Source organism: Amorphoplanes digitatis (assembly GCF_014205335.1).
In the GTDB taxonomy this organism is placed as follows: domain Bacteria; phylum Actinomycetota; class Actinomycetes; order Mycobacteriales; family Micromonosporaceae; genus Actinoplanes; species Actinoplanes digitatus.
Genome location: NZ_JACHNH010000001.1, coordinates 3654488 through 3712158, shown reverse-complemented (window position 1 = coordinate 3712158; position 57671 = coordinate 3654488). Strand labels below are relative to the sequence as shown.

Sequence of the window (57671 nt, the reverse complement as noted above, 5' to 3'; positions counted from 1 at the left end):
ATGGCGCCGATGTTCCTCACCCTCGGCGCCTCCGGCGATCCCGGGCAGAGCCCCGAGCAGCCGATCGACGGCTTCTGGATGGGCCTGTCCAAGCGCTCGTTCCAGGTCGCCTGAGCGCGTACCGTCCGGGTGTGAAATCCGGGTCTTTCAGGATTCTCCCAGCGTGAGCAGGGAATCTTGTGAGGTCATCCCGCTGATTCCCGTATCGGACGCCCGGAGGTCCCGCCCATATGCTGGAGGTCACCGCGCTCGGCTGGACGCTGACCATCGCGGTCATCGTCGCCCTGCTCGCCCTCGACCTGACCCTCGGAGTGCTGCGACCGCACACCGTGGGTTTCCGTGAGGCCACCGCCTGGTCGGTCTTCTACATCGGCGTCGCCATCGCGTTCGGCGTCGTGTTCGGCTCCGTCGCGGGCTGGGACTACGGCACCCAGTACTTCGCCGGCTACATCGTCGAGAAGAGCCTGTCGGTCGACAACCTCTTCGTCTTCGTGATCATCATGAGCACGTTCGCCGTGCCGGAGAAGTACCAGCAGGAGGTGCTGACCTTCGGCATCATCATCGCGCTGGTGCTCCGGGTCATCTTCATCGCGCTGGGCGCGACGCTGCTGTCGCTCTTCTCGTTCATGTTCCTGATCTTCGGCCTGATCCTGATCTACACGGCGGTGCAGCTCTTCCGGCACCGCGACGAGGACCCCGATCCCGACAACGCCGTGGTGCGGGCCAGCAAGCGGATCTTCCCGGTCACCGACGACTTCGTCGGCGGCAAGTTCTTCACGAAGATCGACGGCCGGCGCACCGCGACGCCGCTGTTCATCACGCTCATCGCGATCGGCAGCGCCGACCTGCTCTTCGCGCTCGACTCGATCCCCGCGGTGTTCGGCGTGACGGAGGAGGTGTTCATCGTCTTCACCGCGAACGCGTTCGCGCTGCTCGGCCTGCGCGCCCTCTTCTTCCTCGTGAAGGGCCTGCTGGACCGGCTGGTCTACCTCTCGACCGGGCTGTCGATCATCCTGGCGTTCATCGGCGTCAAGCTGGTGCTGCACTGGGCGCACTCCGACATCAGCACCTCGGTTCCGGAGATCAGCACCCCGGTCTCGCTCCTGGTGATCCTGGTGGTGCTCGTCGTCACGACCGTGGCCAGCCTGATCAAGGTACGCCGGGATCCCGACACGATCGCACACGCCGGCGCCCTGCGTGCCCGCGAGGACAGACCGCAACAGCCGGAGCAGTGACATCCGAAACGGCCCCGGCGACGCTGCCGGGGCCGTTTCGAGTTCGTGGGGCCGTCAGCCGCGACGGCTGCCGATGAGGTTGCCCGCGCGCTGCCGCCCGTAGTCCTGCCGGCTGAGGATCTCGCGGATCTCCCGCGTCTCCTCGCGGGTGTGCCGGGCCAGGATGACGTCGAGCTCGGCGCGCTCGGCCGGGGTCTGGAAGGCCGCGAGCTCGGCGCTGAGCCGGCGCCGGGCGACCCGCTCGGTGCGACGGTCCGCCAGGTTCACGCGAATCCCGCGCAGCTTGGTCCTGAACTTCATGATCGTGTGCGGCGGCCGTGTCTCCGGACACAGCTCAGGCCCGCGGCGTTTCGCCTCGGGCCTGAGCCGTGCTGTCAGGGCGTCAGAGGGTCAATGTCCAGGTGTTGATGTAGCCGGTGTCGACGCTGTAGACGTCGCGGACCTGGAGCTTCCAGGCGCCGTCGCCGGCCTCGGACGACAGGTTCGTCGTGTAGGTCGTGTTGACGTTGTCGGCGCTGTCCGAGCTGCTGCTGTTCTTCAGCCGGTACGCGGTGCCGTCCGGGGCGACCAGGTCGACGACCAGGTCACCGCGGTAGGTGTGCACGATGTTCACCGCGACCGTCGACGTCGAGGACGCGTTGCGCCCGCAGCCGCTGATCGTGATCGTGCTCGTGACGGCGGCGCCCGCGTCCGGGATGGACACGTCCGTGCCGTTGGTGCCGGCGCAGCTACCGCTGGGGCCGCCGGTGACGGTCAGCGAGTAGGTGGCCGTGTGCGTCGCCGAGCCGGTGCCGGTGACGGTGATCGAGTAGGTGCCCGACGGGGTCGACGTCGTGGTGGCGATCGTCAGGGTCGACGACGAGCCGGAGGTCACCGAGGCCGGGCTGAACGAGGCGGTGGCCCCGGTCGGCAGGCCGGAGGCGCTCAGCGCGACGGTCTGCGCCGAGCCGCTGGTGGTGGCGGTGCCGACGGTCGCGGTGACCGACGAGCCGGCGGCGACGCTGCCCGACGTCGGCGACACCGAGACGGAGAAGTCGTTGCCCGGGGTGCCGGTGCAGGTGGCCTCGCCGGTCTGCGCCGGGACGCTGATCGCGGCCCAGGCCGCCTTGACCGCGTTGAACTCGGTGCAGCTCGGCGCGTACAGGTTCTTCGCCGACGCCAGGGTCGCGGTGCGGATGTTGGCGTACTTCCAGGTCGAGGTCTTGGACTGCATGGCGTTGTAGTAGATCTCGCCGGCCTTGCGGATGCCGACACCGGTGACCGTTGTCGAGTTGCACGTCGGCGACGCGGGGCCGCCGGACGGCGCCGAGCCCTCGGCGGTCAGGTAGAACCAGTGGTTCAGCGGACCGGCCGCGGCGTGGACCTCGGTCGACGGGATCGACGTCGACCAGCAGTTCGGGTCCCCGGCCAGGGACGGGTTGTACATGTAGCGGATCGGGCCGTCGCCGACCAGGTCGACCTCCTCGCCGACCTGGTAGTCCGGCGGGTCGAGCGGGCTGTTGGCGTACGCCTCGGTCAGCGCGCCGAAGATGTCACCGGTCGACTCGTTGATGCCGCCGTTCTCGTTACCACTGCCGGCACCACCGGGCGTGGTCTGGAACACCGCGTGGCCCATCTCGTGGCCGACCACGTCGATCGGGGTCGCCTGACGGGTGTTCGCCTGGTTGTGCCCGAAGTTGACGTACGAGCCGTTCCAGTACGCGTTCACGTCGGCCAGCCCGACCCGGATCGGCGGGTTGCTACCCGAGCCCAGGATGCCGTTGCGGTTGAACCACGCCGAGAACATGTCGACCTCGCGCTGGGCGCCCCAGAGGGCGTCGACGCAGGCGGTCTCCAGGTTGGTGCCGGAGCCGGTGCCCCAGGCGTCGTCCGTGCCGGTGTAGGCGGAGCCGTTCTGACCACCGCACTTGAGGCCCGGCCGGGTCGTGTCGGTCATGGAGTACGAGGTGCCGGAGCCCGACGTGTTGATGGTGACGTTGCCGTAGTAGTAGCCGTTGCCGGTGCCCTCGCGCACGTAGTCGACCTGGTCGAGCACGGCGCCGGTGGAGGCGTCGACGAAGATGTGCAGGTTGCTCGGCTTGTTCTGCGCCGTGCGGCCCTCGACGGCCACCTCGTAGGCGAGCTTGGGCGTGCCCCAGGCGAAGACCTTGAGGACCGGCGCCGACGTGCTGTCCACCTTGGCCAGCCGCGCCGTTGCCGTCGCCGCCGCCTGCGCCGCCGAGATCTTCGCCTCGGTGCCCACGGCGATCTCCGCGGTCTGCGCGACCGCGGTGCCCTTGACGGCGCCGGCGGCGTCCGTCGTGACCACCACGTCGCCGCCGACGACCGGCAGGCCCTCGAAGAACCGCGCGTAGGTCACGTATTGCAGGCCACGGGTGCCCTGCACGACGCCGGTGCGCTTGAGGGCGTCGCCGTCGGAGCGGTGCAGCACGCCCTCGGCGGCGGCGCTGTCGACGAGCTGGTCGGCGGAGGAGGCGGCCAGGGCCGCGGGGGCGGGTGCGGGGCTCGGGGCCTGCCGCGGGCCGGCCGTGGCGGGCGGTGCCGCGAACGCCAGGGCCGCTCCGGTGGCCAGGGCCACCGAGGCTGTGATGAGCTTCTTACGTCCCACGCTAGTACTCCTTTTCTCGACCCGGTCAGGGCGAGACCTGGGCTCGGTGTCCCGGGGTCGGGAGGCACCAGGCTGACTTTGCTGTGACGCTATGCATCGATGACCGTCACCGAATCAGGGAAAACCCTTGTCGCTGCGGGGTCCGGCGCCGGCAGGCGGGAGGAGAGCTGGGTGCGCGAGCGTACGCCGAGCTTGCGGTAGACCCGGGTGAGCGTCGCCTCGACCGTCTTGACGCTCAGGTACAGCCGGCCGGCGATCTCCCGGTTGCTGGCGCCGTCGCGGACCAGCCCGGCGATCCGCGCCTCGGTCGAGGTGAGCCCGAAGTCGGCCGGCTGCGCCGTGGTGCCCTCCGTGCGGGCCAGCGCCCGCTCGGTCTGCTCGGTCCACGGCTTGGCACCGGCGGCCGTGAAGATCGCCAGCGCGTCGCCGATGGCCGCCCGGGCGGCCGCGTACCGGCGCCGGCGCCGCTCGGCACCGCCCTGCACGAGCAGCGCGTGCGCCTGCTCGATGGGCTGGTGCAGCTCGGCGAAGTAGCGCGCCGCCGCGGCCGACAGCGGCACCGCCGAGTCGGCGTGCCCGCTCTCCGACAGCACCACGGCCGTCGCCCGGTCCAGGTAGCCGTTGACGCCCTGCGCCACGCCGAGGCGCTGGGCGGCAGCGCGGGCCTCGGCCAGGGTCTCGGCGGCCTCCGCGTGCTCGCCGAGGGCGGCCAGCCCGCCGGCGAGGTCGCCGTGCCAGCGCACGATCATCGGATCGTTGGTGCCGCCCTGTAGGTCGCGCAGCCGGCGCAGGGCGGCCACCCCGGCGCGGGTCTCGCCGGACCGCAGCTCGGCCTGGCCCAGGGCGTGCAGGTTGCGCCGCAGGTAGAGGCTGTCGCCCTCCTGCTCGGAGGCGCGCACCCCGCGCCGGGCGTACCCCGCCGCGGTGTCGAGGCTGCCGCCGGTCAGCTCGGCGACCGCGGCCGTGTACCAGGTCGGCCCGGGGCTCAGCCCGGCCTGCTGCGCCGCGGCGACGGCGCGGTGGGCGTACCGGAGGGCGTCCGGGCAGCGGCCCGCCCGGTTGGCCACCTCGGAGAGGCTGCGCAGCACCTCGACCAGGGCCTCGCCGGCCCGGTCGTGCTCGGCGACGGCGAGCAGCGTGAGCAGCTCGGCCCGCGCCTCGTCGAGCCGGTCGTCCATCATGGCGAACCGCGCCGCGAGATAGCGCGGGCCCATGTGCAGCCAGCCGGGCGCCTGCGGCGCGGGCAGCTCGAGGGCCCGGGCGAGGGTCCGCGTCCACCGCGACTCGCCGCGGATCCGCTGCACCTGGGCGAGCGCGCTCAGCGCCATCGCCGCGGTGCCCGGGTCCCGGGCGCGCAGCGCGGCCGCGGCGGACTCGGCCGCGCAGGTCGCGGCGGTGCCCGGATCGCCGGTGAGCATCGCGGCCCAGGTCTGCCGCAGCCGCACGGGCGCGACGAGCGCGTCGTCGTCGCCGGCCTCGTTGAGCGCGGCGGCGAACATCTCGCCCATGTCGGCGAGCGCCTGTCCGGCCAGGTCGATCAGGACCAGCCGGGCGGTGACCCGGTGCCGGGGCGGCGCGTCGGTGGTGGCGAGCACCGCCTCGGCGGCCCGGCCGGCCAGCGCGGGCGCGCCGGCGGTCGCGGCGGTGCCGGCGGCGGTGACGAGCCAGTCGGTGCGTTCGGCGGCCAGGCTCCGCGGGCACCGGTCGGCGGCGAGCAGGTAGAGCTCGGCGGCCGTGCGGCCGTCGCCGCGGCCCAGCGCGCGCTCGGCGGCGGCGACCAGGTCCCGGGCCACGTCGGCGTCGGGCCGGCCGCTGCGCAGCGCCCGGTGCCGCACGCCGTCGGTCTCGTCGAGCGCCGCGTTGGCCAGCGCGTCGTGCACCCCGGCGCGGCGGGCGGCACCGGCGTCCTCGGCGAGCACGTCGGCCAGGGCCGGCGGCGTGAACCGCACGGCCTCGCCGTCGACCTCGACCAGCCCGGCCGCGGCGGCGGCCCGCAGGTCGCGGTCGGCGTCCTCGTGCCCGGCACGGACCAGAACGGTCCGGGTCGGCTCCGTGGCGAGCGCGGCGACCAGCAGCGTCCCGGCCACCGCGGACGGCAGGGCGTCGATCCGCCGCCGGAGCAGGGCGCGGGCCGCCTCGGGCAGCGCCGCGGGGCGCCAGGCCGGACCCGGCGCGACCGCGGCGCCCAGCTCCAGCGCGAGGAACGGGTTGCCGCCGCTGGCGCCGTGCAGCCGCGACGCGGTGCGGCATGGCAGCCCGCGCGCCTCGAGCAGGGCGGTCAGGGCGTCGGCGTCCAGGGGCGGCACCGGCAGGTCCGCGACGGGCGCGGGGCAGAGCCGGGCGGCCCGGTAGCGCCGCTGTTCGTCGGGGAAGCGCTGCGCGGCGACGACACGCACCCGGGGGCCCGGCCGGCGCCGCATGGCGAAGCCGATCAGCTCGGCGGACTCGGCGTCGAGCCACTGCACGTCGTCGACGACAAGCAGCACGCAGCGGCCGCGGGCGCAGTGCGCGAGCAGGCCCGGCAGGACCAGCCTGCGGGCCAGGGCGGGCGCACCGGCGCGCGGTGCGGTGCCGTGCCGCAGCACGGCGAGGGCGGCGCGGTGCGCGGGCGGCAGGGCGGCGACGGCGTCCGGCGGCAGCTGCGCGACGAGATCGGCGACGCCGGCGTACGGCAGGCGGCGCTCGGCCGCGGCGGGCCGCAGCCGCACGACCAGGTCCCCCCGCGCGGCGGCGGTGGCGGCGACGGCGTCCAGCAGCGCGGTCTTGCCGATGCCCTCGGGGCCGCGCAGGGCGACCCCGCCACCGGCGGCCAGCCGGGCCTCGACGGCCGCGAGGAGTGACGCCCTGCCGAACAGGGCGGTCGCGCCGGACTGCACGCGGGTATCCAGGGCCGTCTCCCCAGGTAGGCCGTAACGAGCGACCTCAGCCTAGGAAGCGCGGCACCCACCCATCAATGCCTGCGCATGTGTCAATTCTTGCTCTTCGTCACATCCATTGCGGTCAGCCGGCGTTTTTGGTGACCGCGGTGGCCGTGACGGTGCCGTCCGCGGCGGTCGCGCCCTGGACGCTTACCGTGTCGCCCGCCTTCACATCCTTGATCTTGCCGGGCTTCGCGGTCCGCACCGCGGTGTCGCCGCCGGTCCGGACCGTCACCACCGTGCCGTCGGCGGTCTCCACATAGATCGTGGTGCCGTCGACGAGCTTCACCTTGCCGGTGGTCGGGCCCGCGGCCGCGGCGGCGGTCGGCGCGGCACCGCCCGGCAGGCCCCCGGTGCCACCGGGGAAGCCGTAGCCGCCGGCCCGCGCACCGCCCGTGCCGGTCCCGCCGTTCGGGCGGCCGGTCGCCGCCGTGGCGCTGGTGCCGTAATGGCGCTGCACCTGTAGGCCGCCGAGGAAGCCGGCGAGCAGCAGGGCGGTCGCGCCGAGCACCAGGGTGCCGCGGTTCCACCAGCGGCGCGGCGCGGCCCGGGCCAGCTCGGCGGCCAGGTCGTCGTCGCGGTCCACTGCGGACGGCTCGGCGCCGACCGGCGCCAGCACCGCGGTGTCGTCCATATGTGTCATCGAAGTCCTCACTCGTAGCGCAGCGCGTCGATGGGTCGCAGCCGGGCCGCCCGGCCGGCGGGCAGGCCGCCGAAGAACAGTCCGATCGCGATGGACACGCCCAGGGCGAGCCCGATGGAGCTGGGCACGATCACCGGTCGCACCCCGACGATCTCGAAGCTGCTGCCGATCAGCGCCGCCGCGACGCCCAGGGCGCCGCCGAGCACGCTCAGCACCGTCGCCTCGATCAGGAACTGGGTCAGGATCACCCGGCGGGGCGCGCCAAGCGCCTTCCGGATGCCGATCTCGCGGGTCCGCTCGGTGACCGTGACCAGCATGATGTTGGTGATGCCGATCCCGCCGACGAGCAGGCTGATCGCGGCGACCGCGCCGAGCAGCGTGGTGAACGTGTCCGCCGTCTCGGTCTGCGTCGCGAGCAGCTGCGACGCGTTCTGGATCCGGTACGGCGTGCTCGACGCGCCCGCCTGCACGTCCAGCCGCTGGTTGAGGATGGTCGCCACCTGCGACTGGACCGCGTCGACCCGGTCCGGGCTCTTCGCCTCGACCAGGATCGAGGTCAGCGCGCCGTACCCGGTGAGCACCTGGCGCACCGCGGAGAGCGGGGCGACCGCGGTGTCGTTGCCGTCCTGGAACCCGGTGGAGCTCTTCGGCGCCAGCACCCCGACGACCGTGAACAGCGCGCCGCCGACGGTGACCTGCTGGTCGATCGGGTCGACGCCGGGGAACAGCTCCTCGGCGACGGTCCGTCCGATCACCACCACCCGCCGGCCCTGCGCCTGGTCGTCGGCGGTGAAGCCGGCGCCGGTGCCGACCGGCGTGTTCGAGGCGGCGAACCAGCCCGGCGTCGTGCCCACGAACTGACCGACCTCGTGATCGGTGCCCTCGTAGGTCACCGTCGCCGAGGCGCTGACCACCGGCGAGACCGAGGCGACGTCGGGCGCGAGCTCCGGATCCGCCAGCGCGTCCGCGATGCCGGGTGTCAGCGCGGTGCTGCTCGATCCGCCGCGGCTGGTGCTCATCACGGTGATCGTGTTGGTGCCCAGCGCCTGGATCCGCTCGCTGATCGCCTGCGCCGAGCCGTTGCCGACCGCGACCAGCAGGATCACCGCCGCGACGCCGATCAGGATGCCCAGCATGGTCAGCGCGGACCGCAGCTTGTTGGCCGACAGCCCGCGCAGCGCGAACCGGACAACCTCGAAGAGACTCATGTGGTGCTGTACCTCCCGGAACGCGCGCCGACCGGGACGCGATCGAGCGGTGACTGGCGTACGTCGGTGACGATCCGGCCGTCGACCAGCCGGACCAGCCGCTTGGTGCGGTCGCCGACCTCGGGCTCGTGGGTGATCAGCACGATCGTGCGGCCGGCGGCGCTGAGCTGGTCGAAGACCTCCAGCACGTCGGCGGTCGAGCGGGTGTCCAGGTTGCCGGTCGGCTCGTCGGCGAGCACCAGCGCCGGGTCGGTGACCAGCGCCCGGGCCACGGCGACGCGCTGCTGCTGGCCGCCGGAGAGCTGGTTGGGCTCGTGCCGGGCCCGGTCGGCCAGCCCGACGATCTCCAGCGCGGCCATCGCCCGCTCCCGGCGCTGCCGCGGCTTGACACCGGCGTACGCGAGCGGCAGCTCGACGTTGGCCAGCGCGCTGGTACGCGGGATGAGGTTGAACGCCTGGAAGATGAAGCCGATGAGGCGGTTGCGGGCCAGCGCGAGCTGCCGGTCCGCCAGCCGGCTCACGTCGACGCCGTCCAGCAGGTACGTCCCCGCGCTGGGCGCGTCGAGCGCGCCCAGGATGTTCATCAGCGTCGACTTGCCGGAGCCCGAGGAGCCCATGATCGCCACATAGTCGCCGCGGGCAACGGTCAGCGAGACGCCGCGCAGCGCGTGCACCGTCGCCTCGCCCGTGCCGTATACCTTGGTGAGGTCGCGGACGTCCAGGACCGGCCGGCTCACCGCGTGCCCCGGCCCGTGCCACCGCTGCCGTTGAAGCCGCCGCCGGGCGGGCCGCCACCGGTCAGGCCGCCGCCCGGCAGGCCGCCGCCGGGGAAGCCGCCGGTGCCGCTGCCGCTGGTGCTGCTCGCCGTGGTGACCACCACCTGCTCCCCGGCGGTCAGCCCGGAGGTGATCTGGGTGGCCTGGTCGCCCTCCAGCCCGATCTCGACGGCGCGTACCTCCTGGACGCCGCCGGCCAGCACGGTGACGGTGTGCCGGTTGCCGACGGTGGTCACCGCGGCCGCGTTGACGTAGACGGCGTCGGCGACCTCGCCGGTGACGACGGCGACCGAGACCGTCTGGCCCGGCTTGGCGCCGGTGGGCACCTTGTCCAGGCTCAGCGTCACGCCGTAGGTCACCACGTTGTTCGCGGTGGTGGCCTGCGGGTCGACGGCGACGACCTTGCCGGTCTGTGCGGTGCCGCTGAGCGCGTTCCAGGTGACGGTGGCGGCCTGGCCCTCCTTGAGCCGGGTCGCGTCGGCCTCGGCGAACGCGGCGGTGACCTGGAGCCGGCTCAGGTCGGCGAGGTCGACGAAGCCGCCGGACGCGGAGGACGACGAGGACGACGCGTCTCCCGTGGACGGCCCGGAGCCGGACGAGGAGCCGGACGAGGAGCTGCCGGACGAGGAGCTGCCGAGGGTGCCGTTGACGGCCACGACCGTTCCGGCCATCGGCGCCTTGAGGACAGTGCCGGCGACCGCAGCCTCCGCCTCGTCGACGGCGAGCCCGGCCTGGGTGACCTCGTTCTCGGCGGACGAGGTGTCGGTGCCGGCGTCCTCGGCGCGGGTGACCGCGTCCCGGGCCGCGTCCAGGTCGGCCTCGGCGGCCGCGAGCGTCCGCTTCGCGTCCGCCGGGTCGACCTTGGCCAGCACCTGGCCCTTCTTGACCTTGTCGCCGACCCGGACCGGGATCGAGGTGACGGTCCCGCCGGTGACGAAGCTCGCGGCGGCCGTCGCGGCGCTGGCCACCGAGCCGTCGGCGGTGACCGACGCGGTGACGGTGCCCTGCCGGGCCTCGACCGTGCGCGTCGCGGCCGAGGCCGCGGCGCCGGCGTCCGGACCGGACACGATCTCGTACGCCCAGTAGGCGCCGGCGACGAGCAGCAGTCCGAGCGCGGCGTTGACCGCCGCCGACGGGCGGCGCAGGGAACCCAGGTGGGGCACAGGCATGACCGACACTGTGGCGACATCCCCTCGGAGAACCTTCGGGTCTTGCTGGGAGCCACCTCGGAACCTCAGCGGGCGTCGTCGCAGGCGTCGGGCAGCAGCACCCGGAAGGTGGCGCCGCGGCCGTCGCAGGGGTCCAGCTCGACCCAGCCGCCGTGGCCGTGCACGATCGCCGCGACGATGGACAGCCCGAGGCCGGAGCCGCCGCCGCGCCCGCGGGTCCGGCTGGAGTCGGCCCGGTACAGCCGTTCGAAGACCCGTGGCGCGTGCACCGCGGGCACGCCCGGTCCGTCGTCGCTGACCTCGAGGACGGCCAGCGGCACCCCCGTGGTCACCGTCCCGGAGCGCACCGCGCCGGCCCGCGGCAGGTGCCCGGCCACCCGGCCCACCCGTACGGTGACCCGGGCGCCGCCGGTGGTGTGCTGGAGCGCGTTCGAGACCAGGTTGGTGGCGACCTGGCGCAGCCCGTGCTCGTCGCCGAGCACGGTCGGCGGCACGAAGGTGTCGGTGTGGTCGTCGAGCGCGGCCAGGCGTACGGGCCGGTCCGGCACCCGGGCGTGCGCGTCCCGGATGGTGTCGGCGGCTATCTCGAGCAGGTCGACGGGCCGCAGCGCGGGCGGCCGTTTCAGGTCGAGCCGGGCGAGCAGCAGCAGGTCCTCGACGAGCACGCCCATCCGGCCGGCCTCGCCCTCGATCCGGCTCATCGTCTCGTCGAGCTGCGGCCCGGGCGGTGCGCCGCCGCGGCGGTACAGCTCGGCGAAGCCGCGGATGGAGGTGAGCGGGGTGCGCAGCTCGTGCGAGGCGTCCGCGACGAACTGCCGCAGCCGCCGCTCGGAGGCGGTCCGGGCGGAGACCTCGGCCTCGATCCGGTCCAGCATCAGGTTGAGCGCGCCGCCGAGGCGGCCGGGCTCGGTGTGCGGGTCGGTGTCGGCGACCCGGCCGGAGAGGCTGCCCGCCGAGATCGCCGCGGCGAGCCGCTCCATCTCGGTCAGCGGGCGCAGACCCAGCCGCACCACGAACGCCGAGCCGGCGCCGAGCAGCGCGAGCATCAGCACGGTCACGCCGACGTCGATGAGCAGCAGCCGGTCGCCGGTCTTGTCCACCTCGTCGAGCGAGGTGCCGATGACCACCGCCCCGCCGGTGCCGGTGCCGGTGTCCGGCACGGCCACCGCGAGCAGCCGCCAGTCGGCGCTGCCGTCGGCCGCCGCGACCGTGTACGGGCGCCCCCGCTCGGCGTGCTTCAGCACCTCGGCCAGCGGCGCCACCGGGGGCCGGGTCGCGTCGGCCGCCGAGCTGCGGGTCGGTTCCAGCGTGCCGTCCGCGGTGTACACGTAGGCGACCTGGTCGGCGCCGACCCGGAACTGCCGGTTCCGGGGCGGGAAGCCGCCGGGCGGCGCCTGCTCGGTGCGCTGCGCGGCGTTGGCGAACGGGCGCGACATGGCCGTGAGCTGCTCGTCGATGCGGTCACCCAGGTAGCTGCGGATCAGCAGCAGGCCCGCGACGTTCGCGGCGATCAGCGCGATCGCGGCGAGCGCACCGACGACGAGGACCAGCCGCGAGCGCAGCGTCCAGTGGCCCCACCGCCGCGGACGCCAGCGGAGCCGCGATCTCACTCCTCGCCGCCGCGCGGCAGGCGCAGGGCGTAGCCGACGCCGCGCACGGTGTGTATCAGCGGCGGATCCGTCTTGTCGATCTTGCGGCGCAGGTAGTAGACGTACGACTCGACGATGCGGCCGTCGCCGCCGAAGTCGTACTTCCACACCCGGTCCAGGATCTGCGCCTTGCTGACCACCCGGCCCGCGTTGATCATCAGGTACTTGAGCAGGTTGAACTCGGTCGGCGAGAGGTCGATCAGGCGGCCGGCGCGGCGCACCTCGTGCGCGTCCTCGTCGAGCTCCAGGTCCGCGTAGCGCAGCACCCCGGCGGCGCCCGGCAGGTCCAGCTCCGGCTGGCTGCGCCGCAGGATCGCCCGGATCCGCAGCACCACCTCCTCGAGGCTGAACGGCTTCGCGACGTAGTCGTCGGCGCCGGCGGTGAGCCCGGCGACCCGGTCCTCGACGGCGTCCCGCGCGGTCAGGAACAGCACGGGTGTGCCCCGCCCCGAGGCGCGCAGCCGCCGGGCGACATCGAAGCCGTCCAGGTCGGGCAGCATCACGTCGAGGACGACCAGGTCGGGCTCGAAGTCCTCGACCGCGATCAGCGCGCCGTGCCCGGACTCGGCGACCCGGACGTCGAACGCGACGAGTCGCAGCGTCGCGGAGAGCAGCGCGGAGATGTTCGGCTCGTCGTCGACCACCAGGACCCGGGTCGGGCGGGCCGGCGAGGGCGGATCGGACAGGGCGACGGAGCCACGCGTATCGGAATGCACCCGGAAGAAATATCAGCGCTTCCTATGAATTTCGTTTGAATACCGTTGGAGCGGGCTGAGCCGGTCACCACGACCGGGCCACGGCCTCGCCCTCGGTCAGTCCGGAAGTGATCTCCGTGTACTGGTCGCCGCGCAGCCCGACGCCGACGGTCACCGGCGCGCCGCCGCGCAGCACGGTCCCGGTGTCGCCCGCCACGTCGTGCACCGCCGTGCTGGGCACCCGCAGCACGTCGGTGGCCGAGCCGGTGGTCACCCGGACCGCCGCGCTCTGCCCGACCAGCAGTTCCCGCGGCGCGTCGTCGAACGACAGCAGCGCGCCGAAGCGGACCATGGTGCCGTCGTCGGTGCCGACCGGGTCGACCTGCACGACGGTGGCGCCGAAGGTCTCACCGGCCCGGTCGGCCAGCGTGACGACGGCCTGCTGCCGCACGGCGAGCCGGTCCGCGTCGGCCTCCGGGAAGTCGGCGCTGATCTGCATGTCGAAGACGTCGGCCAGGGTGACCACGGTGCTGCCGGCGCCCACCTGGCTGCCGACCTTGGCGGCGACCGACAGGATCCGGCCCGCGATCGGCGCGGTGATGGTGGCGCCCTCGAGCTGCTCCTCGGCCTTCTGCACGGCCACCTCGGCCTGGTTGACCCGCTGCCGGGCGTTGAGCACCGCGTCGCCGGAGCCCTGCCCGCCGCCGCCCGGTCCGGCGCCACCGCCGTCGCCGCAGGTCGCGGCGGGGGTGCCGCCCCGGGTGGGCGAGGTCGTCGGCGCGCCGCCGCGGGCGGGCGCCGTCGTCCGGGTGGGCGCGGCGGTCGCGGTCGGCGCCGGGCTGCTGGGGCTCGCCGAGGGGGACGCGGAGGCGGAGGGCGGCGTGGCGTACGCGGCGGCCGCCACACCGCAGTCGGCGGACGAGGCCGGGGACGCGTCGGCGTCCTCCGCCTTCGCGAGCGCGTCCTGCGCCTCGTCGAGGGCGTCGCGGGCGGAGTCGACGGTCTTGGCGGCGTCGGTGTCGTCGATGCCCGCGAGCACCTGGCCGGGGGTCACCATCGTGCCCGCGCGGACCTTGACGCTCTCCACGGTGCCCGCCACCGCGAACGAGAGGCCGCGCGTCTGCGCCGGCTCCACCGTGCCGGTGGTCGCCACCTCGGTGGTCACCGCGCCGCGGTCCACCGCGACGGTGGCGGCCGCGGCCGGCTCGTCGGCGGCGCCGGCGGTCAGCGCGCGCACGGTGCCCGCGGCGAGCAGCAGGACCGCGACGACCGCGGCCGCAAGCCATGCCCACCGCCGGTGTCTCCCGCGCCAGGCGGTCAGGCCGTTACCCATGGTCGGGAAGTGTTGCCGTGCGTCCTCGCCGCCGGCTCGGTCCCACCTCGGAGTTGCCTCGGAGCCGGTCCGGGCGGCGGTTCATAGCGGATTCCGAGCGGCGTCCGACGTTGCGGCGAGGTGGGAGGGCTTGCGTGGTCGGTCGTATCCGCGTCAGACAGGAGAGACCGTGCCGAAACTCAGAAACACGTCACCCCGCCGGATCGCGGGGCTGGGTCTGGTGTCCGTGGCGCTGCTGTTCGCCGCGACCGCCTGTGGCGGTTCGGACGACGCCGGCACCGGCGACGGCGGAGGCGGGAACACCGCGTTCGCCGCGTACACGGACTGCCTGAAGGAGAACGGGGTCACGATCACCATGCCGTCGGGCGGGCCCCGGACCCGGCCGTCGGGCGCGCCCGGCGGCTTCCCGTCGGGTATGCCTCGGCCCTCGGGCAGCGCCGGGCCGGGCGGTGCCGGGTTCCCCGGCGGCGGCGGGTTCGGCCGGCCCTCGGGCGTCGACGACGCGACCTGGGAGAAGGCGCAGTCCGCGTGCGCCTCGCTGCGGCCGAGCGGCGGGCCGGGCAACCGGCCGGGCGGCGGCAACCGCGGCGGGATGAGCGCGGCCTACCGCACCTGCCTCAGTGATCACGGCGTGACCCTGGACCGCAGCGCGCCGGCCACGAGCGATCCGGCGGTGGCCAAGGCCGTCGAGGCCTGCCGCGCGCTCGCGCCCAGCGCGCCGCCGGCCGGCTGACCCCCTGCGCCCCGGCTCCTCGACTAGGGCCGGGGCGGCAGGTCCTGCACGTCGTGCCAGCGGTCGGCCGCCGGATCGTCGCGGCGCTCGGCCTGCTGCTGCCGGCGGCGGCAGGCGACCAGGTGGCTGGCGAGGATCGCCGGCGGTCCGCCCCGGACGCAGAGGTCCGCGCCCGCGGTCAGCACCCCGGCGACCAGCGCGCCGGCGGCGGCGTCGTCGACGAGCGCGACGATCCGGGTAGTGGCGGGCAGCGCGGCCCGCGCGGCGCCGACGTCCTTGACGGTGGCGCCGCTGACGACCACGATCTCGGCGTCGAGCGCCCCGCCCAGGTCGCCGGGGTGGCGCAGCGACCAGCCGAGCGGCAGATGCTGGGCGAGCCCGGCGACGCGGCCCTCGTACCCGAGCACGGCGACCACCGGCCGGCCGGGTCGCGGGTTCAGGTTCGGCAGCGGCACGGACGTGGAGTTCGGCATGAGCATTCGATTCGTCTCGTTGAGGTTCAGCTGCAGCAACATGTCCGCTTCCCCCGGTTCCGGTCGGTTACCTCACCACCCTTCGCCGCCAGGCTGGGGCCACCATGGGCGCCAGCTGTGTGTCTGTTGGCAGTCTGCGGCGGGCGCTCCTAGGGCGCGATGCCGTGCCGCAAACGTTTTCATCCGCGTCCGGAAACGTCACAAGCATTCGACCGTCATCTATTGACAACCGTCCGCAATGGATTTCACACTCTCCGCAGCACGCCGACTCCCTTCCCGGACGTCGCGGAGGCATCGATGGCGGTAACGATCAAGGACGTGGCCCGGGTGGCCGGGGTGTCGCCGTCCACGGTCTGCCGCGCGCTCTCGACGCCGAACCTGGTCCGCGACGAGACGTGCGACCGGGTCCGGCGCGCGGCGGCCGACCTCGGCTACTCCCCCAACCGGGCGGCCCGCGGGCTGATCACCGGGCGCACCGCCAACATCGGGCTCATCGTGCCCGACCTCGGCAATCCGTTCTTCCCCGGCGTCGTCAAGGGCATCCAGGCGCGGGCCCGCGAGGCCGACTACGCCGTGTTCCTCGCCGACACCGACGAGGACCCGGCCGCCGAGACCCAGCTGGTCCGCACGCTCGCCAAGCAGGTCGACGGCCTCGTGCTGTGCTCGCCGCGGATGAGCGAGCAGGAGCTGCGCGGCTTCGCGGCGGAGACGCCGCTGGTGATGCTCAACCGCCGGGTCGGCCGGCTGCCGGCGATCACCTTCGCCAACGTGGACGGCATGCGGCAGGCCGTCACCCACCTCACCGCGCTGGGCCACCGGCGGATCGCGTACGTCGCCGGGCCGCGTACCTCGTGGTCCAACCGCGAACGCGCGCGCGGCCTGCGGGCCGCCGCCGCGTCGGCCGGCGCCGCCCTCGTCGAGGTCGGCCCGGTCCTGCCGCAGTTCGACGGCGGGGTGGCCGCCGCCGACCCGGTGCTCGCCGCCGGCGTCACCGCCGTCATCGCCTACAACGACGTCATCGCGCTGGGCCTGCTCAGCCGCCTGCACGCGCGCGGGATCGCCGTGCCCGCCGAGATCAGCGTGATCGGCTTCGACGACATACCCATGGCGGCGATGGTGCACCCGTCGCTCACCACCGTCGGACTGCCCATGGAGAGCTGCGGGCGGGCCGGCGTCGACCTGCTGCTCGGCCTGCTCCAGGACCCGGCCCGGTACGGCACCACCCGCCGCGAGCTGGGCACGCACCTGATGGTCCGCGGCTCGACCGGAGCGCCGCCGAACGCCTGAACTCATCTCCTCGAGAAAGGCCTCCCCCATGCCGACACCCGCCCGCCGCCGCGTCACCGCCGTCGCGACCGCCGCCCTGCTGCTGCTCGCCGCGTGCAGCGCACCCGACTCGGGCGGATCCGCCCTGGACACCGACGGCGAGGTTCCCGCCAAGCCCGGCAAGGCGGTGACCCTGAACATCCTCGACGTCGCCGGCAACCTCCAGCTCACCCAGCCCATGATCGACGACTTCGTGAGCAAGAACTCCGGCGTGATCAGCAAGGTCACGTACTCGAAGTCGCCGGCGCCGGAGCTGGTCGGCAAGGTCAAGGCGCAGCAGAACGCCGGCCGGGTCGACATCGACCTCGTGCTGACCGGCGTCGACGGGCTCTCCGCCGGCATCGAACAGGGCCTGTGGAACCCGCTGCTGACCAAATACGGCGACCGGCTGCCCGGCGTACGGGATTATCTGCCCGGGGCCGCGGCCATGCAGCGGCTGGCCGGGGACTCCGGGGTGACCGTCACCTACTATCCGTCCGGCCCGCTCATCGAGTTCCTGCCGGCCAAGGTGCCGAACCCGCCGCGGAGCGCGGCCGAGCTGCTCGCCTACGCCAAGGCCAACCCCGGCGCCGTGCAGTACGCGCGGCCGTCGAACTCCGGGCCGGGCCGCACGTTCCTGATGGGCCTGCCCTACCTGCTCGGCGACTCCGACCCCAAGGACCCGGTCAACGGCTGGGCCAAGACCTGGGCCTACCTGGCCGAGCTGAACAAGTACGTCACGCTCTACCCGTCCAGCACCGGCGAGACGATGAAGAACCTGGCCAACGGCTCGGCGAAGATCATCGCCTCGACGACCGGCTGGGACATCAACCCGCGGGTGCTCGGCACCGTGCCGAAGGAGGCGGCGATCGGCACCCTGGAGGGCTTCCACTGGGTGACCGACGCGCACTACGCCGTCGTGCCCAAGGGTGTCTCGACCGACAAGCAGGCGGCGGTCCTGCTGCTGCTCGCGCACATGCTCACCAAGGAGCAGCAGGCCAAGGCGTACGACAAGGGCTACTTCTACCCGGGCCCGGCGATCAAGGACGTCGACCTGTCGATGGCGCCGGCGGAGAGCCAGGCGGCCATCAACGAGTTCGGCCGGCCCGAGTACACCGCGCTGATCGCCGGTAATCCGCTCGAGGTGCCGCTCGGCTCGAAGGACCTCGTCGCCGCGTTCGACAGGTGGGACCGCGAGATCGGCGGCGCGAAGGTGTCCAAGTGATCGGACAGTTCAACACCCTGCGGCTGGACGGGGTCAGCCGCAGCTTCGGCGGCCACGAGGCGCTCGCCGGGCTGGACCTGACGATCAAGCGGGGCGAGTTCATCGCCCTGCTCGGCCCGTCCGGCTGCGGCAAGTCGACGGCGTTGAACTGCCTGGCCGGGCTGCTGCCGCTGACCCGCGGCAGCATCTGGCAGGACGAGGCGCGGCTCGACGTGCTGCCGCCGGAGCGGCGCGGCTTCGGCATGGTGTTCCAGAACTACGCGCTCTTCCCGCACCTGCCGGTCCGCCGCAACGTCGCGTTCGGCCTCCAGATGCGCCGGGTACCCCGCGCGGAGATCCGCCGCCGGGTCGACGAGGCGCTGCGCCTGGTGCACCTGGAGGACCAGGCCGGCAAGCTGCCCGGCCAGCTCTCCGGCGGGCAGCAGCAGCGGGTGGCCATCGCCCGGGCGGTGGTGCTCGAGCCGTCGCTGGTGCTCATGGACGAGCCGCTGTCCAACCTCGACGCGAAGCTGCGGCTGGAGATGCGCACCGAGATCCGCCGCCTGCACCAGTCGCTCGGGCTGACCACCGTCTACGTCACGCACGACCAGGAGGAGGCGCTGTCGCTCGCCGACCGCCTGGTGGTGCTGCGCGCGGGGCGCGTGCAGCAGATCGGCACCCCCGAGCAGCTGCACACCGAGCCGGCCAACTGGCACGTCGCCGACTTCATGGGCTACCGCAACCTGCTGCCGCTGCGCGCCGGGCCGCGCCGCGGCGCCGGCATCGTCGTGGAGCTCGAGGGCCGCGAACTCGTCGGCACCCCGGTGGACGATCCCGCGCCGGGCAGCGAGGTGATGGCCGGGATCCGCCCGGAGGACCTGCGGATCGGCCCGGCCGACGGCGCGGGGGTGCCGGCCGTGGTCGAGGTGGTCGAGTATCAGGGCCGCGAGGTTGCCGTCGAGGCGCGCACCGAGGGCGGCGTCCCGCTCAACCTGCGCGCGGCCGACCGGCCGGCGGTCGGCGACCGGATCACCGTCACCGTCGAACCGGCGCGGCTGCTGGTGTTCCCCGCCGGCGGTGGGCGATGACGGCCGTCGTCGACACGGCCCGGCCAGCGCTGCGGCACCGCCTGGCCGAGCGCGGCGTCGACCGGCAGCTGCTCCTGCTGATCCCGGCGGCGCTGTTCGTGGTCACCCTCTTCATCTACCCCTTCCTGTACGGCCTCGGCCTGTCGTTCCAGCCGGTGAAGGGCGGGCCGCTCGGCGCGTACCGGGAGTTCTTCACCGACGCGTACCTTCGGGACACCATCGCCACGACGCTGGGGCTGGCGTTGCCGGCGGCGCTGCTCAACGTGCTCGCGTCGGTGCCGATCGCGTACCGGATGCGGGGCCGGTTCCGGGGCCGGCGGCTGCTGACCACCGTGCTGGTCGTGCCGATCACCCTCGGCACCGTGCTGACCGCGCAGGGCCTGCTGAACTTCCTCGGCCCGACCGGCTGGTTCAACCGGACCCTGCTCAGCGCCGGCCTCGTCGACGCGCCGGTGCGCCTGACCAACAACTACTGGGGCGTCTTCTTCTCGCTGATCATCACCGGCTTCCCGTTCGCGTTCCTGCTGGTGCTGTCGTACCTGTCGGGCATCGACCCCAGCCTGGAGCGTGCCGCGGCGACCCTCGGCGCCGGGCCGTGGCAGCGCTTCCGGCGGATCACGCTGCCGCTGCTGGCGCCCGGCCTGGCCACCACGTTCTGCCTGACGTTCGTGCTGGCGTTCAGCGTGTTCCCGTCGGCGGTGCTGGTCGGCGACCCGTCCGGCACCACCCGGGTGATGTCGATCGCCGCGTACGACGCCGCGTACGTCCGCTACGACTACCCCCTCGCCTCCGCGGTCGCGGTGCTCATGGGACTGGTGGAGCTGCTGGTCATCGCGGCGGTGCTCGGGTGGCGCGCGCTGCTCTACACCGGGTCGACGGCGGGAGGCAAGGGCTGATGGCCGCACGGCGCAGGATCGTGGCCACCCCGGCGGCCTGGCTGGTCTGGGGCGCGGTGATCGCGTTCTTCATCGTGCTGGCCGGGGTGATCAGCTCGGTGGTGGTGAGCTCGTTCGGCACCCGGTGGTTCGACACCTGGCTGCCGGCCGGCTGGACCACCCGGTGGTACGGCCAGTCCTGGGAGGAGTTCACCCTGCTGCCGGTGCTGATCGTGACGCTCGAGGTGTCGGCGCTGGTGGTCGGCCTCTCCCTGCTGATCGGCGTGCCGGCCGCGTACGTGCTGGCCCGGCGGGCTTTCCCCGGCCGCCAGCTGCTCTACCTGCTGTTCCTGCTGCCCATCCTGATGCCGCCGATCACCTACGGCATCCCGCTGGCCACGGTGCTCTACAAGTACGGCTTCGCCGGCAACCTCTCCGGGGTGGTGCTGGCGAACCTGGTGCCGTCGGTGCCGTTCGTGATCCTGACCATGACGCCGTTCATCGAGCAGATCGACCCGGCGGTCGAGCGGGCGGCGCGGATGTGCGGCGCGAGCACCCGGCAGGTGTTCGTCCGGATCCTGGCGCCGCTGCTGGTGCCCGGCATCCTGGCCGCCTCGATCCTGGTGCTGGTCCGCACCGTCGGCATGTTCGAGCTGACCTTCCTCACCGCGGGCCCGGACTCGCAGACGCTCGTCGTCGCCCTCTACTACTCGATGTCCGCCGCCGGCATCCGCGCCCAGCAGTCCATCGACGCGATGGCCGTGATCTACACCTCGATGATGCTGATCCTGCTCGTGCTGGCGCTGCGCTTCGTCAACCCGACCCAGCTCGTCGCCCGGGTACGCGAGGACGGGGACTGAGGTGCGGATCGCCGCCGCGCGGGTGATCGTGACGTGCCCGGGCCGCAACTTCGTGACGCTGAAGATCGTCACCGACGAGGGCGTGACCGGGGTCGGCGACGCCACCCTGAACGGCCGGGAGCAGGCGGTCGCCGCGTACCTCGCCGAGCACGTGGTGCCCGTGCTGCTCGGCCGGGATCCCGCCCGGATCGAGGACACCTGGCAGGCGCTCTACAAGGGCGCGTACTGGCGGCGCGGGCCGGTGACGATGAGCGCGATCGCGGCCGTGGACACCGCGCTCTGGGACATCAAGGGCAAGGTAGCCGGGCTGCCGGTGTATCAGTTGCTCGGCGGGCGCTGCCGCGAGGGCGTGACGGTGTACGGCCACGCCGCCGCCGAGACCCTCGACGACCTGCTTACCGACGTGGCCCGCCTGACCGACGCGGGCTACCGGGCCGTGCGCGTGCAGACCGCCGTGCCCGGCCTGCGCGGCACGTACGGGGTGAGCGCCGACCCGCGCACCTACGAGCCAGCCGGATCGGCGCTGCCCGCCGAGGCGGTGTGGTCGACGCCGCGCTACCTGGCGCACGTGCCGGGCGTCCTCGCCCGGGTCCGCGCCGAGTTCGGCCCCGAGCTGCGCCTGCTGCACGACGCGCACCACCGGCTGACCCCGATCGAGGCCGCCGCGCTCGGCCGCGACCTCGAGCCGTACCGGCTGACCTGGCTGGAGGATCCGGTGCCGGCGGAGCTACAGGAGGGCTACCGGCTGATCCGCGGGCACACCACCACGCCGCTGGCCGTCGGGGAGGTCTTCAACAGCATCTGGGACTGCCGGCGGCTGATCACCGAGCAGCTGATCGACTACATCCGGACCAGCGTCGTGCACGCCGGCGGGATCAGCCACCTGCGCCGCATCTTCGACCTGGCGAGCCTCTACCACGTACGCAGCGGCTCGCACGGCGCGACCGACCTGTCGCCGGTGTGCCTGGCCGCGGCGCTGCACGTCGACCTGAGCATCCCGAACTTCGGACTGCAGGAGTACATGCCGCACACCGCCGAGACCGACGCGGTGTTCCCGCACGGTTACCGCTTCGCCGACGGCTACCTGCACCCCTCGGAGGAGCCGGGCCTGGGCGTGGACATCGACGAGGAGCTGGCCGCGCGGTACCCGTACCGGCCGGCGTCGCTGCCGCTGAACCGCCTCGAGGACGGCACGCTGCACAGCTGGTGAGGCGGACTGTGTCCTGCGACAACCTGTCTCAACCCGCCGGACACGGAGCCGAAGAAGGGGGTTCCGAGCAGCGTAGTTGGGGGCAGGGCATGTTGGGTCGTCTTCGGGTAGGAGCACGCCTCGCCGTGTCGTTCAGCCTGCTCATCGCGCTGCTGGCGGTCACCGCCGGCGCCGGCTGGTGGGGCATGCACACCCAGGACCAGGTGGAGCGCGAGATCGCCGGGCTGACCGTGACCCGCGAGGCGGTGCTGCGGTTCATGTACAACGTCGGCGAGATCACCGGCTGGCAGGGCCTGGTGGTGGCCGACGCCGGCGTGATCGGCGGCGCGGCCGCGACCGCGCCGGACTCCTACAACCGGGCCGGCGTGCTGAGCACCAAGACGACCATCTACAAGGCGCTGGACGCGCTCGACGCGGCGCCGATGCCGGCCGACGAGCGCGCCGCCGCGGCGCCGCTGCGGGAGATCTGGGACGGCTTCTTCCGCACCGACGACGAGATCGTGGCGCTGCTGCGCCAGGAGACCGCGCCGGCGCGGGCCGCCGCGCTGAAGTCGATAAACGAGGGCGCCTCCAGCGACGCCTACACGGACACGATCGAGATCACCGACCGGCTCCAGGCGGCCAGCGCGGCGCGGGGCCTGGCCCTGCGCGCCGACATGGAGGACGCCCGGCGCGCGGGCAACCTCGCCCTGGCCGGCACGCTGGCCGCGGCGGTGCTGCTGGCGCTGGTCGCCGGCATGGCCGTCAGCCGCTCCATCGTCCGCCCGCTGCGCGCGGTGATGGACACCCTCGCCCGGCTCGCGGACGGCGACCTGCGGGCCCGGGTCGGCCTGCGCCGCCGCGACGAGCTGGGCGAGCTCGCGGCCGCCGTCGACCGCAGCACCTCGGCGCTCCAGACGGCGATGCGCCAGGTGCAGTCCGGCGCCGGCGCCGTCGGCGACGTCTCCGGGCAGCTGTCCAGCGTCGCGGGCCGCATGGCGACCTCGGCCGAGCGGGCGCGCCTGCGCGCCACGGAGGTGTCGGCGGAGGCCGACAACGTGCTGGGCAACCTGCGCACCGTCGTCGCGGGCAGCGGCGAGGTCCGCAGCGCGATCGCGCGGATGGCCACGAGCGCCGACGCGGCGGCCCAGGTCGCCGGCGAGGCGGTCACCGCCGCCGTGGACACCGGCCACACGATCGGCCGGCTCGGCACCTCGTCCACCGAGATCACCAACATCGTGCAAATGATCAACGGCATCGCCGGCCAGACCAACCTGCTGGCGCTCAACGCCACCATCGAGGCGGCCCGCGCCGGCGAGCAGGGCAAGGGCTTCGCGGTCGTCGCCGGCGAGGTGAAGGACCTCGCGCAGGAGACCGCGCGGGCCACCGGCGACATCACCGAGAAGGTCCGGGCCATCCAGGCCGACACCGGCTCGGCCGTCGAGGCGATCAACACGATCAGCGACGTCATCCGCCGCATCGACGGCTTCCAGGAGACCGTCAGCGCGGCCATCGACGAGCAGTCCGTCGCCTCGGCGAACATCAACGCCAGCCTCGACGAGGCGGCCGGCAGCGGCGAGCGGATCGCCGACGCCATGACCCACCTCGCGACCACCACCGAGGAGACCGCCCGGGACGTGGAGTCGGCCGGCACCGCCGCCACCGAGCTCGCGCAGGCCAGCCGCGCCCTGCACACCGCGATCGCCGAGTTCACAATCTAGGCGGCCGATCACCGAGCAGGTCGTGGCTGCCGGCCGCTGCGACGGGCAAACGTCGACGGCACGCTGCGCACCTGGTGACGGCTGTCCCATCGATCGGAGTGCCGGCCGGTTCGGCTGGGGCCGTCTGCGATCATCGGTCCGGCTCATTGGCACCTGGGGAGGTCGCATGCCGGACGACGAAGGTGGCCACTCCGGGCCGGAGACGCGGTCCACGGCGGCCGGCACGCTCGTGACGATCGGAGCGCTGCTGCTGCTGGTCGGCTGGTTCCGCGACGAGGGCGTGGGGGACCACGGGCTGTCTCCGGTCGCCGGCCGGTGGCTGGGAGTGCTCGTGGTGCTGCTGTGCGTCCTGGTCGCGTGGGCACGGCACCAGGAGTCACCCGGAACGACGACCCGCCGCCGCTGGGTGATCACCGCGCTCGCCGTGTCGGCGGCGCTGGCGGCCACCGCGTTCCATGTCGTCGACGGGCTGCGCCGCTACGGCGACGGCTACCCGGGCGTGGTGGCACCGCTCGGCGTGGCCGGCGGAGTCGCGGTCATCGCCGGACTGCTGCTCGGCGCCGTCCGGCCGGCCGAGGGGCGCTGGCGCCGGTGGAACGCCCTGCGGCTCGCCGCGGTCGCCTCCGTGTCGGCGCTGCTCGTGGCCGCGTGCGTGCCGGTGGCGCTCACCTCCGGCGGCTGGGCGGTCAGGTCGGCCACCGCGAGCGCGGTCGCCGTGCCGCCCGTGCCCGCGACGGTGTCCAGGGTCGGCTGGACCACCCCGATGCCGGGACCGGTGCGCGACGTACGCCCGGCCGGGGCGGGCGCGGTCGTGCTGCTCTCGGACGGCGTTCTCGGCGTCGACGGGTCCAGCGGCGCGATCCGCTGGTCCTACCGGCGGCTCGGCGCGCGGGCGGCCTGGATGGTGGCCAGCCCCGACGGCGGGTCGGTGGTGCTGGGAATGCTGCCGCAGCAGGATGGCGGCGCCGACACCATGCTGATCCTGGACGCCATGACCGGTGCCGTCCGGTCCACCGGCGGCTACTCCGCCGACCTGGCGAACCCCCACCAGGAAATGATCACCGACGACGTCCTGGTGGGCCAGGGGCTGTGGGACGACGACCGCGACTACCCGGCGTTCTCGCTGCGTGACGGCGGCACGGCGTGGACCTGGCGCAGGCCGGAAGGCTGTCGCGGCGAGGGGTTCCGCGCGGTGGGCGCGCTGCACCACCGGATCGTCATCTCCGCGAAGTGCGGCGCCGAGTCGAAGTTCTTCGTGCTCGACAGCGCCACCGGTCGCCAGGTCGCGGAGCACGTCGTCGCGATCACCCCGCAGGGAAGCCTGCCGCCGGAGGTGGTCATCGCGCCGGACCGGTCACTGGCGCTGCTGAAGGCCTACGAACCGGTGCGACCGGAACAGGCCGTTCAGCTGCTCGACGCCGGGAGTGACCGGATCCTGCCGATGCCGGTTCCGCTTTACCGGCTCATCGGGTACGGCCTGGCGACGGACGGCAAGATCTCGAAGCCGCCCCTGCTGCGCGATGCCCGGACCGGCGAGGTGCGCTACCAGCAGGAGATCAGCAGTTGTGCGTTCTCCGGCGTCCTGCTGGAGAGCATGGTGCTGTGCGTGCGGCGTGGCGACTACAGCTGGGTCAAGACCTTCCTCGATACCGGTAAGGCCGCCTTGACGCTCACCCCGCTCGGGACGCAACAGCCCGCCGACCTGCCGGTGGAGCTCGGGCCCCGCAATGAGCACGACACCGACCGCCCGCTGGAGCTGGTCGCGGCGAACGGTGCGGTGATCGTGTACTCCGGCATCGACGGGCGGGACGGCTCCCACGACACGCTGGTCGGGCTCCGGTAACCGGTCAGGCGTTCCAGGCGTCGATGACCCGGTTGCCGTGCTCGAAGCCGAGCGTGGACAGCGTCGCGGTGCCGAGCTTGAGCAGGCCGCCGCCGCTGGGCGGAAGGCCGATCCAGCGGGCGCCGGTCACCCGCAGCGAGTGGCCGTGCGCGATCAGGGCGACGTCGCCGCCGTCCAGGAAGGCCCGGGCCCGGTCGAGCGCCCGGTCGACGCGGGCGGCGACGTCCTGCGGCGACTCGCCGCCGGGTGCCCCGTCGGTCCACAGGGACCAGCCCGGGCGGGTCTCGTGGATGACGGCGGTGGTGATGCCCTCGTACTCGCCGTAGTTCCACTCGGCGAGGTCCTCGGTCGTCTCGGTGACGGTGAGCCCGGCCAGCTCGGCGGTGTGCAGCGCCCGGCGGCGCGGGCTGGAGATCACGGCCGCGAAGGACCGGCCCGCGAGCCGCTCGCCCGCGGCCCGCGCCTGGCGCTCGCCGTCTCCGGTCAGATCGAGATCCGTGTACGAGGTGTGCCGTCCCGCCGCGCTCCACTCGGTCTGCCCGTGCCGGATGAGCACGATCTCCCCCATGACGGTCCCCTCTCGCCTCCCGTGTAGTTCTACCGTGTCAGCCCGCCAACAGGTCCTCGAACGGCGTGGTCAGCGCGAAGGGATCCGCGACCGTGGCCGCCTGTCGGCGGTCGATCTCACGGGCGAGCTCGCCGGCCGCGCGGTCGATCCGGCCGCGCAGCTGGCCCTCGGAGCCGTCGCCGCCCCAGTCCTGGGTGGCCGCGAAGACCGAGGTCGGCACGGTGACCGCCCGCAGGTACGCGAACATCGGCCGCATGGCGTGCTCCAGCGCGAGCGAGTGCCGCTCGGTGCCGCCGGTCGCCGCGATCAGCACCGGCTTGTCGACCAGGGCGTCGCCGTCCAGCACGTCGAAGAACGACTTGAACAGCCCGCTGTAGGAGGCGTTGAAGACGGGTGTCACCGCGATCAGCGCGTCGGCGGACCGGACGGCGTCGAGCGCCTCCTCGAGCGCGGCCGGCGGGAAGCCGGTCAGCATGTGGTTCATCAGCTCGTGCGCGACGTCGCGCAGCTCGACCACGCGGACGGTCAGCCGCACGCCGAGACCGGCGGCCGCGCCCACCGCCGCCGCGGACAACCGGTCCGCGAGCAGCCGGGTGGACGACGGCCGGCCCAGGCCCGCCGAGACGACGACCAGATTGCGCTCCCTCATGCCTTCTCACCCTCCTGCTGTTCCGAACGCTGTTCCTCGCGCCGGGCCGCGGCGAGCAGCGACGCGTGGGTCGGCGCCTCGGGCACGTGCGCGGGCCGCAGCGCCGCGAACTCCTTGCGCAGCACCGGCACGACCTCCTCGCCGAGCAGGTCGAGCTGCTCCAGCACCGTCTTGAGCGGCAGGCCGGCGTGGTCCAGCAGGAAGAGCTGGCGCTGGTAGTCGCCGACGTAGTCGCGGAAGCCGAGGGTGCGGTCGATGACCTGCTGCGGGCTGCCGACCGTCAGCGGGGTCTCGCGGCTGAAGTCCTCCAGCGAGGGGCCGTGCCCGTACACGGGCGCGTTGTCGAAGTACGGGCGGAACTCCTTGACCGCGTCCTGGGAGTTGCGGCGCATGAAGACCTGCCCGCCGAGGCCGACGATCGCCTGGTCCGCGCCGCCGTGGCCGTAGTGCGCGTAGCGCTCGCGGTACAGCTCGACCATCCGCTGGGTGTGCGAGGCCGGCCAGAAGATGTGGTTGGCGAAGAAGCCGTCGCCGTAGAAGGCGGCCTGCTCGGCGATCTCGGGGCTGCGGATCGAGCCGTGCCAGACGAACGGCGGGATGCCGTCGAGCGGGCGCGGCGTCGAGGTGAACGACTGCAGCGGCGTGCGGTACTTGCCCGTCCAGTCGACGGTGTGCTCGCGCCACAGGCGGTGCAGCAGCGCGTAGTTCTCGATCGCCAGGGGTATCCCGGCGCGGATGTCCTTGCCGAACCACGGATAGACCGGGCCGGTGTTGCCCCGGCCCATCATCAGGTCGACGCGGCCGTCGGCGAGATGCTGGAGCATCGCGTAGTCCTCGGCGATCTTGACCGGGTCGTTGGTCGTGATCAGCGTCGTGGACGTCGAGAGCAGCAACCGCTCGGTCTGCCCGGCGATGTAGCCCAGCATCGTGGTGGGCGAGGACGGCACGAAGGGCTCGTTGTGGTGCTCGCCCATCGCGAAGACGTCGAGGCCGACCTCCTCCGCCTTCCTGGCGATCGCCACCATCGACTTGATCCGCGCCTGCTCGGTCGGCGCCCGCCCGTTCGTGGGGTCGGGCGTGACGTCGCCGACGGTGAAGATCCCGAATTGCATGACCGCTCCTGAGCTCCGGCCGGGCTCGATCGCCCGGACTGACCCGCACAACGTCTTTGACTCGTCAACTATTTCATAGTCAGAGAGTTGCCGGGAAGCGAGGTCCGGATCACAGCGCGGCGATCAGCGCGCCCAGGGCCGAGGCCTGGGTGCGCCAGTCCCGGGCGTTCGGGTACCCGGCGGGCGACTGGCCGTTCCAGCGCTGCCCGAGCCGGTTGAGCGGGTCCCGGTCGGCGGCCCAGATGCTGTCCGCCTGGGTACGCGCGTAGGCGCGGTAGCCCGCCACGCCCGTCGCGTCGGCCAGATCGCCCAGGTAGCGCATGAAGATGCCCTTGAACTGCTTGCCGTTGTCGTCGCAGGTGGTCGTCGGCGAGTCGCAGGACTCGGTGAGGATGCCGTTCCTGGTGAGCACCGGACTCGCCATGGCGGCGTCCGCCAGCCGCCGGGACGCGGCGAGCACGGCCGCGTCGCCGGTGGCGCGCCACACCTCGAGCGAGGCGCCGATCGCCAGCCCCTGGTTGTAGGTGTGCACTGTCTGCCCATTGTTCGCGCAGTTGCCGTTGAGGCCGTCGTTCACCAGCCCGGACGAGTTGATCATGCCGCTGGCCGCGAACCAGTTCCAGCCGGTCCGCGCCCGGTTGAGCCAGGCGGTGTCGCCGGGCAGCCGGTTGTGCAGCGCCGCGGCGAGGCGGACGTACAGGCCGGCGGTCACCGCGTTCTTGTACGTGCGCTCGCGGTCCCACCACACTCCCCCGCCGCAGGTGGAGGTGTCCCAGAAGCCGTGCACGTAGTTCGCGATCGTCACCGCCTCGTCGCGGTACTTCGCCTCGCCCGTCAGGTCGTACGCCCGCACCCAGGCCAGGCCCCACCAGGCGGCGTCGTCGATCGCCCGGCTGATGAAGTGGCCCTCGATCGGGTCGCCGCTCTTCACCCCGGCCGGAAACGCCACCCTGTTGACCTCGAAGGTGCGGTCCACGATCCACCGGTAGTCGGTGCGCCCGGTGCGCTTCATCCAGTCCATCAGCGTCGTGACGGCCACCGCCGAGTTCCACCAGCTCGACGGCCACCACGCCGTGTCCGGCCGGTACGCCCACATCAGCGCGTCGGCCGCCGCGGCCGCCCGGTCGTTCGCGGGCCGGGCCCAGGCCGTGCAGGCGCCGTTGGCACCCGTGACCGCCCGGCCGCAGGCGCGCAGCGCGCCGCCGTACAGCAGGGATCCGGGTTCGCGGGCCGCGAAGAGCGCGGTGCGCGCGGAGCTCGCGCCCGCCGGGGTCGCCGTGCGGCCGAGCGAGGATCCGCCGGGCCAGCTCGCGCCCTCGTTCCACGACCGGTCGAGCCAGATCTCGTCGCCGGCGGCGCCGTTGCCGATGGTCGCCCAGGCCATGCCGCGGCCGTCGATGTGCAGGGCTATCGTGCGCCCGCCGAGGGTCGCCGGGCCGACGGGCTGGGTGTCGCCGGAGTTGCCGGCGTCGCCGTCGCAGGCGACGTCGCAGGCGCGCGGGCGCACCCAGTCGGTGCACTGGATTCCGGCCGCGTCGCCGCAGGCCCGGATCATCCCGCGGCGGTGGCCCGCCGGGTCGGAGAGGTTGTACATCAGCGTGCGGGTGCCGGTCCAGGTGCCGGGGACGGCGGCCTTGCCGAGCAGGCCGTCCCAGGTGGCGCCGCCGTCCCAGGTCCGGTCCAGCCAGACGGCGTCGCCGGCGGCGCCGAGGTCGATGCTGCCCCAGGCCATCGCGTCGGCGGCGGAGAGGTGCAGCGAGATGCGGCGCCCGTTCTGGGTCCGGTCCGGCACGGGGAAGGTGTCCTGCCGGGCCGTCGACGGGTCCCGGGTGTCACAGGAGACCGAGCAGACGACCGGTGCCGCCGCGACGGCGGGCGCCGGCGCGGACAGCCAGGTGAGCGCGAGGGTGAGGACGAGGACGGCTCGCATCATGCTTCATATATTGATGGCCGTCGACATAATTGTGCAAGGGTTGTTAACAGATCGACGGCGCCTACCGCCCGGCCTTGCGCCGCGCGCGCAGGTAGGACAGGTGGATGAGCGACTCCGGCCAGAGGTACGCGGCGCCCGCCCAGACGTGGCCCACCACCCGGTCGCCGGCCGCGGCGAAGTGCGGCGCGGCCTCGGACCGCAGCCCCGCGTCGGTGAAGGCGCGTGCGAACAGGTTGTGCACCACCGCGTCGCCGGGGAACGGCCGGTAGGCGGGGCTGCCCGGCCCCCACGCGGCGGCCCTGCGGATCTCCTCGATCACCTCGGGCCGGCGGATGTGCCGCTGACCCGCGCCGCCCGCCCAGATCTCGAGGTGCGCCTCCGGGACCAGGCAGGCCACCGGGCTGCCCTCGGGCGCGCCGGACGCGGACTCGACCGCGAACCTCAGCATCTCCCGGTCGTCGCCGCCCCACTTGCCGCAGAGCTGCTGGAGCATGCTCGCGTGCGCGCCCAGGTGCGCCGGGCTCGCCGCGCGGGCCCGGCCGAACCGGTGCCACGCCACGTCGAGGCCGCGCCCCAGGCCCCGGTTGCAGGTGAGCAGGCCGGCCCAGGCGTCCGCGTCGCCCGGGTTCCGGTCGACCACCTCGCCGAGGCACGCCTCGGCCCGCAGCAGCCGCTCGCCGAAGGTTCGTGCCTGCCCGCCGGACACCGACGACGACCCGCCGGTGCCGCGCGCCTCCCAGGCCCAGGCGATCAGCCGGTAGCCGTACGCCAGCAGGGCCAGGGTGTCCCGGTCGGCCTGGGCGGCCCGTTCGAGCCAGATCTCGGCGCTCGGCACCCGGGCGACGACCCGGAGGTAGAAGTAGCGGGAATCGGGATCGGTCACGCCGGCCAGGAACGCCCGCACGGCCGGCCAGTCGGCGCGGCGGGCGGCCTCGCGCAGCGCGAGCGCGCCCGGGTCGCCCTCGCAGGGATCGGTGGAGACGCTCAGGTAGCGGTTGGCGAGGGCGCGGGCGCCGTCGCCGGCGATCCGGGCGACTGCACGGTCGAGCACAGAGGTTCTCACGGCGATCCACTTCAAGGCGGAGACAAGAAAACGCGGCGGACCGTACCCCCTTGATCATTTGCCCACAAGATCAACAGCGAACGACACCGCGCCTGGATCGACAGGGTCGCCGAATGCCCGACACCACCGCGACCTGGCGCACCGTCGAGGACGATGTCGTACGGGGGCGGCAACGCCTGATCTTCGTTCGCGACCGGGACCACTACGTTCTGACCACGCTCAGCGTCTACGCCGACGGCGTCGTCGACTGGCATTGGAGGTCGACCGACTTCGACGGCCTCCGTGCCGCGTTCGACGACGGCACGCCGACCCTGGCGCCGCCCGATGGCGCGAAGATCGTCGTCACCGGCGCCGCCTCCGGCCCGGCGCGGCTGGAGTCCCGGCTGACACCCGAGCTGGTGCTCGGCGACCTGGCCGACGAGCTGGACCGGCTCAACGACCGGCCGGACTCCTCCGGGCGCTGCCGGGACGCGCTGACCGCGTACGCCGCCGAGCCGAGCCGAACTTCCGCAGCAGCGGGCGCGGCGTCGCCGAGGCGCGGGAGCGCAGGGCGGCGGACGGGCCGGAGACGGCGAACGCGGTTCCGCTGTGGGTGGGCGGCACCGTCTACCCGGCCGGGTGGCCGGAGCCGCCGGGTATCGATGTGTTGCAGATCGACTATCCGGCGCCGGTCGTGCACGGCGCTCGGGAGTACCCCACCGTCATGCACGCCTACTGGGCGCTGTCCACCGGCGACCCTGCCTGGCACGACCGGATCGCCGCCGCCGAGCGCGGGATCGACGCCCCGGCCCTGGCCGAGCGGGCACCCCGGCGCGGCGACTGGCCCGCGGTCCGGCTCGGCGTGATGGCCGCGCTCCTGCGGGACAAGTTCGACCTGCATCCGGCGATGGCGCGGCGGCTGCGGGAGACCGGCGACGCCCGGCTGCTCTACCGCGACCACGGATCGCGGTACTGGAGCTCGGACGGCGCCAACTGGCTCGGGCGGCTGCTGGAGCTGGTGCGTTCGGAGCTCGCGGTGCGGTGAAACGCGAACCGCCGGCCCGGATCGGTCCGGGCCGGCGGTTCTTCGCCGTGAGGGTCAGCGACCCTGAAGGGCCTTCACGTTGTCACCGAACGTCCACGACCGGGAGCCGTCCCAGTTGATCGACCAGGTCATCAGGCCCTTGATGCCGGGGACGCTGTTGTACGCCTGGCTGACCAGTGCCGGCGTCATGTAGCCGCCGCCGGCGCCGGACTGGGCGGGAAGGCCCGGCACCTGCTTGTCGTACGGGACCCGGATGGTGGTGCCCTGGATGGTGAGTCCGTTGTTCAGGCACTGGGTCTGCACGGTGAAGCCCTGCACCGTCCCGGCCGAGTACGAGTCGCCGGAGCAGCCGTACATCGAGCCGTTGTAGTACTGCATGTTGAGCCACCAGAGGCGGCCGTTGTCCGCGTACTTCTTGATGATCGGCAGGTAGGAGCCCCAGATCGAGCCGTAGGTGACGCTGCCGCCGGTGACGTACGCGGTCTCCGGCGCCATCGTCAGGCCGAAGTTCGACGGCATCTGTGCGAGCACGCCGTCGATGATCCGGATCAGGTTGGACTGCGACGCCGACAGGGTGTTGATGTTGCCGCTGCCGGTCAGGCCGGTCTCGATGTCGATGTCGATGCCGTCGAAGTTGTACCGCTTGAGGATCGGCACGATCGTCGCCACGAACCGGTCGGCGACCGTGCTGGAGCTCAGGTCGATGCCGGCCGCCGCGCCGCCGATGGACATCAGCAGCGTCGCGCCCGCCGCCTTCGCCGAGCACATCTCGGCCGGGGTGGACACCTTCACGGTGGCATCCATGCCGTTCTCCCACAGCACCGTGCCGTCCGAGCGGATCACCGGGAACGCCGCGTTGACGACGTTGTAGCCGTGCTGCTTCAGCCGGCTGTCGTTGATCGGCACCCAGCCGAAGCCCGGGTGCACGCCGTTGCTCGAGCCGTCCCAGTTCTCCCAGTATCCGACGAGGACCTTGCCGGCCGGCCGCGACTTGACCGCGCAGGTCTCACCGCCGGGCGGGGTGGTCGGCGGCGTCGTGGGCGGGGTGGTCGGCGGCGTGGTCGGCGGTGTCGTGGGTGGAGTGGTCGGCGGGGTGGTGGGCGGCGTGGTCGGCGGGGTGGTGCCGCCCGTGCAAGCGCCGAGGTCGCGCCAGAGCGACGGGGTCGCCGCCGGGTTCCAGCCGGCGCCCGCGTACGCCGTATGAGTGACCAGCGCGGAGTAGAGCCGGCCGGCGTAGGTCACCTGGGTGCCGACGGTGTAGGTGTTGCCCTCCGCCCAGCCCGGCGCCGAGCAGACGACGGCGGCCGAGAGCGGCGCGCCGGACACCGCGGCCAGGCCGTCCGGTGCGGCGGCCACGGCGGTCGCCAGGGTCATCGCGGCGCCGGCTACCAGCGCGAATACGGTACGTCGTCTTCTCATGGCCACTCCCTGACGCATCGATGACCGCCTCGGTCCCCCACATCTTCACGTTCGTGAACTTAAATATCAAGGGTTGTTAACAGATCGACGCCGGCCGCGCGCTCATTGACGTCCGTGCGGTCGATGTGGTCCCCTCTTTCCCTTCCGTGCCAACGGAGTTACCTCATACGGGGGACGAGGTTGGCAGGCTGAGCGACAATGCAGGGAGAATGCCTGGCGGCGCGGCGCCACGAGCGGCGCCGAGGATGTCGTAAGTTGCAGGCCAGCAACATGGGCTGAACCAAGCCCCTAAACTGGAGGAAGTGGCCGTTTCGGACGCCTCCTACGACCGCGACAGCTACCACCGCCGGAGGAAATCCGTGACCCGACCCGACCCGCGTCTCGACTCCGCGATGGACATCGCGCGGCGGGTGGGCAACGCCGACTTCGACTGGGACGCCTTCGACTCGGCGGCCTACTTCGAACACAACTACGGCACCCTGCGCGGTGACGACGAGCGGATCATCGAGATCGTCGCCGACTTCTTCCACTCCGACCGGCGCACCTGGGGCGCGCGCGCCATCGACGTCGGCGCCGGCGCCAACCTCTATCCGGCGCTCACCATGCTGCCGTTCGCCGGCGAGGTGATCCTCTTCGAGCGCGCGTTCACCAACCGCGAATGGTTGCAGGACCAGATAAAGAAGCCCTGCCCGTCGTGGTGGCAGTTCTGGTCGCACATGAACGCGGGGCGCTCGGCGTACAAGCCGATCAAGGATCCGTTCGATCTGCTCAGCCGGCGGGCCAAGGTGGAGAAGGGCAACATCTTCAGCCTCAAGCCCGGCCAGTACGACATGGGCACCATGTTCTTCGTCGCGGAGTCCATCACCACCCGCAACGACGAGTTCGTCCGGGCCACACAGTCCTTCGTGAACTCGCTGGTGCCGCGGGGCTCCTTCGCGGCGGCCTTCATGCGCGACTCCTCCGGCTACCGGGTCGGCGGCCGCAGCTTCCCGGCCTGCTCGGTGGACGAGCGCGACGTCCGGCAGGCGCTCGACCCGGTGGCCACGGATGTCAGAATTCAGACAGTGGAGAGCAAGGACCTCCGCGACGGCTACTGCGGGATGATAGTGGCCACCGGCCACAAGAGGACGTAACAGACCCACGGACGGGTAGGTGACGGCGCACCGATGCAGATCCAGCCACGTCAACAACTCCTCGATATCTGGCGGACCACCGCGCGTCTCTCCTACGTCGACGGATCGTGGCAGTTCGGCGGCCGCGACGGCGCCAACTCCATCAGCGACGCCGAACAGCTGCTCGTCCTGATGGCGCCGGCGACGGAGCTACCGATCTTCCGGCTGGACAACCCCGACGCCGCCAACCGGGACGTGCTCGACGCGCTCGGCGTGCTCGGCGACGACATCCAGGTGCCGCAGCGGCTGCTCGAGGCGCTCACCGGCTACATCAAGCGCTACACGGCGCCGGACGGCACGCCGAGCTTCGCCGGCGGCACCTACTTCAGCCCCGAGGACGAGGGCGAGGAGGTCAAGACCGCGCAGCAGGAGCTGGACGTGGTCGACTCCTTCTCCATCTCCGTCACGCTGATGCTCGCCGTCGTCGGTTTCACCAAGATCTTCCGGCAGGTGGTCACCCGTCCGCGGCTGCTCGATCAGGTGAACGAGCTCGAGGAGCGGGCCAGCCAGCGGCTCACCGCCGCGATGGTCGGCCTCCTGCGCAGCTTCTCCGTCAACGTCTTCTCCGCCGACGAGCCCTACGGCCGGGAGCTGGTCCGGACCGTCAACCAGGAGCGCCGCCCGTCCCGGCAGGTCGTCGACGAGCTCCGCGAGGCGCTGCGCGAGATCAACGCCCGGCTCCGCGACGACGTCACCATCGGCTCGGGTGCCGCCGAGGGCAGCGAGCTCGACCTGCCCAACCGGCTCTTCGAGTGCGGCTGGAGCTGGGGCCTGGTCACCGACGCGCCCGAGATCGAGACGACGGCCGACGTGGGCCTGCAACGCAGCGGCATGGCACAGAACGCGCCCTATCTCTACTTCACCACCGTGGCGCTCGAGGCCATCCAGGCGCTGTCGTCCGAGCGCACCCGGCTGCTCGGCCTGCTCGACGAGGCTCAGCTCAAGCTCGCGTCCGCGCTACAGCTGCGCTTCGAGCTGACCCGGTCCTACTGGGCGACCATCGCCACCTTCGGCTCCGGCCGGTGGCCGCTGGAGGACCTGCCCTGGCGCACCACCGACGGCATCGAGTTCGACTACTTCAGCCTGCTGGTCAGCGGCATGGTCGTGCAGAACATGGTGGCCGTGCGGGCGACGAACGCGGACCTCACCCGGGTGGCCGGCGTGCTGGACGAGCTGGCGAACCGCAGCCGCATCACCCGGCGCTCGACCGCGCTGGAGACGGCGCACAACGTGCACCATCCCGGCCTGCGCTTCCCGCTGGAGGGCAGCGAGAACGTGGGCGGCCCGCAGCTGTCCTGGACGGTCGCGGACATCTCGCCGCTGCTGCTCAAGCGCACGCTCAACCTGGCGAGCCTGCTCTCCGACGGCACCTCCCGCAGCCGGCTGCTCGACCTCTCCGACGACCTGTGGAAGCACCTTCAGCAGCGGCTGATCTCCGACGGCATCCCGAACGGCATCTGGGACCAGCCGGCGGGCGCCTTCCCCCAGGTGGAGGTGAAGTACAGCGAGCCCTCCTGGTATTACACCAAGCGGGTCGTCGACTGCCTCGTCACCGCCGCCCGGGTCATCAACGAGCCCCCGCTGCGCAGCGAGCTGCTGGCAAACGTCGCCGCGGAGCTGCTGAACGAGGCCGCGCACCTCTACGACCGGGAGCGCCTCAACGGCTCCACCTACAGTGGTCAGACGCTGCGCGAGGAGCTCAAACAGATCGGCGTCGAGCTGGAGCGGGCCAGGACGGTGCGCCGCGAGCGTCCCGGCGTCGCGGTCGCCGTGACCGAGGACGTGCTGCGCCGGCTCGACCGCCTGTCGGCGGCCCGGCGCGCCGACAGCGGGCTCAGTTAGCCATGATCGTCTTTGCGACCTCCGACAAAGGTGGCACGGGACGCTCCGTCACCAGCAGCAACGTGGCATACCGCCACGCGCTCCAGGGCGGCGACTGCTGCTACCTGGACTTCGACTTCGGCTCGCCCACCTCCGGCGCGATCTTCGACCTGCCGGACGCCTTCGCCGGCGTGCCGGAGGGCGGCCTGCACAGTCACCTGACCGACGGCGCGGCCGACCCCCGCCGCATAGACGTCTGGGCCGAGTCGGAGCGCGACGTGCTGCGCGGCCGCCCGGCCGGCGCCGGGCGGCTGACGCTGCTGCCCGGCGACCGGGGCGGCGGCGAGTTCCGCTCCTCGCCCGAGATCGTCGGGCGCTGCGTCGACCTGCTGCTGCGCGCCGACGAGGAGTTCGACCTCGTCATCGTCGACCTCAGCGCCGGCCGCTCGTACGCCACCGAGATCGTGCTCGCCGCCACCGCCACCACCGCGCTGCACGGCGTGGTGGCGCGCTGGCTGGTGTTCCACCGCTGGACCCGGCAGCACATCGTCGCGGCCAGCGGCCTGGTCTACGGCAAGCACGGCATCCTGGAGACCGCGGCCGACCTGGGCCATGATCCGGTGACGGTCCGGGACACCATCCGCTTCGTGCGCACCGCCGTGCTGGACCCGGCCTCCCCCGGCCAGGCCGGCCTGCGCCCGGAGCAGCTCGCCTGGCTCGACGTCTGCAACAAGCGGCTACAGGAGCTGGCGAGCCGGCGACGGGTCGGGCGCACCACCGTGCTGGCCGAGATCCCCCTCGACCCGGTGCTCCAGTGGCAGGAGCAGCTGCTGTCCAACGACGACGTGTGGCTGCACCGCACGGCGAACCAGCGCACGGTCGACGCGTTCGACGATCTCGCCAAGAAGATCGTGGACGACTCCGCCTGGATCGGACTGTGAACGCCTACCCCGGCGTGTTCACGGAGGAGAGCGCCACGCCGGTGGTGCGGCGGGTGGCCCTGTCCCATCTCTCGATCGAACTCGGCCACCTCTACATGGACGACTTCCGCGCCGGCGAGCAGCGGCTGCGCGAACACTTCCGGCGGGTGCTGCCCTGGGTGCGTACCGCGGAGCAGGCGTGTGCCGACGAGGTGAGCGGCGGCCGGCCGCGGGTGAGCACCTGCTTCCTGGTCGACGACTACTTCACCCGGTTCGGCACCCCGGCCGAGGTCGTGCGCGCGCTGGTCGACGCCGCGCAGGACACCGGCCTCACGATCGACTACGTGGCCCGGGAGTCGGGCTGCGCGACGGCCGACGGCGTCGACCTGGCGACCCTGGTGCGCCAGCACCTGGTGGCCGAGCCGCCCGAGGGTGACAACGGCGGCCGGCCCGCGACGGCGGTCAGCGGCTGGCTGAGCAACGGCGAACGCGCCGGCACCGGCGCCGCGGCCGCCATGGCGGCGCCGCGCCCCTGGCAGCCGCCGCGGCAGAGCGCCGTGCAGAACCACTCGATCTTCGTGGACATCGAGCTGTGGAACGGCCCCGCCGGCAAGGTGCTCTGGTCGTGCCCGTTCCTCGCCGCCGTCTGGCAGTTGCAGCGGCTCGGCCTGATCCGGCATCTCGGCGAGCCGGTGGCCGAGCCGCGGCCGGGCACCGCGGACGACGTGGCCGACGACTGGGACCGGATGCCCGCGGTGGTGCAGCTCAATCCCCGGGCCGCGCCGTTCCGCGCGTACCGGACCTTCTCCGCGCTCGACGCGCGGTTCCTGCCGATCGAGCTGGCCGTGCGCACCATCCTGGGTCAGGTGGCGGTCGACGCCGCAGTCTCGGCGCAGGTGCGCGGGCGTGCCGAGGGCGAGGGGCTCACCCTGCCGGCCGAGGTGGTCGACCGGATCCGCTACGCGTTCCTGTAGTGCAGCGGCGGCTCGTGCGTGCCGTCGATGGCGCGGGAGACCTCCCACAGCTCCCGGAAGAGCCGCGCGCACTCCTTGACCCGCGAGTCGGTCAGCACCAGGCGGGTCTCGGCGATCTGGGCGTGCTGCGGGTCGGCGGTGGTCGGGTTCGTCTCGTACGCCAGGGTGTCGTCGAAGACGATCATGTCGCGCACCTGTACCTGTAGCGGCGGCGGCACGGCGCCGCGGTCGAGCAGCCGCACGTCGATGCTCATCCGGCGCTGCTCCTCGCAGGCCTGCCGCACCGCCGGGTCGTCGGCCATCTCGGGCGAGTCGAGCACGAAGATCCGCCGGACCCGCTTGCCGTTGCCGGCGGCCCGGCGCTGCGCGTCGAGGTAGCGCTGGCCGATCTCGCTGTGCCACAGGCCGTGGTCGACCGCCGAGAGGCTGATCGCGTCGATGCTGCTCGTGGCGTTGCGGGTCAGGCCGAGCAGCCAGTCGCGGTCCTCGCCGTAGTAGGTGACCGTGCCGCCCTCGGAGAGCTGCTTGAGGAACTCCGACGTCTCTTTGATCTTGGCCTGGACGAAGTGGTAGACGATCGGCGGCGACGTCGGCGAGATCTGGGTCGAGTTGCGCACCAGCTGGGTGACCAGGTCGGTCTGTAGCGCGGACGCCTCGATCAGCCCGAACAGCTCGGTGGCCTCGCTGATCTCGGAGAAGACGTCGCCGACCATCGTCTTCATCTCGGCCATGCCGTCCTTCTCGAGCTTCTCCACCGCCGCGAGCCGCTTCTCGAAGTCGATCAGGAAGCGCACGATCAGCGCGATGCCACCGATCAGGATGGACAGCGTGATCTGCACGGACTGCGGCTGGTCGAGGGCGTTGGTGATCAGGAAGGTGAGCCCGCCGGTGACGACCGCGAGCAGCGCCTTACGGGTGACGCTCGTCTGGTCGGACGCGCTCGCGCCGAGGGACATCATCGGTTGCCCGCCGCTGCCAGCGCCGCCACCGCGCCGACCGAGAGCTGGTCCCGGATCCGGTGCACGAGGGTGTCCCACTGCCGGCTGAAGCCGGGGCGCCGTTCGAGCACCTCCCACACGTCCGCGGTCAGCTCGTCGCCGCGCGCGCCGGGCATCCAGAGGTGCAGGAGGTAGTCGATGGCGGGCAGCAACCGCTCCAGGGCCTGCTGGCGGGGGATGGTGCCGATGGCGCTCTTGCCGATGATCTCCAGCAGCGCACTCAGGAGCCAGTCGTGCATCGCGACGTCCTCGCAGACGGCGGCGAGTTCGGCCGCCGCGACACCCGGGACGGTCAGCCGCAGCACCCGCAGGTCGCCGCCGCCGACGGAGAAACCGACCCGGGTCGCGCCCGGCTCCGCCTCCTCCTCCACCCGGGCCACCCAGCGCAGCCGCGTCCGCGGCGATCTGAGCCGCACCGCGCCCCGGGCGGCGACCGCCCGCTGCACCCGGTCCGCCGCCCGGCCGGCCATCGCGCCGAGGTCCAGCGCGGCGCCGGGCCGCTCCGGCGCCGCCAGCGCGGCCGCCGTCTCGTCCCAGCGGGTCCGGCCGAGCGTCTCGATGACGCCCGGGCGGGTCAGGTAGTGCGACCACGGCTGCCGGGCCCCGCCGGCGCCGCGGACGATGGACGCGTACGCGGAACCCTGCACGACGTGCCCGCCGGTGATCGCGGCCCGTTGCAGCGCCGTGCCGACGCCCCGCACCTGGCGGGCGGGGCCGGCCGCGCCCAGCCCGCAGTCCACCCCGACGGGTATCTCGGGCGAGCGTACGTAGGCGATCGGCCGCTCCGAGACCAGCACAGGCTCGCCGACCACCAGGTCGACGAGGTGCCGGGCCTGGTCGGACGTCACCGGATCCGGTCCACGCAGGAGTCCGGTGTGCACCTCACCGGCGATCAGCATCGGCCCCCCATGCTCGGCGGTGCGATCCGGGGAGACGCGCACGCGCAAGGGTCAGCGGTGACCGATGACTCCCCAGCGGCGCGGCCCCGTGCCGCGCGTGTCGCCAGCCAGTCGATTGCACCGCATTCGATCGCGGAATGCAACACGCTCAGTATTTGGAGCCGAACGCACCGTTGCTAGCATTCCCTCGGGGCTCCGACAACCCGCGGGCGCCAAAGTCCGCAGCCGTCGTATATTTATGTCCTTCGACGTGATTACGGCGAACGCACGGTTAGCGTCGGACGATGACCTCTGCCCGACCCGATGTCGTAGTCATCGGCGCCGGCGTATCAGGCCTGACCACGGCCGTCCGGCTCGCCGAGGAGGGATTGCGCGTCCTGATCCGGGCGCGCGGCAGACCCGAGCGGACCACCTCGGCGGCCGCCGGCGCGATCTGGGACCCCATCTACGCCAACCATCCGCTGGTGCCACAGTGGAGCGCCCGCGCCTACGACGTGTTCCGCGACCTGGCGGAGGCGGGGCTCCCGCACGTGCGGCTGGTGGACGGCGTCGAGGCCTCCCGGACGCCGATCCCGTCGCCGGACTGGGCGCACCACCTGCCCGGCTACCGCGAGTGCGACCCCGGCGAGCTGCCGAGCGGGTTCGTCAGCGGCTGGCACTACATCGCGCCGATCATCGACATGCCGCCCTACCTGAGCTACCTGGAGCGGCGCCTGAAGGCGGCCGGCGGGCGGCTGACGATCGCCGAGGTGCGCAGCCTGAGCGAGACGCCGGGGCCCGTCGTGGTCAACTGCACCGGCATCGGTGCCCGGCAGCTGGTGCCGGATCCCGAGGTGGAACCCATCCGCGGGCAGCTGGTGGCCGTCCGCAATCCCGGGGTCACCGAGTTCTTCGCCGAGCACACCGCACAGCTCGACGAGATGACCTACCTGCTGCCGCAGGGCGAGATCCTGCTGCTCGGCGGCAGCGCCGAGAAGGGCCAGTTCGATCCGGAGCCCGACCTCGCCGTGGCCAAGGGGATCATCGAACGCTGCGCCGGCATCGTGCCGGCGATCGCCACCGCGCGGGTGCTCGGGCACCGCACCGGGATCCGCCCCGACCGCCCCCAGATCCGGCTGGAGCACGAGAACCTGGGCGGCCGGCACCTGGTGCACAACTACGGGCACAGCGGCGCGGGGGTCAGCCTCTCCTGGGGCTGCGCCGACAGCGTGCTGGAACTCGTCCGCGCCCTGATCTAGCTCTGCGGCCAGCGGATCCGCGGGGGCAGCCCGACGAACGCCGAATACGGCAGCAGCGCCGCCTCCGCCTGCTCGCGCTCGGCGGCTCCGAGCGGCACCAGCGGGAACACGTCGATGGTGACCGCCTTCGCGCCGAGGGTGCGCTTCCAGGTGCCGACCACCCGCCCGTCGCGCACGATCGTGGACTGGAACACCCCGTTGCCGCCCGGCACGACCGCCTGCAGGTGCGCGTCGTCCATCATCAGGCCGCGGTCCTTGTAGCCCAGCATGTATTCGTCGAAGCCCGGCAGCGCCGTCCACCCCCCGGCCGGCGGCGCCGCGGGGGCGTCCAGCAGCTCCGGCGCGACGAGCATCTCGGTGCCGTCGACCCGGACCGTCGTCAGGGCATCACCCGCCGCGGCGACGCCGGCCTTCACGTCCGTCATCGTCAGGCCGGTCCAGCGCGCCAGGTCCGCCCGGGTGGCCGGGCCGTGGCCGCGGAAGAAGCGGAGCGCGATGATGCCCAGCGCCTCCTCGCGCGAGGGCCTGTTGGGCTCGGGGACCCACTCGTCCAGCAGCACGAACGTCTGCTCCTTGCCGACGTGCGGCGCGATGCAGGTGACGCCCTTCTGGCTCGCGTACCACATGAGGTGGTAGCCCTTCTGGCCGGCGAGCTCGATGCCCGCGTCGGCCAGGGCGGTAAGGCACTCGGCGCGGGTGAGCCGGCGGCCCTTGAGGACGGTCGCGAGGACCTCGACGCCGCGGTCGGCGTCCCGCTCCTCCAGGCCGATGACCGCGCGGCGTTTCGCCGCGCCGGCCAGCATGCGCACGCCGGTCAGCTCGAGCATCCAGTGCGCGTCGGCCGGCGGGACCAGGTGGACGGTGCCGCGCATCGGCCAGGTGCGGATCGCCTCGCGGCGCTCCAGCGCCGCGTTCACGTCGTCGAGGGTGAACGCGGGCAGCCGCACGCCCAGCGACCACAGGCCGCTCGCCATGTCCTGCGCCTGCATCGCGCCGAACCACTCCACGACGCCGGCCACGGAGTCCGGGCCGGCGCCGGGCCCCAGCAGCAGGCTGCGCATCCGCAGGGCCAGCGCCTGCGCGTCGGTCAGTTCCACCTCGGCAGCCTATGCCGGGGCACCGACAAGTTTGGGGTGGCCCGGGTGGGCCACCCCATCGGATCCGAGGATCAGCGGCCCCGCTGCGCGCGGTACCGGGCGATCAGGGCGTCCGTCGACGAGTCGCCCGACGCCGCCGGAGCCTCGGCGGCGGTGAGCAGCGGCGCGAGCTGGTTGGCCATGACCTTGCCCAGCTCGACGCCCCACTGGTCGAACGGGTTGATCTCCCAGATCACGCCCTGGGTGAACGTGATGTGCTCGTACAGGGCGATGAGCTGGCCCAGCACGCCCGGGGTGAGCTTCTCGGCCAGGATCGTGGTGGTCGGGTGGTTGCCCGGCATCACCTTGTGCGCCACGATCGCCGCCGCGACGCCCTCGGCCTCGATCTGCTCGGCGGTGCGGCCGAAGGCCAGCGCGCCGGTCTGGGCGAAGAAGTTCGACATGAACAGGTCGTGCATCTCGCCGGTGTCGTGGTTGGGCACGCTGAAGCCGATGAAGTCCGCCGGGATCAGCTTCGTGCCCTGGTGGATCAGCTGGTAGAAGGCGTGCTGGCCGTTGGTGCCCGGCTCGCCCCAGAAGACCTCGCCGGTCTGGTAGTCCACGGCCGCGCCGTCCAGGCGCACCCGCTTGCCGTTGCTCTCCATGGTGAGCTGCTGGAGGTAGGCGGCGAAGCGGTGCAGGTACTGCGAGTACGGCAGCACCGCGTGCGACTGCGCGCCGAGGAACGTGTCGTACCAGACGTTCAGCAGGCCCATCAGCACCGGCACGTTCTGCTCCAGCGGCGCGGTGCGGTAGTGCTCGTCGACGGCGTGGTAGCCCGCCAGCAGCTCGCCGAACCGCTGCCGGCCGATCGCGAGCATCACCGAGAGGCCGACCGCGGACGGCAGCGAGTAGCGGCCGCCGACCCAGTCCCAGAAGCCGAACATGTTCTCGGTGTCGATGCCGAAGTCGGCCACCCGCTGCGCGTTCGTGCTGACCGCGACGAAGTGCCGGGCCACCGCGGAGGCGTCGCCGCCCAGGCCGGCCAGCAGCCAGTTGCGCGCCTCGGTGGCGTTGGTCAGCGTCTCCTGGGTGCCGAACGTCTTCGAGACGACCACGAACAGCGTCGACGCCGGGTCGAGGTCGTGCGTCTTCTCGTACAGGTCCGTCGGGTCGATGTTGGAGATGAAGCGGCAGGTCAGACCCGGATCCGCGTACGCCTTGAGCGCCTCGTACGCCATCACCGGCCCGAGGTCGGACCCGCCGATGCCGATGTTGACGATCGTCCTGATGCGCTCGCCGGTGGCGCCGCGCCACTCGCCGGAGCGGACCCGGTCGGTGAATTCACCCATCCGGTCGAGGACCTCGTGCACGTCGTGGACGATGTCCTGCCCGTCGACCACGAGGGCGGCGTCGCGCGGCAGCCGCAGCGCCGTGTGCAGCACCGCCCGGTCCTCGGTGACGTTGATGTGCTCGCCCGAGAACATCGCCTCGATGCGCTCACGCAGCCGGGCCCGCTCCGCGAGGGCGAACAGGGCGGCGAGCACCTCGTCGGTGACCAGGTTCTTGCTGTAGTCCACGTGGAGGTCCGCCACCGATGCGGTGAGCCGCTCGCCGCGCCGCGGATCGCTGTCGAACAGCTCGCGCAGGTGCACGCCGGAGAACTTCTCGGCGTGCCCCTGCACTGCCTGCCATTCGGCGCTGTCGGAAACGTGTTCGCTCATTGCCTTGACTCCCGCCTGGACCTGAGATTCCGCGTTCATCGTGGCACGGATCGAATTCGCCCGCCGCCGGGACACCTCAGGCGGTGGCCGCCGCGGCGCTGCGGCCGGCGACACGGCCGGAGAAGAGGCAGCCGCCCAGGAAGGTGCCCTCCAGCGCGTTGTAGCCGTGCATGCCGCCGCCGCCGAACCCGGCGACCTCGCCGGCGGCGTAGAGGCCGGGCAGCGGCTCGCCCGCGTCGGTGAGCACGCGGGCGGAGAGGTCGGTGTGCAGGCCGCCGAGGGTCTTGCGGGTGAGGATGTTCAGGCGGACGGCGATCAGCGGGCCCGCGGCGGGGTCGAGCAGGCGGTGCGGCGTGGCGACCCGGATCAGCTTGTCGCCCCGGTACCGGCGCGCCCCGTGTATGGCCGTGACCTGGGCGTCCTTGCTGAACGGGTTGGCCATCTCGCGGTCGCGGGACTCGACCGTCCGGCGTACCGAATCGAGGTCGAGCTGCGGGCCGCCCTCCTGCGCGGCCAGCTTGTTCATGCCGGCCACCAGCTCGGGCAGGTTTGGCGCGACGACGAAGTCCGCGCCGTTGCGCTTGAAGGCCTCCACCGGCGGCGTGGCCCCCGGCCGGACCCGGCCCAGCACCTGGCGGATGCTCTTGTTCGTCAGGTCCGGGTTCTGCTCGGAGCCCGACAGGGCGAACTCCTTCTCGATGATCTTCTGGGTGAGCACGAACCAGCTGTAGTCGTAGCCGGTCGACATCAGGTGCTTGAGCGTCCCGAGCGTGTCGAAGCCGGGGAAGAGCGGCGCCGGCAGCCGCCGGCCGGTGGCGTCCAGCCACAGCGACGACGGGCCGGGCAGGATCCGGATGCCGTGGCCGGGCCAGATCGGGTCCCAGTTGCGCAGGCCCTCGGTGTAGTGCCACATCCGGTCCGGGTTGATGATCTGGCCACCGGCGGCCTCGGTGATGCCGAGCATCCGGCCGTCGACGTGTGCGGGCACGCCGGAGACCATCCGCTTCGGCGGCGTGCCCAGGCGCTCCGGCCAGGCCGCCCGGACCAGGTCGTGGTCGCCGCCGATGCCGCCCGAGGTGACGATCACCGCCTGCGCCGCGTACTCGAAGTCGCCGGTCTCCTCCCGCGAGCTGGACTCGCCGCGGCGGATGTCGCTGGCCACCAGGGTGCGCCCCCGCACCCCGGTGACCACGCCGCCGGTCTTGACCAGGCCGTCGACGCGGTGCCGGAAACCGAACGTCACCAGACCCTTCTCGGCGGCGGCCCGGACCCGGCGCTCGAACGGCTCGACCAGGCCGGGGCCGGTGCCCCAGGTCAGGTGGAAGCGCGGCACGGAGTTGCCGTGGCCGTCCGCGGCGCCCCCGCCGCGCTCGGCCCAGCCCACCACCGGGAACAGCCGGTGGCCCATGGCGTGCAGCCAGGACCGCTTCTCGCCGGCCGCGAACTGCACGTAGGCCTCGGCCCACTTGCGCGGCCAGTGGTCCTCGTCGCGGTCGAAGGCGGCGCTGCCGAGCCAGTCCTGCCAGGCCAGGTCGGCGCTGTCGCGCACGCCCATCCGGCGCTGCTCGGGCGTGTCGACCAGGAAGAGCCCGCCGAACGACCAGAACGCCTGCCCGCCGAGGCTCTGCTCGGGCTCCTGGTCGAGCAGGAGCACCTTTCGTCCGGCGTCGGCCAGTTCGGCTGTCGCGGCCAGGCCGGCAAGGCCCGCGCCCACGACGATCACATCTGCGTCCATGCCCCTACGCTAGGCATGATCATGCCAACATGGTGGTCCTTGGGCGCTGACTTTCTCCGCTGATTTATCACCGAGGTGACAAAGCTTGCTCTTCTCCGTGCTGGAGCCCCGCCTCGCCGCCCTTCCTGCCGACGTCGGCGAGCAGGTCCGGGCCGTCCGGGGCGAGCTCCTCGACCGGGTGCTGGCGACCATCCAGGCGGCCATGGGCGCGCAGGGCCGGCCGCTGGGCGGCGTACAGGGCCGGGGGCTCGCCCTCGGGGTGCGTACCGCCGTCGACGCGTTCGCGGACGCGGTGGCCGTGCCTGGCGCCGACCTGGCGCCGACCCGGGAGGTGTTCGTCCGGCTCGGCCGCACCGAGTACCGCGAGGGGCACACCGTCGACGCGCTGCGCTCGATCCTCATGCTCGGCGGCCGCGACATCTGGGCGTACCTGGTCGACCGGGACCTGCCGCCGGACGTGCTCTACGTGCTCGCGTCGGCGCTGTTCGGCTTCACCGACATGCTGGCCGGTGCCGCGGCCGAGGGTTACCTGGACGAGCAGCGCCGCAACGCCCGGGACTGGGACACCACCCGGCGCCGGCTGATCACCCTGCTGGTGCAGCCCGGGCCGGATGCCGCCGCGATCCGGGCGGCCGCGGTCGCCGCCCGCTGGACGCTGCCGGAGACCGTCGCGGTGGTCAGCGTCGAGGGCACCGACGGCGAGCACGTGGCCCAGCTCGCCGGCGGCGGCACCATCGCCACGGTCATCGACGACGCCACCCGGCTGGTCGTGCCGGAGCCGGGCACCCCGGGACGGCTCGCGCACCTGACCGCGGTGCTGTCGGGACGGCGCGCGGCGATCGGGCCGTCGGTGGAGCTGGCCGCGGCCCGGCTGTCGTTCCGGCTGTCGCGGCGCGCGCTGCTGCTGCAACAGGACGGCGCGCTGCCGGCGGATGCGCCGCTGCGCTGCGACGAGCACCTGGTCACGCTGATCACCGCCTGGGAGCCGGGGCTCGGCGACCGGCTCGCGGCCCGTCACCTCGCGCCGCTGGGCGCGGCGGAGGGTGACGTGCTCGGCCCGACGCTGCTGGCGTGGCTGCGGGCGCAGGGCCAGGTCATCCCGGCCGCCGCGGCCCTGCACGCGCACCCGCAGACCGTGCGGTACCGCATGCGCAAGATCCGGCGCCTGTTCGGCGCCGCCCTCGACGACCCGGACGCGCGGCTGGCGCTGGAACTGGCCCTGCGGCACCGGCTGGGCTAACGCCGGGAGTTGCGGTGGAAATACCTCCACCCGAAGGCGACGCCGCCGACGAGGACGACGGCGAAGACGGCCCACATCCACCACATCCACACCGGGTTCGGGCCGTCGGCGCTCTCGGTCGGCACCGGCCCGACGTCCTGCGGCGTCGGCGCGTCGGAGATCTCCGGCGGGGACGACTCGGTGGCCGGTGCCGAGGCGACCGGCGGGCCGGGCTGGAGGACGAGCAGCGGCGCCGGGTTGGCCGGCTCCGCGGCGCCCTCCTCCTGGATCTCGATCCAGCGGGAGACCTCGCCGTCCGCGTAGGTCTCCAGGGTCTTGAACGACAGCCGGGTCTGGTCGGCGGGCAGCAGCGCGACCTTGACGCTCCACTCGGCGTCCTGGTTCGCGGGGAGCGCCTTGCCGCCGACCGTGAAGCCGTCGGAGGTCGTCGCGAACTCCCAGCCCGCGGGCGTCTTCACCGGGGTCACGTCGGCCGGCGCGATGCCCGCGGGCAGCACCACCCGCTCGCTGACGATGCCGGACGGGTTCTCGGCCTCGCCCTGGAAGCTGAGCGTCACGTCGGTCGCGCCGGCGTGTGCCTTGTCCGCGCTGACCTCGACGTGGGCGGCCGCGGGTGCGGCGAGCGCGAGGACCGCCAGCGCGGCGAGGGCGCTGATCGTCGTCAACCGGGACCTGTAACGCACGCCGGGTACCACCTTTACCGCAGAGGAGACATCACCCCCACAATCGCCCACCGCGCCAGGAATTTCCGCGACATACCGGAATCCTCACCGGTAGACGCGAAGATCCGCGATGCTCCACCAGCTCCCGCTGCCGCCGGTCGACGTGACCCGCAGGAAGCGGGCGCGGGTGGGCGGCAGGTCGACGTTGGTCAGCTGGCCGGCGCCCTCGCCCCGGGCCAGGGTGTGCCAGCCGGCGCCGTCGGTGCTTGCCGACAGCGTCCAGCCGCGGGCGTAGTCCCCGGTGTGTCCGCCGCTGTCGATCGCCACCCGGCGCAGCCGGTGGACGGCGCCGAGGTCCACCTGGAGGTACTGACCCGGCTCCTGCGGCGCGCCGCTGGACCAGCGGGTCGAGCCGTCGCCGTCGACCGCGGCCGCCGGGTCCCCGCCCGCCGGCGAGGCGGTGGCCGTCGCGCCGTCGAGGTCGACGAGGTCAAGGCCGGTATCGAGGCCGCGGGGCCAGGTGAACGTGGCAAGGGCGCCGCCGGGCAGCGTGTACTCGAACGAGTGGTCGCCGACGGCCACCGCGAAGGTGCGCGGGTCGTCGTTCTCGTTGTGCACGACCAGGGCGGTGGAGCCGTCCGGGTTGCGGAACGCCACGTCCATGATCTGGCCGTTCCAGCTGGTGGTGCCGAACGAGGTGCTGGCGACGCGGTACGCGCCCGGCCTCACGAACTTCGCCAGGTGCCCGATCGTGAAGTACTCGGCGTCGCGGGTGACCGCGCCGTCCGGGTGCAGGGTCAGCAGGCCGGTGCAGGTGCCGCAGCCGCCCAGGTGCGGCCCGCCGGTGCTGTCCAGGGCGATGTTCCAGTTCACCACGGACTTCGCCCAGTTGCGGGTGGTGCCGATGGCCAGGGTCCGTGCGTGCCAGGTGAGCGTGCCCCGGAAGATCTGCTCGGGGGTGTCCTGCGCGCCGTGCGAGCCGGAGCACTCGGTGAACCAGATGCCCTTGCCGGGGTACGCCTCGTGCAGCGCGGTCTGCGCGCTCGGTTCGCCCGAGTAGCAGTGGTACGCGGTGCCGGCGAGCCACCGGCCGGCCGGCGAGTCCAGCAGCCGGTACGGGTAGTCGGTCTCCGGATCCTCGCCCGGCGGGGTGGTGCCGACGTCGCCCGGGTGCGTGGCCCAGTTGTGGTCGTAGCCGAGGATCCGGGTGCGCGGGCTGTACCGGCGCAGCAGCGGGCCGAGCGCCTCGATGACCTTGGCGGCCTGCCCGACGGGCACCGCGGCGCCCGGGTAGCCGCCGTCGTGCCGGTTCTGCGGCTCGTTCTGGACGGTCAGGTAGTCGATCGGCACGCCCGCCCGCGCGTACTCGCGCACGTACCGGACCAGGTAGCGGGCGTAGGCGTCGTAGATCCGCGGCTCGTCCTTCAGATGGCCGCCGATCAGCGAGTCGCTGGTCTTCATCCACGCCGGCGCGCTCCACGGCGTACCCATGATCTTCAGTTGCGGGTTGAGCTGCCGCGCCCGGCGCAGCAGCGGCAGGATCTGTGCCCGGTCGTGCGCGATGCTGAAGTGCCGCAGCGCGAAGTCGGTCTCGCCGGCCGGCACGTCGTCGTAGCTGTAGTGCGCGGGCGCCGCGGTGAAGTCGGAGGAGCCGACCGGCTGGCGCAGGAAGCCGACGCCGATGCCCTCGCGCGGGTCGAACAGCGACCGCATCGCCCGGTCGCGCGCGGCCGGGTCGAGCCGGTAGAGCACGCTGGCGGCCGAGTCGGTCAGGGACGCGCCGAAGCCGTCCATGCTCTGGTAACGGGTGCCGGGATCGATCGTGATGGTGGTCTCGGCGCTGCCGCCGCGCGTGAACGTCACGGGTGCGCGCTCGTGCAGCTGCTCGGCCCGGTCCGGGGTGGTGACCCAGACCCGGGCCTGCGGCGCGCCGCCGCCGTGCGCCTGCGCGGGCGCCGTCGTCAGGATCAGCAGGGCGGCACCAACCGCCGCACCGAGTGTTCGCATGATCCACTCCCTTGAAACAAATGAAACAAATTGCTCCATCTACATCGACAGGAAACAATCTCGAATCGGCCCTGTCAAGATGTTCTGCACGCCAGTAAGCTGCACTTTTGTGAAACAAGGCGATGTAACAAATTCCGGGCGCAACACCGTCCGGGACGTCGCCGCCGCGGCCGGCGTGTCGATCGCCACCGTCTCGCGCGTCCTCAACGGCCGCGGCAACGTCGCACCCGAGACCCGCGAGCTGGTGGAGAGCACCGTGGCCCGGCTGCGCGGCCCCGGGCCGAGACCCCGCGGCCCGGCCCGGCCGATCGCGGGCTCGATCTTCGTGCGCTGCCCGTACGTGCTGACGGACTACTTCGGCGTGATCGTCTCCTCGATCGCCGACACCCTGCTGCTGTACGGGCGCCAGCTCGTGCTCGACGCCGGCGAGTCCGCCCAGCGCTCCCCCGCGCTGGCGAAGCTGCCCGGCCGCTCGGGCCTGGCCGGCGCGGTGCTGATCCTGCCGCCGGAGTCGGCGGCGGACATCGAGGCGCTGCGCGCGCACCGCTTCCCGTTCGTCGTGGTCGACCCCCGGCTGCCGCCGCCGCGCGACGTCGCCGCCGTGTCCGCCGCGCACGCCGCCGGGGCGCGCAGCCTCACCGCGCACCTCACCTGGCTCGGCCATCGGCGCATCGGGGTGGTGGCGGGCCCGCGCGAGTGGCTGGCCAGCGACGCCCGGCTGGCCGGGCACAGCGCCGCGCTGGCCGACGCCGGCGTCCTGAGCGCGCCCGGCCTGATCCGGCACGTCGAGCCGACCGTCGAGTGGGGCCGGCGTGCCGCCGGCGAGCTGCTCGACCTGCCCGAACGCCCCACCGCGCTGGTCGGCTTCAACGACAAGGCCGCCGTCGGCGCGCTACAGGCGGCCGCCGCCCGGGGGCTGCGGGTGCCGCACGACGTCTCGGTCGCGGGCTTCGACGACATCGACCTGAGCCGGGCAACCAGCCCGACGCTCACCACCGTGCGCCAGCCCCTCGCGGAGCTCGGCCGGATGGCGGTGTCCCTGCTGGCCCGCCTGCTCGAACGGCACGAGCTGGAGGCGCTGCACGTCGAGCTCGCCACCGAACTCGTGGTGCGGGACTCCACCGATAGGGTGCCCCGGTGACCTCGTTCGCGGTGGTGGGCGCCGGATGGCGCGCCGAGATGTTCTGGCGGATCGCGGCCGGCATGCCCGGCCTGGAGTGTGTCGGCGCGGTGGTCCGCAGCCCGCGCGACCTGCCCGTGCCGACGTATCGCTCGCTGGCCGAGTGCGTGGCCGGCGCCGCGCCGGACTTCGTGGTGACCGCCGTGTCCTGGCAGGCCGGCCCCGGGCTGATCGTCGAGGCGGTCGAGCGCGGCCTGCCCGTGCTGGCCGAGACTCCCCCGGCGCCGGACGTCGCCGGGCTGCGGGAGCTGTGGGCCGCCGTCGGCGCGTCCGGGCTGGTGCAGGTGGCCGAGCAGTACCTGCTGATGCCCGCGCACGCCGCCCGGCAAGCGGCCGTGCGCGGCGGCCTCATCGGCACGCCCACCCAGGTGCAGGTCTCCTCGACACACCAGTACCACGCGGTCTCGCTGATCCGCGGCATCCTCGGTGCCGGTCGCGGAGCGGTGAGCGTGCGCGCGAGCCGCACCACCGCGCCGCTGCTCGACCTGCTGACCCGCGACGGCTGGACCGACGACACCGACCCGAAACCCGCGACCACGACCATCGCCACCCTCGACTTCGGCGACGGGCGCTCCGGGCTCTACGACTTCACCACCAACCAGTGGCACAACCAGCTGCGCTTCCGCCGCCTGCTGGTCCGCGGCAGCCACGGCGAGCTCCGCGACGACGAGGTGGTCCGGCTGCCCGCGCCGCGCACGGTCGTGCGCACGCCTCTGGTACGCCGGCAGACCGGCTACGACCTGGACCTGGACGGCTTCGACACCGACACGATCACGTACGGCGGGGAGGTGCTCTACCGCAACCCGTACCCCGGGCGGCGCTGGAGCGACGAGGAGATCGCCATCGCGACGCTGCTCGACGCCACCGCCGCGTGGGTCCGCGGCGAGGCCGAGGCGCCGTACCCGCTGGCCGACGGCGCGCAGGACCACCTGATCGCGCTCGCCGTCGAGGAGGCCGCCGACACCGACCGCACCGTCACCACCGGCACCGAGCCCTGGGCGTAATCCGGTTGCGAAGGATCCTTCGCGTTCAGCCGGGGTGATCACACACCGAACGGAAAGCTGTCAGGCCGCCTTCCGATCGGAGCCCGAATGACCACGCGACCCGCTCGCGCGTGCTTCACCGTATGGATGGCCGTGCTGACCGCCGCCAACTACGCCTGGCCGGCGGGGCACCCCTTCACGTGGGGGCTGATCGGGCTCTCCGGCGCCGCGGCGATCGTCGTGGGTGTCCGGGCGAACCGGCCCGCGCGCCGCCTGCCGTGGTATCTGCTCGCCGTCGCCCTGGTCTGCTACGTCTTCGGCGACACGCTCACCTACATCCAGGACGCGATGGGTCTGGTCACCCCGTTCCCCGGTCCGTCCGACGTTTTCTACCTGCTTGTCTACCCGCCGCTCGCGGCCGCGCTGACAATCTTCATCCGGAGCCGCTCGGGCAACGCGAACCGGGCCGCGCTGCTCGATGCGCTCCTGCCGACGGTCAGCCTCGGGCTGCTCGCCTGGATCTACCTGATCGTGCCCTACGTCAAGGTCGCCGACCTGACACTCCAGGAGAAGGCGATCGCCATCGGGTACCCGCTCGGCGACGTGCTGGCCCTCGCCCTGATGTTGCGCCTGCTCACCGCCCCGGGCCGCAAGCCGCTCGCGGTACGCCTGTTGTCCGTGAGCATCGTCGGCGCGCTGATCTCCGACGTCGTCTACGGCATGGCCCGCCTCGACGGCGACTGGGCCATCGGTGGCCCCGTCTACCTCGGCTGGGTCGCCTTCTACTTCGCCGCCGGATACGCCGCGCTGCACCCGTCGATGACCCGGCTCACCGAGCACACCGCCCCCAGCACGGACAACGTCGAGACCGGCGGACGCCGCCTGGTACTGCTGGCCGCCGCCGCGCTGATCGCCCCGGCCGTCCTGCTCGCACAGCACTTCGACGGCGGCGTCACCAACGCGCCCGTCATCGCGGCCGTCTCGGCGCTGATCTTCCTGCTGGTGATGGGCCGGGTCTACGGGCTGCTCGCCGACCAGCGCCAGACCAACCTGCGCGAGAGCGCCCTGCGCCGCGCCAACGCCGCGCTCTCGGCCGCGACGACCGAGGACGAAATCAGGGCGGCGATAGGGACCGCGATCGGCGAGCTCATGCCGGCCGGACGACACTACCGCCTGACCGCCGAAGAGTCGGTGCCGCTCGACCCGGCCGCGGCGGCCGAGGCGGGCATCAGCCTGGTGCCCGCGCCCGGTGACGGCTCCGGCCTCGCCCTGCGTGCCGGGGTGATCCGGCCGGGCAGCCCGCCGCGGCTGGCCACGATGCACCTGTCGGCGCCGGACTCGGTCCTGCACGCCGTGATGCCCGCGGTACGGGCCCTGTTCGACCAGGTCACCCTGGTGGTCGAGCGGATCGGCCTGGCCGGCGAGATCAGCCGGCGCGACGGCGAGGCCTACTTCCGGACCCTGATCCAGAGCGCGTCCGACGTCATCCTGATCGTCGGCGACGACGACCGGATCCGGTACGCGAGCCCGTCCGCGACCACCGTCCTCGGCTGGACCGAGCTGCCCGGCCAACCGCTGTCCGGCCTGATCGCCGACACCCACCGCGCCGCCCTGGCCCGCACCCTGGACCTGGCCCGCTCGGGCGACGGCGGGCCGGAGGCCGCCGACCTCACCGTGGTCTGCGCCGACCGGCGGCTGCGCCAGGTCGAGTGCGCCGCCCGCGACCTGCGGGACGACCCGACCGTCGCCGGCCTCGTCCTGACCATCCGGGACGTCACCGAACGCCGGCGCCTGGAGAACGACCTGGCACACCAGGCCTTCCACGACGGGCTCACCGGGCTCGCCAACCGGATGCTGTTCCGCGACCGCCTGGAGCAGTCGTTCGTGCGGTCCGAACAGGACGCGGCCAAGATCGGCGTCCTCTTCATCGACCTCGACGACTTCAAGGGTGTCAACGACACCCTCGGGCACGCGGTCGGCGACCAGTTGCTGATCGCCATCGGCGAGCGGATCACGAACGCCATCGGAGCGTCGAACATGGCGGCCCGGATGGGCGGCGACGAGTTCGCCATCCTCATCGAGGACGCCACCGACCCGGCCGCGGCCGAGGAGGTCGCCGAGCGCATCGTCCTGGCGCTCTCCGAGCCGGTCGAGGTCAGCGACGGCCTCGGCGGCACGCACCTGCTCGGCGGCGCGGGCAGCGTCGGCGTCGCCACCAGCCACGAGGCGGCCAGCCCGACCGAGCTGCTGCGCCACGCCGATCTGGCCCTCTACCTGGCCAAGGGCGTCGGCAAGGCCACCTGGCGGCGCTACCGCAACGAGCTGCACACGGAGATGGTCGAGCGGCTCGCGCTGCGCACCTCGCTGCTCGAGGCGATCGACGACGAGCAGTTCGTGCTCCAGTACCAGCCGATCGTCGACGTGAGCACCCGCGAAGTCGTCGGCGTCGAGTCGCTGCTGCGCTGGCAGCACCCCGAGCGCGGCTCGCTGGGCCCGGCACACTTCATCGAACTCGCCGAGGAGAGCGGCGCCGTCGTGAGCATCGGCGCCTGGGTGCTGCGCGAGGCGCTGCAACAGTTCGCCTCGTGGCGCGCCGCGGACCCGGACCTCCCGCTGCGCTACGTCAGCGTCAACGTCTCACCCCGCCAGTTCCGCCAGCCCGGCTTCGTCGACCAGGTCCGCCGGGCCCTCGACGACGCCGGCGCCCGCCCCGAATGGCTGCTGCTGGAGATCACCGAAAGCCTGGTACTCCACGACGCCGACCAGGTCTGGGCCGACCTGAAGGAGCTGCGCGCGCTCGGCGTCCGAATCGCCATCGACGACTTCGGCACCGGCTACTCCTCGCTGAGCTACCTGCGCCACATGCCCGTCGACGTCCTGAAGATCGACAAGTCCTTCATCGACGACATCCTGGCCAGCCGCCAGCAACGCGCCCTGGTCGACGCGATCGTCACGCTGGCACACAACCTCGACCTGACGGTCGTGGCCGAGGGCATCGAGGACGGCGCCCAGCGCGAACTCCTCGACCTGATGGGCTGCCCGTACGGCCAGGGCTACCTGTTCTCCGCACCCCTCTGGCCCTCCGAGATCCCCACCCTCCTCGGCCGCACGACCGCGGTCGCCGCCTGACGCGCGCCGATCGGGGCGTTGTACCGGTTCATCAGCGCCCGCCACTCCTCCAGCACCCGCGGCTTGGTCGGGCGGTAGTCGAACTGGCCGTCGGCGTTGCACCAGAATCCGACCGCTTCCACGCCGGCCCGGTCCAGGTAGGCGCACGCCTCGCGGTACCAGATGGCCTGCCAGGTGCCGTCGGTGTCCCAGTCGGTCGGATGGGTGCCGAACTCCGTGATGTGGGTGCGCACGCCGAACTCGTGCCGCGCCGCGATGGGCAGGCCGAGCAGGGCCTCGGGCGCCTCGTAGGCGTTGACGCCGGCCGACCGGTAACAGTCCCAGCTGTCGACGTCGGCGAGGTCCGGCACCATGAACCGGCGCCAGTCCATCTCGCGGCGCTTGTACCGCGAGGCGTACAGGGTGTGCACGTTGATCAGGGTGACGTTCGGCCGGGCCGGATGGGCGTCGACCGTCCGGCGCAGCAGCTTCCAGTAGGCGAGGTAGCCGCCGATGTCGCCGGCCCAGTCGATGTCGCCCTCGTGATGCCAGGTCAGCCACACCTCGGTCCCGGCCGGGATGGAGTCGAGGAACGCGGTGATCGCGGTCGCGCCGACCCGGTCCTTGTAGCTGATGTGCCGGATCGTGCGGTCCGGCAGGCGGGAGATCGCGTCGTTGCCGAGATACGACGGCAGGCCCTTGCCCCCGGAGTGGAACACCCGCGTGAACCACGGGGTGGGCAGCCTCGGCAGCCACCGCTTGTACTCGGAAGGGGTCGGGTGAAAGCCGATCCTCAGCCTGGTCTTCCACTTCTGCGCACCCCGGGCGATGGCGGTGACGCGGTCGGCTCCGACGAGTTCGAACTGATCGGTCATGGGCACCACGATAGTGACGAAACGGACACGCGTGAGTCGCTGACACTCGGCGGATCGGCGGACCGGGTATCCCCCGATCCGCCGATCAGTGGCCGTGTCAGGACAGGAAGCCGCCGTACGGGCCGTTCAGGATGCCCTGCTTCTGCGCCTGGCTGAAGTGCGTGTTCGGGTAGCTGTAGAAGGAGGCGGACATCGGGGTGCCGTCGGTCGAGGTCGAGTCCGGCAGGCCGAAGGCGTGCCCGAGCTCGTGGACCATGCCGCCGTACCAGCGGTTCATCGGGCCGTTGATGCCCGCCGCGCCGTCGGCGTCGTGGCCACTGAGGATGACCCAGCCGCCGCCACCTCCGCCTCCCGAGCAGGATGCCTCGGCGCTGATCTCGCCGACGTTGATCCAGCGGCTGTCCGGCGCGCGCAGGGAGAGTTTGCGCAGGAGCTCCTGCTGCATGTTGAAGACGACCCACCAGTAGCACTCGTTGCCGTTCGGCGTGTTCTCGTACCACGAGCGGGGGTGGTCGCCGTTGACGACCTCGACGACCGGGTCGTTGAGGGTGAACGTCTTGCCGAGCTCCTGCCGGTAGTACCTCTGCGCCTCACGCATCACGGTGGCGATGCCGTCGACGTACCGCTGGTCGTACGCAACGTCGGTGGGCCGCAGCCAGTAGGCGCGCACGGTGCGCTGAGGCGGCGTGGACGTGGGCGGCGTGGACGTGGGCGGGGTGCTCGGCGAGGCGGTGGGTCCCGGCGTGGTCGCGCCGGTGCAGACGACTCCGTTCAGGGTGAAGCTCGCCGGCACGGGGTTGCTGCTGTTGTTCCACGAGCCGTTGAAGCCGAACGTCGCGGTGCCGTTGGTGGCGAGGTTCGCGTTCCAGCCGGCGTTGACGGCCGTGACCGCCGAGCCGCTCTGCGTGGTCACCGCGTTCCACGCCTGCGTCACCACCTGACCGGCGGCGAACGACCACCGGAGGGTCCAGCCGGTGAGGGGATCGCCGAGGTTGGTCACGGCGACGTCGGCGTTGAATCCCCCACCCCACTGGCTGCCGACGGTGTAGCCCACCCGGCAGCCCGCCGCGGCGGCCTGCGCGGACGTCACCCCGCCGATCGCCGCCCCGGCGACGACGGTGACGAGCGCGGCCCCGACCACGACGGTACGGCGTACCCGTTGAAGCATCCTGGTCTCCTTCCGAACCCCGGCCGGGTGGACGCCGTAAATCGACGACCATCCATCTATCGAGCCTCACTCTGACCCACGAAATCGATTTCGGCAAGTTTCGGTCGCACCCCGAAGGGCGCCGGCTCGTGGGCTACGCGATCTTCAGCCCTGCGGCGGCGACGGACTACCGTGATTCAGCGCGCGCGGCGGTAGTGCATGGCCACCGCGCCGTTGCGGAGCGGCTCCGCCGAGAGCAGCTCGAGCCGGCGCGTGCCGGGCAGCCCGCCCTGGTACAGCGTCGGGCCGTGGCCGGCGATCCTGGGATGGACGAGCAGCTTGTACTCGTCGATCAGGTCCAGCCGGTCGAGCTCGGTCGCGAGCTTGCCGCTTCCGAGGAGGACACCGGCCGGGGTCGCGTCCTTGAGCTGCTGCACGCCCTCACGCAGATCGCCGGCGACGTGGTGGCTGTTGGCCCACGGGAAGTCCTTGCGCGTCGACGACACCACGTACTTGGGTTTGGCCTCCAGCTTGACCGCCCACTCGCGCATGGCCGGCGGCGCCTCCTCGTCGCCGCGGGCGACGGCCGGCCAATAGCTCTCCATCATCTCGTAGGTGA

48 protein-coding genes and 1 pseudogene (2 of these 49 running past the window's edge) are annotated in these 57671 nt (G+C 72.8%); 22 read left to right on the top strand and 27 right to left on the bottom strand.

Annotated features, from left to right (window positions below; translation table 11 throughout):
• A protein-coding gene (locus BJ971_RS15995) for a dioxygenase family protein (protein ID WP_239087210.1) crosses the window boundary here: on the top strand, positions 1-114 show its 3' portion. 657 nt of this gene lie to the left of the window's left edge; the window shows 114 of its 771 coding nt (coding positions 658-771); its start codon lies off the left edge, out of view; it ends in the stop codon at positions 112-114.
• A 116-nt stretch (positions 115-230) separates the two neighbouring features.
• Positions 231-1235: a TerC family protein gene (locus BJ971_RS15990; RefSeq protein ID WP_184993892.1), complete on the top strand. Its 1005-nt coding sequence runs from the start codon at positions 231-233 to the stop codon at positions 1233-1235.
• Positions 1236-1289: 54 nt separating this feature from the next.
• Here the strand turns inward: BJ971_RS15990 and BJ971_RS15985 are convergent, their stop codons facing one another.
• The 10 genes from BJ971_RS15985 to BJ971_RS15940 form a co-directional block, all read right to left on the bottom strand.
• Entirely contained in the window at positions 1290-1535 is a 246-nt protein-coding gene (locus tag BJ971_RS15985) for a hypothetical protein (protein ID WP_184993890.1), read from the bottom strand.
• An 82-nt stretch (positions 1536-1617) separates the two neighbouring features.
• Positions 1618-3843 carry a M4 family metallopeptidase gene (locus BJ971_RS15980; RefSeq protein ID WP_239087211.1) on the bottom strand — a complete coding sequence of 742 codons (2226 nt, stop codon included), beginning with the start codon at positions 3841-3843 and terminating at the stop codon, positions 1618-1620.
• An 89-nt stretch (positions 3844-3932) separates the two neighbouring features.
• The gene (locus BJ971_RS15975; RefSeq protein WP_184993888.1) at positions 3933-6719 is read right to left on the bottom strand and encodes a LuxR family transcriptional regulator; all 2787 of its coding nucleotides are present in this window, start codon (positions 6717-6719) and stop codon (positions 3933-3935) included.
• Between the two features lie 124 nt (positions 6720-6843).
• Entirely contained in the window at positions 6844-7395 is a 552-nt protein-coding gene (locus BJ971_RS15970; RefSeq protein ID WP_239087212.1) for a hypothetical protein, read from the bottom strand.
• 17 nt (positions 7396-7412) lie between these two features.
• A complete protein-coding gene (locus tag BJ971_RS15965) occupies positions 7413-8612 on the bottom strand; it encodes an ABC transporter permease (protein WP_184993884.1) in 1200 nt (399 codons plus the stop codon).
• Complete coding sequence (locus BJ971_RS15960; protein WP_184993882.1) at positions 8609-9349, bottom strand: ABC transporter ATP-binding protein; 741 nt, start codon at positions 9347-9349, stop codon at positions 8609-8611. The genes BJ971_RS15965 and BJ971_RS15960 overlap by 4 nt, the downstream gene beginning before the upstream one ends.
• A complete protein-coding gene (locus tag BJ971_RS15955) occupies positions 9346-10557 on the bottom strand; it encodes an efflux RND transporter periplasmic adaptor subunit (RefSeq protein WP_184993880.1) in 1212 nt (403 codons plus the stop codon). The genes BJ971_RS15960 and BJ971_RS15955 overlap by 4 nt, the downstream gene beginning before the upstream one ends.
• Before the next feature lie 65 nt (positions 10558-10622).
• Positions 10623-12167 carry a sensor histidine kinase gene (locus tag BJ971_RS15950; protein WP_184993878.1) on the bottom strand — a complete coding sequence of 515 codons (1545 nt, stop codon included), beginning with the start codon at positions 12165-12167 and terminating at the stop codon, positions 10623-10625.
• Positions 12164-12922 carry a response regulator transcription factor gene (locus tag BJ971_RS15945; RefSeq protein ID WP_275411351.1) on the bottom strand — a complete coding sequence of 253 codons (759 nt, stop codon included), beginning with the start codon at positions 12920-12922 and terminating at the stop codon, positions 12164-12166. Before BJ971_RS15945 ends, BJ971_RS15950 begins: the two co-directional genes overlap by 4 nt.
• A gap of 64 nt (positions 12923-12986) precedes the next feature.
• Positions 12987-14234, bottom strand: coding sequence for an efflux RND transporter periplasmic adaptor subunit (locus BJ971_RS15940; RefSeq protein ID WP_184993876.1), 1248 nt, complete (start codon positions 14232-14234; stop codon positions 12987-12989).
• 169 nt (positions 14235-14403) lie between these two features.
• On the opposite strand from BJ971_RS15940, the gene BJ971_RS15935 reads away from it, so the two are divergent.
• Complete coding sequence (locus tag BJ971_RS15935; RefSeq protein WP_239087213.1) at positions 14404-14967, top strand: hypothetical protein; 564 nt, start codon at positions 14404-14406, stop codon at positions 14965-14967.
• A gap of 23 nt (positions 14968-14990) precedes the next feature.
• On the opposite strand, the gene BJ971_RS15930 is transcribed toward BJ971_RS15935, so the two are convergent.
• Positions 14991-15482 (bottom strand): hypothetical protein, encoded by a 492-nt coding sequence (locus BJ971_RS15930; protein WP_184993874.1) that lies wholly within the window; start codon positions 15480-15482, stop codon positions 14991-14993.
• A 255-nt stretch (positions 15483-15737) separates the two neighbouring features.
• Here BJ971_RS15930 and BJ971_RS15925 point away from each other — a divergent pair, with 255 nt between their 5' ends.
• The 8 genes from BJ971_RS15925 (at position 15738) to BJ971_RS15890 (ending at position 25525) form a co-directional block, all read left to right on the top strand.
• Positions 15738-16727 (top strand): LacI family DNA-binding transcriptional regulator, encoded by a 990-nt coding sequence (locus tag BJ971_RS15925; RefSeq protein ID WP_184993872.1) that lies wholly within the window; start codon positions 15738-15740, stop codon positions 16725-16727.
• 28 nt (positions 16728-16755) lie between these two features.
• Positions 16756-17970, top strand: a complete 1215-nt coding sequence (locus BJ971_RS15920) for an extracellular solute-binding protein (protein ID WP_184993870.1) — start codon at positions 16756-16758, stop codon at positions 17968-17970.
• Positions 17967-19037, top strand: coding sequence for an ABC transporter ATP-binding protein (locus BJ971_RS15915; RefSeq protein ID WP_239087214.1), 1071 nt, complete (start codon positions 17967-17969; stop codon positions 19035-19037). Before BJ971_RS15920 ends, BJ971_RS15915 begins: the two co-directional genes overlap by 4 nt.
• The gene (locus BJ971_RS15910; protein ID WP_184993868.1) at positions 19034-19933 is read left to right on the top strand and encodes an ABC transporter permease; all 900 of its coding nucleotides are present in this window, start codon (positions 19034-19036) and stop codon (positions 19931-19933) included. The genes BJ971_RS15915 and BJ971_RS15910 overlap by 4 nt, the downstream gene beginning before the upstream one ends.
• Positions 19933-20772, top strand: coding sequence for an ABC transporter permease (locus tag BJ971_RS15905; protein WP_184993866.1), 840 nt, complete (start codon positions 19933-19935; stop codon positions 20770-20772). Before BJ971_RS15910 ends, BJ971_RS15905 begins: the two co-directional genes overlap by 1 nt.
• A gap of 1 nt (position 20773) precedes the next feature.
• The gene (gene manD / locus BJ971_RS15900; RefSeq protein ID WP_184993864.1) at positions 20774-21982 is read left to right on the top strand and encodes a D-mannonate dehydratase ManD; all 1209 of its coding nucleotides are present in this window, start codon (positions 20774-20776) and stop codon (positions 21980-21982) included.
• 125 nt (positions 21983-22107) lie between these two features.
• A complete protein-coding gene (locus BJ971_RS42150) occupies positions 22108-23682 on the top strand; it encodes a methyl-accepting chemotaxis protein (RefSeq protein ID WP_184993862.1) in 1575 nt (524 codons plus the stop codon).
• 166 nt (positions 23683-23848) lie between these two features.
• Complete coding sequence (locus BJ971_RS15890) at positions 23849-25525, top strand: PQQ-binding-like beta-propeller repeat protein (RefSeq protein ID WP_184993860.1); 1677 nt, start codon at positions 23849-23851, stop codon at positions 25523-25525.
• 4 nt (positions 25526-25529) lie between these two features.
• On the opposite strand, the gene BJ971_RS15885 is transcribed toward BJ971_RS15890, so the two are convergent.
• The 5 genes from BJ971_RS15885 to BJ971_RS15865 form a co-directional block, all read right to left on the bottom strand.
• The gene (locus BJ971_RS15885) at positions 25530-26093 is read right to left on the bottom strand and encodes a histidine phosphatase family protein (protein ID WP_184993858.1); all 564 of its coding nucleotides are present in this window, start codon (positions 26091-26093) and stop codon (positions 25530-25532) included.
• A 37-nt stretch (positions 26094-26130) separates the two neighbouring features.
• The gene (locus tag BJ971_RS15880; protein WP_184993856.1) at positions 26131-26742 is read right to left on the bottom strand and encodes an FMN reductase; all 612 of its coding nucleotides are present in this window, start codon (positions 26740-26742) and stop codon (positions 26131-26133) included.
• Complete coding sequence (locus BJ971_RS15875; RefSeq protein ID WP_184993854.1) at positions 26739-27854, bottom strand: LLM class flavin-dependent oxidoreductase; 1116 nt, start codon at positions 27852-27854, stop codon at positions 26739-26741. The genes BJ971_RS15880 and BJ971_RS15875 overlap by 4 nt, the downstream gene beginning before the upstream one ends.
• Positions 27855-27963: 109 nt before the next feature.
• A complete protein-coding gene (locus BJ971_RS15870) occupies positions 27964-29787 on the bottom strand; it encodes a glycoside hydrolase family 76 protein (RefSeq protein ID WP_203709146.1) in 1824 nt (607 codons plus the stop codon).
• 61 nt (positions 29788-29848) lie between these two features.
• Positions 29849-30850 (bottom strand): hypothetical protein, encoded by a 1002-nt coding sequence (locus tag BJ971_RS15865; protein WP_184993852.1) that lies wholly within the window; start codon positions 30848-30850, stop codon positions 29849-29851.
• 113 nt (positions 30851-30963) lie between these two features.
• On the opposite strand from BJ971_RS15865, the pseudogene BJ971_RS42665 reads away from it, so the two are divergent.
• Both BJ971_RS42665 and BJ971_RS15860 read left to right on the top strand, forming a co-directional pair.
• A pseudogene (locus tag BJ971_RS42665) lies at positions 30964-31284 on the top strand (DUF7638 domain-containing protein); the annotation flags it as partial.
• Between the two features lie 158 nt (positions 31285-31442).
• Entirely contained in the window at positions 31443-31874 is a 432-nt protein-coding gene (locus BJ971_RS15860) for an NADAR family protein (protein ID WP_184993850.1), read from the top strand.
• A gap of 54 nt (positions 31875-31928) precedes the next feature.
• Here BJ971_RS15860 and BJ971_RS15855 read toward each other — a convergent pair whose 3' ends face one another.
• Positions 31929-33293: a carbohydrate-binding protein gene (locus BJ971_RS15855; protein WP_184993848.1), complete on the bottom strand. Its 1365-nt coding sequence runs from the start codon at positions 33291-33293 to the stop codon at positions 31929-31931.
• Between the two features lie 302 nt (positions 33294-33595).
• Between BJ971_RS15855 and BJ971_RS15850 the strand changes: the two genes are divergently transcribed.
• From BJ971_RS15850 to BJ971_RS15835, 4 genes are read left to right on the top strand one after another with little or no spacing between them, the layout of a single operon-like run.
• Positions 33596-34426 carry an SCO2525 family SAM-dependent methyltransferase gene (locus tag BJ971_RS15850; protein ID WP_184993846.1) on the top strand — a complete coding sequence of 277 codons (831 nt, stop codon included), beginning with the start codon at positions 33596-33598 and terminating at the stop codon, positions 34424-34426.
• 33 nt (positions 34427-34459) lie between these two features.
• On the top strand, positions 34460-36307 hold the full coding sequence (locus BJ971_RS15845; RefSeq protein WP_184993844.1) for an SCO2524 family protein: 1848 nt from the start codon (positions 34460-34462) through the stop codon (positions 36305-36307).
• A 2-nt stretch (positions 36308-36309) separates the two neighbouring features.
• Positions 36310-37227, top strand: coding sequence for an SCO2523 family variant P-loop protein (locus BJ971_RS15840; RefSeq protein WP_184993842.1), 918 nt, complete (start codon positions 36310-36312; stop codon positions 37225-37227).
• Positions 37224-38180, top strand: a complete 957-nt coding sequence (locus tag BJ971_RS15835; protein ID WP_203709147.1) for an SCO2522 family protein — start codon at positions 37224-37226, stop codon at positions 38178-38180. The genes BJ971_RS15840 and BJ971_RS15835 overlap by 4 nt, the downstream gene beginning before the upstream one ends.
• On the opposite strand, the gene BJ971_RS15830 is transcribed toward BJ971_RS15835, so the two are convergent.
• Together BJ971_RS15830 and BJ971_RS15825 are read right to left on the bottom strand one after the other, a co-directional pair.
• Positions 38165-39139 (bottom strand): DUF6879 family protein, encoded by a 975-nt coding sequence (locus BJ971_RS15830; protein ID WP_184993840.1) that lies wholly within the window; start codon positions 39137-39139, stop codon positions 38165-38167. The genes BJ971_RS15835 and BJ971_RS15830 overlap by 16 nt on opposite strands.
• A complete protein-coding gene (locus tag BJ971_RS15825; RefSeq protein WP_184993838.1) occupies positions 39136-40077 on the bottom strand; it encodes an SCO2521 family protein in 942 nt (313 codons plus the stop codon). Before BJ971_RS15825 ends, BJ971_RS15830 begins: the two co-directional genes overlap by 4 nt.
• Before the next feature lie 284 nt (positions 40078-40361).
• On the opposite strand from BJ971_RS15825, the gene BJ971_RS15820 reads away from it, so the two are divergent.
• Complete coding sequence (locus BJ971_RS15820) at positions 40362-41315, top strand: FAD-dependent oxidoreductase (protein ID WP_184993836.1); 954 nt, start codon at positions 40362-40364, stop codon at positions 41313-41315.
• Here BJ971_RS15820 and BJ971_RS15815 read toward each other — a convergent pair.
• From BJ971_RS15815 to BJ971_RS15805, 3 genes are all read right to left on the bottom strand, one after another.
• A complete protein-coding gene (locus BJ971_RS15815; RefSeq protein ID WP_307837352.1) occupies positions 41312-42412 on the bottom strand; it encodes a winged helix DNA-binding domain-containing protein in 1101 nt (366 codons plus the stop codon). The two genes, BJ971_RS15820 and BJ971_RS15815, sit on opposite strands and share 4 nt — an antisense overlap.
• A gap of 71 nt (positions 42413-42483) precedes the next feature.
• The gene (gene pgi / locus BJ971_RS15810; protein ID WP_184993834.1) at positions 42484-44115 is read right to left on the bottom strand and encodes a glucose-6-phosphate isomerase; all 1632 of its coding nucleotides are present in this window, start codon (positions 44113-44115) and stop codon (positions 42484-42486) included.
• Between the two features lie 76 nt (positions 44116-44191).
• Positions 44192-45850, bottom strand: coding sequence for an FAD-binding dehydrogenase (locus BJ971_RS15805; protein WP_184993832.1), 1659 nt, complete (start codon positions 45848-45850; stop codon positions 44192-44194).
• 85 nt (positions 45851-45935) lie between these two features.
• Between BJ971_RS15805 and BJ971_RS15800 the strand changes: the two genes are divergently transcribed.
• Positions 45936-47090 (top strand): helix-turn-helix domain-containing protein, encoded by a 1155-nt coding sequence (locus BJ971_RS15800; RefSeq protein ID WP_184993830.1) that lies wholly within the window; start codon positions 45936-45938, stop codon positions 47088-47090.
• On the opposite strand, the gene BJ971_RS15795 is transcribed toward BJ971_RS15800, so the two are convergent.
• Together BJ971_RS15795 and BJ971_RS15790 are read right to left on the bottom strand one after the other, a co-directional pair.
• A complete protein-coding gene (locus BJ971_RS15795; RefSeq protein ID WP_239087215.1) occupies positions 47087-47773 on the bottom strand; it encodes a DUF1775 domain-containing protein in 687 nt (228 codons plus the stop codon). The genes BJ971_RS15800 and BJ971_RS15795 overlap by 4 nt on opposite strands.
• 84 nt (positions 47774-47857) lie before the next feature.
• The gene (locus BJ971_RS15790) at positions 47858-49759 is read right to left on the bottom strand and encodes a discoidin domain-containing protein (RefSeq protein ID WP_184993828.1); all 1902 of its coding nucleotides are present in this window, start codon (positions 49757-49759) and stop codon (positions 47858-47860) included.
• Between the two features lie 109 nt (positions 49760-49868).
• Here BJ971_RS15790 and BJ971_RS15785 point away from each other — a divergent pair, with 109 nt between their 5' ends.
• The 3 genes from BJ971_RS15785 to BJ971_RS15775 all read left to right on the top strand — a co-directional run bounded on the left by BJ971_RS15785 (position 49869) and on the right by BJ971_RS15775 (position 55051).
• Positions 49869-50900: a LacI family DNA-binding transcriptional regulator gene (locus tag BJ971_RS15785; RefSeq protein WP_239087216.1), complete on the top strand. Its 1032-nt coding sequence runs from the start codon at positions 49869-49871 to the stop codon at positions 50898-50900.
• Complete coding sequence (locus tag BJ971_RS15780) at positions 50897-51943, top strand: Gfo/Idh/MocA family protein (RefSeq protein ID WP_184993824.1); 1047 nt, start codon at positions 50897-50899, stop codon at positions 51941-51943. The genes BJ971_RS15785 and BJ971_RS15780 overlap by 4 nt, the downstream gene beginning before the upstream one ends.
• Before the next feature lie 87 nt (positions 51944-52030).
• Positions 52031-55051, top strand: a complete 3021-nt coding sequence (locus BJ971_RS15775) for a GGDEF domain-containing phosphodiesterase (RefSeq protein WP_184993822.1) — start codon at positions 52031-52033, stop codon at positions 55049-55051.
• On the opposite strand, the gene BJ971_RS15770 is transcribed toward BJ971_RS15775, so the two are convergent.
• The 3 genes from BJ971_RS15770 to BJ971_RS15760 all read right to left on the bottom strand — a co-directional run.
• Entirely contained in the window at positions 54976-55905 is a 930-nt protein-coding gene (locus BJ971_RS15770) for a hypothetical protein (protein WP_184993820.1), read from the bottom strand. The two genes, BJ971_RS15775 and BJ971_RS15770, sit on opposite strands and share 76 nt — an antisense overlap.
• A 97-nt stretch (positions 55906-56002) precedes the next feature.
• Positions 56003-57073 (bottom strand): cellulose-binding domain-containing protein, encoded by a 1071-nt coding sequence (locus tag BJ971_RS15765; protein ID WP_184993818.1) that lies wholly within the window; start codon positions 57071-57073, stop codon positions 56003-56005.
• Positions 57074-57249: 176 nt separating this feature from the next.
• Positions 57250-57671: the 3' portion of a dihydrofolate reductase family protein gene (locus BJ971_RS15760; protein ID WP_184993816.1), read on the bottom strand. Its footprint extends 136 nt past the window's final position; only the last 422 of its 558 coding nucleotides appear in the window; its start codon lies beyond the right edge, outside the window; the stop codon is at positions 57250-57252.

Coding starts and splice junctions, on each gene's coding strand:
- BJ971_RS15990 (WP_184993892.1), top strand. CDS start 231: ATGCTGGAGGTCACCGCGCTCGGCTGGACGCTGACCATCGCGGTCATC.
- BJ971_RS15985 (WP_184993890.1), bottom strand. CDS start 1,535: ATGAAGTTCAGGACCAAGCTGCGCGGGATTCGCGTGAACCTGGCGGAC.
- BJ971_RS15970 (WP_239087212.1), bottom strand. CDS start 7,395: ATGGACGACACCGCGGTGCTGGCGCCGGTCGGCGCCGAGCCGTCCGCA.
- BJ971_RS15965 (WP_184993884.1), bottom strand. CDS start 8,612: ATGAGTCTCTTCGAGGTTGTCCGGTTCGCGCTGCGCGGGCTGTCGGCC.
- BJ971_RS15955 (WP_184993880.1), bottom strand. CDS start 10,557: ATGCCTGTGCCCCACCTGGGTTCCCTGCGCCGCCCGTCGGCGGCGGTC.
- BJ971_RS15940 (WP_184993876.1), bottom strand. CDS start 14,234: ATGGGTAACGGCCTGACCGCCTGGCGCGGGAGACACCGGCGGTGGGCA.
- BJ971_RS15930 (WP_184993874.1), bottom strand. CDS start 15,482: ATGTTGCTGCAGCTGAACCTCAACGAGACGAATCGAATGCTCATGCCG.
- BJ971_RS15925 (WP_184993872.1), top strand. CDS start 15,738: ATGGCGGTAACGATCAAGGACGTGGCCCGGGTGGCCGGGGTGTCGCCG.
- BJ971_RS15920 (WP_184993870.1), top strand. CDS start 16,756: ATGCCGACACCCGCCCGCCGCCGCGTCACCGCCGTCGCGACCGCCGCC.
- BJ971_RS15910 (WP_184993868.1), top strand. CDS start 19,034: ATGACGGCCGTCGTCGACACGGCCCGGCCAGCGCTGCGGCACCGCCTG.
- BJ971_RS15905 (WP_184993866.1), top strand. CDS start 19,933: ATGGCCGCACGGCGCAGGATCGTGGCCACCCCGGCGGCCTGGCTGGTC.
- BJ971_RS15890 (WP_184993860.1), top strand. CDS start 23,849: ATGCCGGACGACGAAGGTGGCCACTCCGGGCCGGAGACGCGGTCCACG.
- BJ971_RS15885 (WP_184993858.1), bottom strand. CDS start 26,093: ATGGGGGAGATCGTGCTCATCCGGCACGGGCAGACCGAGTGGAGCGCG.
- BJ971_RS15880 (WP_184993856.1), bottom strand. CDS start 26,742: ATGAGGGAGCGCAATCTGGTCGTCGTCTCGGCGGGCCTGGGCCGGCCG.
- BJ971_RS15875 (WP_184993854.1), bottom strand. CDS start 27,854: ATGCAATTCGGGATCTTCACCGTCGGCGACGTCACGCCCGACCCCACG.
- BJ971_RS15870 (WP_203709146.1), bottom strand. CDS start 29,787: ATGATGCGAGCCGTCCTCGTCCTCACCCTCGCGCTCACCTGGCTGTCC.
- BJ971_RS15855 (WP_184993848.1), bottom strand. CDS start 33,293: ATGAGAAGACGACGTACCGTATTCGCGCTGGTAGCCGGCGCCGCGATG.
- BJ971_RS15845 (WP_184993844.1), top strand. CDS start 34,460: ATGCAGATCCAGCCACGTCAACAACTCCTCGATATCTGGCGGACCACC.
- BJ971_RS15840 (WP_184993842.1), top strand. CDS start 36,310: ATGATCGTCTTTGCGACCTCCGACAAAGGTGGCACGGGACGCTCCGTC.
- BJ971_RS15830 (WP_184993840.1), bottom strand. CDS start 39,139: ATGATGTCCCTCGGCGCGAGCGCGTCCGACCAGACGAGCGTCACCCGT.
- BJ971_RS15825 (WP_184993838.1), bottom strand. CDS start 40,077: ATGCTGATCGCCGGTGAGGTGCACACCGGACTCCTGCGTGGACCGGAT.
- BJ971_RS15820 (WP_184993836.1), top strand. CDS start 40,362: ATGACCTCTGCCCGACCCGATGTCGTAGTCATCGGCGCCGGCGTATCA.
- pgi (WP_184993834.1), bottom strand. CDS start 44,115: ATGAGCGAACACGTTTCCGACAGCGCCGAATGGCAGGCAGTGCAGGGG.
- BJ971_RS15805 (WP_184993832.1), bottom strand. CDS start 45,850: ATGGACGCAGATGTGATCGTCGTGGGCGCGGGCCTTGCCGGCCTGGCC.
- BJ971_RS15790 (WP_184993828.1), bottom strand. CDS start 49,759: ATGCGAACACTCGGTGCGGCGGTTGGTGCCGCCCTGCTGATCCTGACG.
- BJ971_RS15775 (WP_184993822.1), top strand. CDS start 52,031: ATGACCACGCGACCCGCTCGCGCGTGCTTCACCGTATGGATGGCCGTG.
- BJ971_RS15770 (WP_184993820.1), bottom strand. CDS start 55,905: ATGACCGATCAGTTCGAACTCGTCGGAGCCGACCGCGTCACCGCCATC.
- BJ971_RS15765 (WP_184993818.1), bottom strand. CDS start 57,073: ATGCTTCAACGGGTACGCCGTACCGTCGTGGTCGGGGCCGCGCTCGTC.